The 49397-nt window shown below is 50.5% G+C and carries 40 protein-coding genes and 1 other RNA gene; 28 read left to right on the top strand and 13 right to left on the bottom strand.

Annotation, left to right across the window (positions count from 1 at the left end):
• Positions 1–313 precede the first annotated feature (313 nt).
• The 5 genes from Q7P67_RS11190 to Q7P67_RS11170 are packed head-to-tail and all read left to right on the top strand — an operon-like array spanning position 314 to position 4251.
• Positions 314–1237, top strand: coding sequence for a branched-chain amino acid ABC transporter permease (locus Q7P67_RS11190; RefSeq protein ID WP_303852169.1), 924 nt, complete (start codon positions 314–316; stop codon positions 1235–1237).
• Complete coding sequence (locus tag Q7P67_RS11185; protein ID WP_303852167.1) at positions 1234–2175, top strand: branched-chain amino acid ABC transporter permease; 942 nt, start codon at positions 1234–1236, stop codon at positions 2173–2175. The genes Q7P67_RS11190 and Q7P67_RS11185 overlap by 4 nt, the downstream gene beginning before the upstream one ends.
• On the top strand, positions 2172–2885 hold the full coding sequence (locus Q7P67_RS11180; protein ID WP_303852165.1) for an ABC transporter ATP-binding protein: 714 nt from the start codon (positions 2172–2174) through the stop codon (positions 2883–2885). Before Q7P67_RS11185 ends, Q7P67_RS11180 begins: the two co-directional genes overlap by 4 nt.
• Before the next feature lies 1 nt (position 2886).
• Positions 2887–3591: an ABC transporter ATP-binding protein gene (locus tag Q7P67_RS11175; RefSeq protein ID WP_303852163.1), complete on the top strand. Its 705-nt coding sequence runs from the start codon at positions 2887–2889 to the stop codon at positions 3589–3591.
• Between the two features lie 15 nt (positions 3592–3606).
• Positions 3607–4251, top strand: a complete 645-nt coding sequence (locus tag Q7P67_RS11170) for a CBS and ACT domain-containing protein (RefSeq protein WP_303852161.1) — start codon at positions 3607–3609, stop codon at positions 4249–4251.
• A 192-nt stretch (positions 4252–4443) separates the two neighbouring features.
• Here Q7P67_RS11170 and Q7P67_RS11165 read toward each other — a convergent pair whose 3' ends face one another.
• Together Q7P67_RS11165 and Q7P67_RS11160 are read right to left on the bottom strand one after the other, a co-directional pair.
• The gene (locus Q7P67_RS11165; protein ID WP_303852159.1) at positions 4444–5631 is read right to left on the bottom strand and encodes an MFS transporter; all 1188 of its coding nucleotides are present in this window, start codon (positions 5629–5631) and stop codon (positions 4444–4446) included.
• 16 nt (positions 5632–5647) lie between these two features.
• Complete coding sequence (locus Q7P67_RS11160) at positions 5648–6523, bottom strand: AraC family transcriptional regulator (protein WP_303852157.1); 876 nt, start codon at positions 6521–6523, stop codon at positions 5648–5650.
• A gap of 147 nt (positions 6524–6670) precedes the next feature.
• Here Q7P67_RS11160 and Q7P67_RS11155 point away from each other — a divergent pair, with 147 nt between their 5' ends.
• The 6 genes from Q7P67_RS11155 (at position 6671) to Q7P67_RS11130 (ending at position 12080) form a co-directional block, all read left to right on the top strand.
• Positions 6671–7876, top strand: a complete 1206-nt coding sequence (locus Q7P67_RS11155) for an aldo/keto reductase (protein WP_303852155.1) — start codon at positions 6671–6673, stop codon at positions 7874–7876.
• 111 nt (positions 7877–7987) lie between these two features.
• Positions 7988–8878: a permease gene (locus Q7P67_RS11150; RefSeq protein ID WP_303852153.1), complete on the top strand. Its 891-nt coding sequence runs from the start codon at positions 7988–7990 to the stop codon at positions 8876–8878.
• A 2-nt stretch (positions 8879–8880) separates the two neighbouring features.
• Positions 8881–9162, top strand: a complete 282-nt coding sequence (locus Q7P67_RS11145; protein ID WP_303852151.1) for a hypothetical protein — start codon at positions 8881–8883, stop codon at positions 9160–9162.
• 7 nt (positions 9163–9169) lie between these two features.
• On the top strand, positions 9170–9724 hold the full coding sequence (locus Q7P67_RS11140; RefSeq protein WP_303852149.1) for a hypothetical protein: 555 nt from the start codon (positions 9170–9172) through the stop codon (positions 9722–9724).
• Positions 9725–9769: 45 nt separating this feature from the next.
• Positions 9770–10762, top strand: a complete 993-nt coding sequence (locus tag Q7P67_RS11135; protein ID WP_303852147.1) for a CsgG/HfaB family protein — start codon at positions 9770–9772, stop codon at positions 10760–10762.
• Between the two features lie 61 nt (positions 10763–10823).
• Complete coding sequence (locus Q7P67_RS11130; RefSeq protein ID WP_303852145.1) at positions 10824–12080, top strand: CsgG/HfaB family protein; 1257 nt, start codon at positions 10824–10826, stop codon at positions 12078–12080.
• Between the two features lie 3 nt (positions 12081–12083).
• On the opposite strand, the gene Q7P67_RS11125 is transcribed toward Q7P67_RS11130, so the two are convergent.
• The 6 genes from Q7P67_RS11125 to Q7P67_RS11100 all read right to left on the bottom strand — a co-directional run bounded on the left by Q7P67_RS11125 (position 12084) and on the right by Q7P67_RS11100 (position 21661).
• On the bottom strand, positions 12084–13364 hold the full coding sequence (locus Q7P67_RS11125; RefSeq protein WP_303852134.1) for a 4Fe-4S dicluster domain-containing protein: 1281 nt from the start codon (positions 13362–13364) through the stop codon (positions 12084–12086).
• A 47-nt stretch (positions 13365–13411) separates the two neighbouring features.
• A complete protein-coding gene (locus Q7P67_RS11120) occupies positions 13412–16459 on the bottom strand; it encodes an efflux RND transporter permease subunit (RefSeq protein ID WP_303852132.1) in 3048 nt (1015 codons plus the stop codon).
• The gene (locus tag Q7P67_RS11115) at positions 16456–17565 is read right to left on the bottom strand and encodes an efflux RND transporter periplasmic adaptor subunit (RefSeq protein WP_303852129.1); all 1110 of its coding nucleotides are present in this window, start codon (positions 17563–17565) and stop codon (positions 16456–16458) included. Before Q7P67_RS11115 ends, Q7P67_RS11120 begins: the two co-directional genes overlap by 4 nt.
• Before the next feature lie 135 nt (positions 17566–17700).
• A complete protein-coding gene (locus tag Q7P67_RS11110; protein WP_303852128.1) occupies positions 17701–18762 on the bottom strand; it encodes an iron ABC transporter substrate-binding protein in 1062 nt (353 codons plus the stop codon).
• A 13-nt stretch (positions 18763–18775) separates the two neighbouring features.
• A complete protein-coding gene (locus Q7P67_RS11105; RefSeq protein ID WP_303852126.1) occupies positions 18776–20665 on the bottom strand; it encodes an ATP-binding cassette domain-containing protein in 1890 nt (629 codons plus the stop codon).
• A gap of 3 nt (positions 20666–20668) precedes the next feature.
• Entirely contained in the window at positions 20669–21661 is a 993-nt protein-coding gene (locus tag Q7P67_RS11100) for an iron ABC transporter permease (protein WP_303852125.1), read from the bottom strand.
• A 190-nt stretch (positions 21662–21851) separates the two neighbouring features.
• Between Q7P67_RS11100 and Q7P67_RS11095 the strand changes: the two genes are divergently transcribed.
• Entirely contained in the window at positions 21852–23633 is a 1782-nt protein-coding gene (locus Q7P67_RS11095; RefSeq protein ID WP_303852123.1) for a radical SAM protein, read from the top strand.
• A 9-nt stretch (positions 23634–23642) separates the two neighbouring features.
• Here the strand turns inward: Q7P67_RS11095 and Q7P67_RS11090 are convergent, their stop codons facing one another.
• A complete protein-coding gene (locus Q7P67_RS11090; protein ID WP_303852121.1) occupies positions 23643–25163 on the bottom strand; it encodes a sigma 54-interacting transcriptional regulator in 1521 nt (506 codons plus the stop codon).
• A 174-nt stretch (positions 25164–25337) separates the two neighbouring features.
• Here Q7P67_RS11090 and Q7P67_RS11085 point away from each other — a divergent pair, with 174 nt between their 5' ends.
• The 13 genes from Q7P67_RS11085 to Q7P67_RS11025 all read left to right on the top strand — a co-directional run bounded on the left by Q7P67_RS11085 (position 25338) and on the right by Q7P67_RS11025 (position 41917).
• Complete coding sequence (locus Q7P67_RS11085) at positions 25338–25970, top strand: FMN-dependent NADH-azoreductase (RefSeq protein ID WP_303852120.1); 633 nt, start codon at positions 25338–25340, stop codon at positions 25968–25970.
• Between the two features lie 10 nt (positions 25971–25980).
• Complete coding sequence (locus Q7P67_RS11080; protein WP_303852119.1) at positions 25981–27411, top strand: efflux transporter outer membrane subunit; 1431 nt, start codon at positions 25981–25983, stop codon at positions 27409–27411.
• A complete protein-coding gene (locus Q7P67_RS11075) occupies positions 27404–28543 on the top strand; it encodes an HlyD family efflux transporter periplasmic adaptor subunit (protein WP_303852117.1) in 1140 nt (379 codons plus the stop codon). Before Q7P67_RS11080 ends, Q7P67_RS11075 begins: the two co-directional genes overlap by 8 nt.
• A 17-nt stretch (positions 28544–28560) precedes the next feature.
• A complete protein-coding gene (locus Q7P67_RS11070) occupies positions 28561–30114 on the top strand; it encodes a DHA2 family efflux MFS transporter permease subunit (RefSeq protein ID WP_303852115.1) in 1554 nt (517 codons plus the stop codon).
• An 81-nt stretch (positions 30115–30195) separates the two neighbouring features.
• Positions 30196–32445, top strand: coding sequence for a sensor histidine kinase (locus Q7P67_RS11065; RefSeq protein WP_303852114.1), 2250 nt, complete (start codon positions 30196–30198; stop codon positions 32443–32445).
• 1 nt (position 32446) lies between these two features.
• On the top strand, positions 32447–33856 hold the full coding sequence (locus Q7P67_RS11060) for a sigma-54 dependent transcriptional regulator (RefSeq protein WP_303852113.1): 1410 nt from the start codon (positions 32447–32449) through the stop codon (positions 33854–33856).
• Between the two features lie 178 nt (positions 33857–34034).
• A complete protein-coding gene (locus Q7P67_RS11055) occupies positions 34035–35459 on the top strand; it encodes an aldehyde dehydrogenase family protein (RefSeq protein ID WP_303852112.1) in 1425 nt (474 codons plus the stop codon).
• Between the two features lie 338 nt (positions 35460–35797).
• Complete coding sequence (gabT, locus tag Q7P67_RS11050; RefSeq protein ID WP_303852110.1) at positions 35798–37144, top strand: 4-aminobutyrate--2-oxoglutarate transaminase; 1347 nt, start codon at positions 35798–35800, stop codon at positions 37142–37144.
• A gap of 169 nt (positions 37145–37313) precedes the next feature.
• Positions 37314–38510 (top strand): ABC transporter substrate-binding protein, encoded by a 1197-nt coding sequence (locus tag Q7P67_RS11045; RefSeq protein ID WP_369696026.1) that lies wholly within the window; start codon positions 37314–37316, stop codon positions 38508–38510.
• A 68-nt stretch (positions 38511–38578) separates the two neighbouring features.
• Positions 38579–39463: a branched-chain amino acid ABC transporter permease gene (locus tag Q7P67_RS11040; RefSeq protein WP_303852107.1), complete on the top strand. Its 885-nt coding sequence runs from the start codon at positions 38579–38581 to the stop codon at positions 39461–39463.
• Between the two features lie 12 nt (positions 39464–39475).
• Complete coding sequence (locus tag Q7P67_RS11035) at positions 39476–40489, top strand: branched-chain amino acid ABC transporter permease (RefSeq protein WP_303852105.1); 1014 nt, start codon at positions 39476–39478, stop codon at positions 40487–40489.
• A gap of 2 nt (positions 40490–40491) precedes the next feature.
• A complete protein-coding gene (locus Q7P67_RS11030; RefSeq protein WP_303852103.1) occupies positions 40492–41223 on the top strand; it encodes an ABC transporter ATP-binding protein in 732 nt (243 codons plus the stop codon).
• Positions 41204–41917 (top strand): ABC transporter ATP-binding protein, encoded by a 714-nt coding sequence (locus Q7P67_RS11025; RefSeq protein WP_303852101.1) that lies wholly within the window; start codon positions 41204–41206, stop codon positions 41915–41917. The genes Q7P67_RS11030 and Q7P67_RS11025 overlap by 20 nt, the downstream gene beginning before the upstream one ends.
• Positions 41918–41962: 45 nt before the next feature.
• Here Q7P67_RS11025 and Q7P67_RS11020 read toward each other — a convergent pair whose 3' ends face one another.
• The 3 genes from Q7P67_RS11020 to Q7P67_RS11010 form a co-directional block, all read right to left on the bottom strand.
• Complete coding sequence (locus tag Q7P67_RS11020) at positions 41963–43177, bottom strand: type II toxin-antitoxin system HipA family toxin (protein WP_303852099.1); 1215 nt, start codon at positions 43175–43177, stop codon at positions 41963–41965.
• Positions 43177–43389: a type II toxin-antitoxin system Y4mF family antitoxin gene (locus Q7P67_RS11015; RefSeq protein WP_303852098.1), complete on the bottom strand. Its 213-nt coding sequence runs from the start codon at positions 43387–43389 to the stop codon at positions 43177–43179. Before Q7P67_RS11015 ends, Q7P67_RS11020 begins: the two co-directional genes overlap by 1 nt.
• A gap of 167 nt (positions 43390–43556) precedes the next feature.
• Entirely contained in the window at positions 43557–45371 is a 1815-nt protein-coding gene (locus tag Q7P67_RS11010) for a choice-of-anchor I family protein (RefSeq protein WP_303852096.1), read from the bottom strand.
• Positions 45372–45592: 221 nt separating this feature from the next.
• Here Q7P67_RS11010 and Q7P67_RS11005 point away from each other — a divergent pair, with 221 nt between their 5' ends.
• From Q7P67_RS11005 to Q7P67_RS10995, 3 genes are all read left to right on the top strand, one after another.
• On the top strand, positions 45593–46330 hold the full coding sequence (locus Q7P67_RS11005) for a LytTR family DNA-binding domain-containing protein (protein WP_303852094.1): 738 nt from the start codon (positions 45593–45595) through the stop codon (positions 46328–46330).
• Entirely contained in the window at positions 46327–47613 is a 1287-nt protein-coding gene (locus tag Q7P67_RS11000; RefSeq protein ID WP_303852092.1) for a sensor histidine kinase, read from the top strand. The genes Q7P67_RS11005 and Q7P67_RS11000 overlap by 4 nt, the downstream gene beginning before the upstream one ends.
• A 118-nt stretch (positions 47614–47731) precedes the next feature.
• Complete coding sequence (locus Q7P67_RS10995) at positions 47732–49054, top strand: metallophosphoesterase (RefSeq protein ID WP_303852090.1); 1323 nt, start codon at positions 47732–47734, stop codon at positions 49052–49054.
• 105 nt (positions 49055–49159) lie between these two features.
• On the opposite strand, the gene ssrA is transcribed toward Q7P67_RS10995, so the two are convergent.
• Positions 49160–49397: a transfer-messenger RNA gene (gene ssrA, locus Q7P67_RS10990) on the bottom strand; the annotation flags it as partial.

The following is a 49397-nucleotide window of genomic DNA, read 5'->3' as shown; positions in this document are numbered from 1 at the left end:
GTCATTTTTTTAAAAATATACGAGGACACAGGAAGTGTCCCACGGAGAATGTTTTCAGCCGATTTATGGATGAAAACATGCGTAGTGAGAGCAAAGCGTAGTTTATCTGAGCTTTGCGTTAGTAAAAAAATGACACGAAGTCATTTTTTTAAAAATATACGAGGACACAGGAAGTGTCCCACGGAGAATGTTTTCAGCCGATTTATGGATGAAAACATGCGTAGTGAGAGCAAAGCGTAGTTTATCTGAGCTTTGCGTTAGTAAAAAAATGACACGACGTCATTTTTTTAAAAATATAATTAAGGAGCTTCTGGTGGTTCAACTTGAGGTCTTTCTACAAACGCTGGTTTCGGGGCTTCTCCTTGGCGGACTATATGCTCTTATAGGTCTCGGAATGACTCTTATCATGGGCGTTATGAAGATAATAAACCTTGCCCACGGTGAACTGATGATGGTGGCTATGTACATTGCGTACTGGCTTTTCACCCTTATGGGTGTGGATCCGTATGTTGCGGTGTTTATAGCGTCACCTGCGCTGTTCATTCTGGGCGTGCTGATACAGAAATATCTGATAACCCCCGTAATAAAGGTGGAATCTATTCTGCCTGAAAATCAGGTTATTCTGACAGTGGGCATAGGCATGGTTCTGGCGAGCCTTGCCACGGTGTTTTTCAAGTCCGACTACAGGTCAACCCCTGTTGATTACGCTTCTGTGACATGGTATCTGTCGGATTTCTGGCAGAACAGCCCCATAGAGCTTTCAATATCTCTGCTTTGGGCTGTTTCTTTCGTGTTTTCGGTGCTTATCACCCTTGCACTGTGGTTTTTCCTCAGCCGCACGGATATCGGCAAGCAGATACGCGCCACGTCGCAGGACAGTGATGCCGCTATACTCATGGGCATAAACGTTAACAGGGTGCGGGCGTTCAGCTTCGGGCTTGGTTCCGCCATAGTTGCGGCGGCGGGCTGTCTGTTTATCCCGCTTTACTATCTCTATCCGGCACTGGGCGGTCAGTTTACTCTTATAGCTTTTGTTATAACAATTCTCGGAGGTCTCGGCTCAAACATCGGCGCCATCATCGGCGGTCTGATACTGGGTGTTTTCGAGTCCATGACTTCAACTTACATAGGTATGGGTTGGGCGCCTGTGGGCAGATTTGCCATTTTCATAGCTGCGCTTGTATTCCTGCCGGGCGGTATCGCCTCTCTCCTTAAAAGCCGGAGGTTTGGAAAATGAAAAAATTCTATCCACTCATAACTCTGGCGGTGCTTCTGGTGCTTCCCCTTCTGGGTTTCAGCACCTACGTTATGCACATTTTCATTCTGCTCCTCATGTGGGCGACTATTGGTATGTCGTGGAACCTGCTTTCCGGCTACTGCGGACAGGTTTCTTTCGGTCATGCGGCGTTCTTCGGCATTGGCGCATACACTGCCGGAATACTTTACAGCAAGGCGGGTGCTTCCCCATGGCTGGGGCTGCCTCTCAGCGTGCTTGTGGTCGGTGTCTTTGCCTTCATTATCGGTCTGATAGTCCTCAGGCTCCGCGGTCCTTTCTTCGCACTGGCAACCTTGGCATCCGGCGAAGTTTTCAGGGTAAGTGCTGAGAACATGGAATGGCTCACTAACGGCACTCTGGGTATCATGCTTCAGAAAAGGCTCTGGGTCAGCAAGGAACCGTATTATTACATAATCCTTGTGATAGCCGTTGCGACCTTTCTGCTTATGAAATATCTGATCGGCTCGAAGCTGGGTTATTTCTTCGTGGCGATACGCGAAGATCAGGACGCGGCGGATTCACTCGGAATAAATACGACGCTCTACAAGACCATAGCGCTTGTGGTCAGCGGCATGATAACCGGCGTTGCCGGCGCATTCTATATGAACTATATGGGCTATATCGACCCGCATATAGTGTTTGCGCTTCACGACGTTTCCATTATTACAATCATGATAGTAATGGTGGGCGGCGTTGCGACCCAGTGGGGACCGTTTGTCGGCGCTGTGATCATGGTAATGCTTCAGGAGGCGGTGCGCTCAATAGGCAGTCTCGGCGCGCTCCATCAGGCTATTTTCGGTCTGCTGCTGATATTTATAATCATCTTCCTGCCCAACGGCATTGTCGGCGATTTCGGTAAGATCAAACGATTCTTTGGTCTGGGGAGGGTGAGAGCATGAGTCTTTTACAGGTTAAGGACGTATCAAAATTCTTCGGCGGACTGGCTGCCGTTTCCGGAGTCAGTTTCGACGTGAACGAGAACGAGATACTCGGCATAATAGGACCAAACGGAGCGGGGAAGACCACTCTGTTCAACGTTATCAACGGATTCTATAAGCCTTCCAAAGGCGATATAATCATGAACGGCAAATCCATAGCGGGGAGAAAGCCCCATGAGATATGCAAGGCGGGCATGGCGCGCACCTTCCAGATAGTGCGTCCCCTGCGCAGACTCAGCGTTTTCGACAACGTTCTGGCTTCTGCTTTCCTGCGGGCAAAGAACAAGGCGGACGCGGAGAAGATAGCAACTGAGGTGCTTAAATTCACCGACCTTTACGAAGACAGGGAAACACTGTCAAAAGGGCTGCCGCTGGGCAAACGCAAACGCCTTGAGATAGCGCGCGCGCTTGCCACCAGACCAAAACTTCTGCTGCTGGACGAGTCCTTTGCGGGGCTGAACCCCGCAGAGTTGGATAAGTCCATAGAGATTATCCGCAACATAAAAAAGAGCGGCATCACGGTTATGATAATCGAGCACCATATGAAGGTTATCATGTCCATATCCGACAGAATAGTGGTGCTGACATACGGACAGAAGATAGCCGAGGGAACGCCGGACGAGATACGGCACAACCAGCAGGTTATCGAAGCGTATCTGGGGGAGGCGTAGGATGCTTGAAGTAAAAAATATCGATGTGTTTTACGGCGACCTTCAGGTGATTTTTGACGTGTCTTTCGGTGTTAACAAGGGCGAGGTTGTGGCGCTTATCGGTGCCAACGGCGCCGGAAAGTCCACCATTCTGCGCACCATATCCGGGCTCGTGCATCCCGTGCACGGAGACATCGTATTCGACGGGCAGACAATTAATAAGCTGCACAACTACAGCCTTATCGAGCTTGGACTCGTGCATGTGCCGGAAGCCCGCAGACTGTTTCCGGAAATGACGGTTGAGGAGAACCTTGATATAGGTTCTTTGCGCGGACAGGCAAAAAAGCAGAGAAAAGTTAATAAGGACAAGATATTCGAACTTTTTCCGAGACTGCTGGAGAGGCGCAGGCAGCTTGCAGGAACCCTCTCCGGCGGCGAACAGCAGATGCTTGCCATCGGCAGGGGGCTTATGTCTCTGCCGAAACTGATGATGCTGGACGAACCCTCGCTGGGTCTTGCTCCCATACTGGTTAAAGAGGTTTTCCGCGTCATTGAGCAGGTGCGTTCTGAGGGAATGACGGTGCTCATCGTTGAGCAGAACGTCAAACAGACCCTTGCAATTGCGGACAGGGCTTATGTTCTTGAAAACGGAAAGCTCGTTATGAGCGGAAATGCGGCTGACCTTGCAAACGATGAACACGTCAAGGCAGCATATCTCGGCGTATAAAAGCGGAGGCGTAATATGTACGTTAAAGACTGGATGACCCATACGGTTCACACTGTTGATATAAAGGACGGAGTTGTTGCGGCTGTCAGACTGATGCGCGCAATGAACATAAAACACGTTCCGGTGATGGATCACGGAAAGGTGACAGGGCTGGTTTCCGACAGGATGCTGAAAGAGTATCTACCGTCAAAGGGAACGAGCCTGGACGTTTTTGAGCTGAACTATCTTCTTGAAAACACAAAGATAACCGATGTTTTGAAGCATGAGGTCATCGTATGTGCACCGCAGCTCCCCATCGAAGAGGCGGCTATGCTGATGCTTGAGAAGGGAATCGGCTGTCTGCCTGTTGTTGAGAACGGGGTGCTTGTGGGGATAATCTCCGATAAAGATATCTTTAAAGCGATGATAGACATTACAGGCGGCAACAAAAAGGGTTACAGGATAACCTTTATCCTTGAAGACCGTTCAGGAAGCATAAAAGAGGCGGCGAACATTGTACGCGCCCACGGCTTCGGGATAGAGAGTATCCTCAGCGGACACATAGCGCCGGACGGGATGAGAAAGGTCGTTATACGGTCGCGCGGGAATGGTGACGGCGAGGCAATGTGCGCGGAAGTTATGAAGACTTATCCTGACGCAGAAATTCTTTTCAGAGGGTAATATTGGCGGTCATATACTTCGCATTGCGGCGTCAGATTTTCCTCGGAACTGCTCACATACTTAATCTGTATGCTCGCAGTCCACTTGGCAAATCTTCCTTGCACTGCTAGTATCTTACCACCAAATTGAAGATAGTATAACTGAACAGCCCCGCCGGAGCGGGGCTGTTTTATCTGCAAATTCTTTCAATTGTTATTTATTATACAGTCCCTTGGGTTCTGTCAGCAGATACAGGAAAGCAAGAACCGGCAGTGCGAAACCTGTCCACATGGCGGCATAGAAGCCGTATGATGCGTAGACGTATCCGCCGAGAGCCGAACCTGCCGCGCCGCCTGCGAAGAACGCTGCCATATAAACGCCGTTAACGCGGCTTCTGTACTGTGCCCCCAGAGAAAATATCACCCTCTGCCCCATGACCTGACTGGCTATAGCGCCGAAATCCAGAACAACAGCACACGCCGCCAACAGAAGCGCTTCCGCCGTTCCGCGTCCTCCCGCAAGGTGCGGCAGAAACAGCCCGAATGCCGCCGTGAGTATCGCCATTGCCGATTTAAACTTCGTAACGCCTTTGTCGGCTATCCGACCGCCTATGGGTGCCGCTATCACGCCTGCCGCCCCCACAAGACCGAATATCGCTATATGCCCCTGCGTCATGCCGTATGCGTCGCCCATGAAATACATGGGAACCACAGTCCAGAAAAGGCTGAAAGCGCTGAACAGCGCCGCCTGATATACCGCCCTGCGGCGCAGGACAGGCATAGTCAGAAACATTTTGCCCATGGAGGAAAGCAGTGTCCCATAGCTCATTGTAGCTGTGGGCTTGCGCTCCGGCATCATCTTATAGAGCACCGCCATCAGCAGTGTCAGTATAACGGCGGAAATCACGAAAATATAGTGCCATGAGGTCAGCTCCGTAACGATGCTGGCGAGGGGTCTTGCCAGCATAACACCCAGCAGCAGACCGCTCATGACATATCCGACAACCCGTCCCTGTATCTCCTGCGGGGCTATTCCCGCGGCATAGGGGATAATTATCTGCACAGCCACCGAGCCTATGCCTATCAGAAGGGATGCGGCGATGAACTGCGCGGAGTTCTGTGCGAAGGCCGCGCCCAGAAGGGAGATTATCCCAAGGGAGGTTATGGCTATTATGAGTTTTCTGCTCTCGAACATATCCCCCGTGGGAACGACGAACAGAAGCCCAAGCCCGTAGCCCGCCTGTGACATTGTAACAAGCAGCCCCGCTGCGGCTGGAGCCATGTTCAGGTCTTTTGATATCAGCGCAACCAGCGGCTGCGCATAGTAAAGATTTGCCACGATAAGACCGCATGAAGCGGCAAGAAGCATCACGATTGATGCGGAAAAGGTCTGTTTTTTCACTTTTTTCACCAATAAATCAGTTTAATCCGGTTCTCATCTCTTTCGATTCGCTGGCAGGCGTTCTGCCGAAGAGCTTTTTAAAATCTCTGCTGAACTGTGACGGGCTGGCATATCCCACTCTGCCGGAAGCGTCGCTGGCGTTCATTCCATCCTGAATCATCATCAGCCGCGCCTTGTGCAGCCGTATGCTTTTCAGATATTGCAGGGGCGAGGTGGACGTTACCGCCTTAAAATTGTGATGGAACGCGGAAAGGCTCATATTTGCCTCTCTGGCGAGCACGTCCATACTGAACTCGCTGTCGAACTCCGTCTGCATCCTGCGCAGAACCTTTGCAATCTGGCTGAAGTTGCTGTGGCGCACGGCGAGCGCACGCAGTGCCGCGCCCTGACTTGTGCAGAGGATGCGGTAGATTATCTCCCGCACGATCTGCGGACCTAAGATGCGGCAGTCCCTCTCGGAAGCTATGCACCTGAGAAGACGCACGGCGGCGTCGGTCATCTCGCCTGTCAGAACTCCGGAGAAAGCGCCCGCAAAGCTCTGCTGATAGCCTATTTCCGAATCCATGTCCAGAAGCAGCTCGCCGACTGTCGCAGGGTCAACCTTGATGGATATGCCAAGCAGAGGTTTTTCAGGCGATGCGTCGGTTTCGCATTCCAAAGGCAGCGGAACGGACATCACAAGGTAGTGGTTCGGGTCGTAATGGAGAACTTCCTCGCCCATATACACGCGTTTGCTCCCCTGTGCCAGAATGAAGATGTTCGGCTCATAGACAAGGGGCGTTTTCCGCACGGAATGGTCAGTGCGGATGAAGCGCACCTCCGGCAGCGGCGAATGTGTCACGCCGGGTTTCAGCGTAAACTGTTTCAGAAGCTCCGTCATAGTATTCTGCATTCTCTCCTCCGCTGTTATGAATAATTCAATTCTCTGCAATATTCCAGCCTTTTGCAGAAACAGGCAAGAAAAAGGCAGGAATGAGTATTGTCGATGGTATTATAAAGTATATTCTGACAGCATAGTTTTTATTACGGAGGTTTCGCGATGCTTTACAGGAAAATGCCGAAAACGGGGGACGAACTCTCAATTCTTGGGTTCGGGTGTATGCGTCTTCCCATGAAGGACGGACAGATAGACGAAGAGCGCGCAACGGCGCAGCTTCGCGGTGCGATAGACAGAGGCGTTAACTATGTGGATACGGCATGGCCTTATCACTTCGGTGCAAGCGAACCGTTCGTCGGCAGGGCGCTGAAAGACGGATACCGCGAAAAGGTCTTTCTTGCCACAAAACTTCCCTGCTGGCTGGTGAAGACACCGGATGATATGGAAAAGTATCTTAACACACAGCTTGAGAGGCTGGAAACGGATCATATCGACTATTACCTTATGCACAGTCTCGGCTGGGACACATGGAAAAAAATGCTGGAGATGGGCATAACGGATTTCATGGACAGAATAAAAGCGGACGGACGCGTGCGCAGGGTGGGTTTTTCGTTCCACAGTGCGCCGGACGAGTTCAAGCCCATAGTTGATTCATACAATTTCGATTTCTGCCAGATACAGTTCAACTATCTGGACAGGGATTTTCAGGCGGGGCTTGCGGGTCTCAAATACGCCGCGTCAAAAAATATGGGCATAGTGATAATGGAGCCTCTGCGAGGCGGAAGTCTCGGAAGTGCGCAGCAGCCTGAGGCTGTTCAGGCGGTGTTCGACACTGCCGAAACGAAGCGTACACCCGTTGAATGGGCACTGCGCTGGGTGTGGAACCATCCTGAGGTGGGAGTGATACTCTCCGGCATGAACGAGGAGGCTCACATTGACGAGAATATAAGAATAGCTTCAGAGGCGGAGCCGCTGTCACTGACGAATAAAGAGCTTGAGATAATGGATAGGGCTGAAGGTGAGTTCAAAAAGCTGATAAAGGTGAACTGCACAGCCTGCGAATACTGCCTGCCGTGTCCGGTTGGTGTGAAGATACCGGTATGTTTCGAGCATTACAACAATATGTTCATATTTAACGACCCCAACGCAGCTCTGTTCCGGTATGCGGTGCAGACCGGAGAGGCGTTTGCGGAGCATCCGAACACAGGCTTTGCTTCCCAGTGTGTGCAGTGCGGCGAATGTGTGGAAAAATGCCCGCAGGGTATAGATATTCCTACCGAGCTTGCCGAAGTTGTGAAGGTGATGGAGGCGGGCGATTTTCAGGGCAGAGTGGCAGGCGTGCGCGCCTTCGCCCGACGGGAACTTTAGAAACAGCATATCAGGGCGGAGGGGTGACTCTCCGCTTTTTTTTATCCTTATATTGACATAGAAACAGTGAGGGTGCAGACTGTCTGATATTTTATTTGGAAAGGGTTTGCCGTGTATAATCTGTTACAGGTATTCGTCATAAAATCCTCCGCAATAGTGATGGAGGCTCTGCCGTTTATTCTGCTGGGTTCTCTGGTCTCCTCACTGATACATGTCTACGTCTCTGAGGAAACGGTCGTTAAATCCGTGCCGGACGGCGTTTTCCGCCAGATAGTCTCCGGTATTTTCCTTGCGCTTTTCATACCTTCCTGCGAGTGCGGCATAGTGCCCATCGTCCGCAGGTTGAACGCGAAGGGTGTTCCCGCGCCAATGTCTGCGGCTTATATGATTGCGTCGCCCGTTATCAACCCTGTGGTGATGATAGCCACCTATGCGGGTTTCAAAGGCAGCGCGGAGATGACCCTTATGCGTGTGTTTATAAGTATACTCGCCGCTTTTGCCGTTGGATTTCTGTTTTCGCGGCTGAAAGATCCTTTTTATGCGGTGAAGACAGAAACACATTCCCACGGCTGCTCCTGCGGCTGCCATGGCGGCAGAGGTTTTAAAAACGTGATCAGCCATGCGAAGGACGATTTCGTTCAGACCCTTGCGTATCTTATAACCGGAGCTTTTTTTGCAGGAGCGTTCCACGTTCTGATGCCTGAGAGCGTCATAAATTCCATCGGGGGGCACGGCGCTGCTGCCGTTGCCGTTATGATGGTTTTTGCCGTTCTGCTCTCCGTCTGTTCCGAGGCGGATTCTTTCGTAGCCTCATCATTCGTTCGTTTTTCTCCCGCCTCGATGCTGGCGTTTGTGAACTTCGGACCTATATTTGACCTTAAACTTGTCTTTATGTACAGGGCGGTGATGTCAAACCGCACTATGACAAAAATGGTGCTGACAGCGGCGGCTCTGGTGTATGCCGTGTGCCTGCTGCTGGATTATGCCGGATTCGGGGTGTGAAGATGTTCAGAAGACTTGAAGGGATACTTTTGACGGTTTACGGATGCTTTCTGCTTTTTCTCATGCTGAGCGGCAGATACAGTCTGTATATGAACCCGAAATATATGTGGCTGACGTTCGTCTCCGCGCTGATGCTTCTGGTTTACGGCATACACGGCACGATCTATCCGCCGGAGCACCCTAAACCGTTTTATACTGCGGTGATAGCGCTTCTTATAATCCTGATGCTGGCTGTTCCCGCCCGTGAACTTGGCGCGGGCGATATGCTGTTTTCACCCTTCTGAGGTCGATATGAAATATATTACATCCGTTCTGACCGTTATCATGGTGATAGTTCTGGCATTTTCAATCTTCCATAACCGCAGGGCAAAGGAGGAGGCGAAATTTGAGGATCAGTATGTAAAGCTGAACATAGCCGAGCTGTATCTGGTTCTCAACGATGATAAAATGACTGCGATGCACGATATGCGCTACGTTTTCAGAGGCAGGGTATATCTGGACAGTGCCCTTGAGAAGAGCGGATATTTCGGTGTGCTGCGGGTAGCCATGGTATGCTGTGCGGCGGACACAATAGCGGCGGGGTTCAGGATACCTGTTAAATACCTCCCTGCCGGAACGAAAAACGGCGACTGGGTTAAGGTATACGGCAAGGCGAAGCGCGTCGGACGGGACAAAGAGGGAGAAACCGACCTTACGGACAAATCGTCAAGAACCATGTCCGGTTCGCCTGTCTCAGTCAGCGTGAGAAACGATTTTATCTTTATTCCCGACAGGGTAGAGACTACGGAGCGACCCGACGACGGATATATGTACAAGTGGAATCCGTCGGGACCATATAACTATTAAAAATATTGTTTTTATGCTATATTATAACCTATGAGGTTGTAATATATGAAGAAACTGCTTGCCTGCGCCGCTTTTGCGGCTCTTCTGGGCTGTGCGCCCAAGGTCACAACATCCGTTCTGATGCCTTCAAAAGCGGACGGTATATCCTCTCTGAGAAACATCGCGGTTCTTCCCTTTTCCGGCAGCTACGGAACACAACTGACCCCTTCCGCAGAAAAAGTTCTTGTCACCGCAGAGGTGAACGGAACTCGCTATTTCAGAGTGGCGGACAGACAGAATCTGAACAGGGTGATTTCCGAGCAGAAACTTCAGGTTTCAGGCATAACCGACGAAACCGCAGCCGTTAAACTTGGCAGACTGATCGGCGTTCAGGGCATATTCACAGGAACTGCCGACAGAAGCGTCAGCAGCTCTAACTATACCGAAACGCGCACGAAATGTGCCGGAAGCGACAGCAAGGGCAAATGCACCTCTTTTTATGACTACACCGTCGTCTGCACGAAGAAGAAGGCGGCGATCACATTCATACCCAAACTTATTGACGTTTCCACCGCGCAGGTGGTCTATTCCGAAAAGATAACCGGCGAGGCGGAGGACGACAGATGCCGGGACAGCGGGGTTGCGCTTATATCCGATTACGACCTCCTGAAATCTGCGGAGGATTCCGCAATGAGCGAGTTCCGCACTCAGGTTGCGCCGTATACAGCAAACGTCAGGCTTACATTGCTGACGGATAAACACGGGCTGGACGGCGATGGGAAAGATCTCCTGAAATCAGCACAGAAATTCGCCGAAGCGGAAAGACTCGACAGAGCCTGCGCAATGTGGCAGGAGGGTGCGGCGAAGTATCCGCAGTCCCCTTCGTTTCTGTATAATCTCGGTCTGTGCCGGGAAACCGAAGCAAAATATGAAGAGGCGCTGGAACTTTATATGAAGGCGGACGCGCAGACCGATAAACCGGATAAGGTAATCGGTGCAGCCATCATGAGGGCGAAACAGCGCATCGCTGATACGGATAGGCTGAAAAAACAGCTTTAATAAGATTAAATCGTTTCTTTTTTTAATATCGCCTGATAAAATTTAATATCTGGAGGCGGGTATGAAAAGAATGTCTTTGTTTATGGTATGCGCAGTTATTTTCGGATGTGCCGGAGCGGATATGTCCGCCGGAAAACAGACTTCCGCGGCGGGTTCGCTTTATATGAAAGCGTCAGTTGTAAGGGTTGAGGGAGATACGGCACTGCTGAGGACAGACCCGCTTCCTGAAAACATGAGTAAAGACAACCCCATCGCCTCGCTTACATCGAAAATCCTGAACCTTACATACCTTACCGAAGGAACGAAGACCACCGTTAACGGTAAAAGCGCTGCTGTCACTGAAAAAAGAGGGGATACACTGATGATAATGCCCTCCGCAGGGCTTAAAACCGGAGACACGGCGGAACTTTATATCCCCAGAAAGACACTGATAATATCCGACCTGAAAGTTCTGGACAACTCGAAGAATATGACAGGTAAGCTGGCTTTTGACGAGTTCTCTGAGAAACTTACCAACTCAGGCAGGTTTGCTGTGCTGGAGCGCAGGGAGCTTTCGGCGATAATGCAGGAACATGCCCTTGAGCTGAAAGGTCTCACAGACCCGCAGCAGGCATCACTGCTCGGTCAGCTTCTTAAAGCCGACCTTATGCTTACGGGCGATATGACGAAATCCGGCTTCAACTGTGTTTTCGATATAAGAGTGATAGATACGGCAACCTCAAAAATTCTGGGTGTCGCCAGAGAAAGCACCCTCTGCTCGAAAGTGGCTGACACGAGAGACATTCGCTCAACCTCCTCTGACTATGGCGATTTCGAATCTTCGGAAACAAAGGGCTGGGTTTTGGGCGACGTGCAGAATTTTACAGGCAGAACCGTTCTTGACACTGCCACAGGAGCAAAAGGAACATCTTCAAGCCTGATGGTGGCGGTGAAAGACCGCGACATAACAGACACTTCGGTAATTCTTAACAAGATGAAAAGAGATCTTTCCGGCTTCACTCAGGTGAACTTCTGGGCAAAGGCGGACAGACCTATGACAGGTGTTTTCTTTGTAGATGATGAGGATGAGGACGGTCGTTCCGAATATTTTGACAGATGGTCCGGTACGTTCTGGCTCACTACGGAGTGGCGCGAATATACCCTTAATCTGGACGAACTTACACTGAGCAAGGGTATAAACCCCAACTCGAAAATGAATTTCGGCGATAAAAAGTTTTCGCCGGACATGGTGAAGATGAGCGGTTTCATCTTCCCGAAACATAAAAACAAAGAGATAACCGAAGCTAAAGTCTGGGTGGACGAACTCAGTTTCCGCTGACGGTCACTGTCCTGTTTTCTCTATAAGTTTCAGCAGATATCTGGATTTCACCTGCTCGCTCGCCATATAGCGTTTGACCGGCGGCAGTTTCAGTATGGCGCCTATGACGGCAGCCATCGCCCTGTGGGACAGAAGCGCCCTGTTGTCGAATATCAGATCCTGTAGTTTTCCGCGCTCCACAGCCATCATAACAACCTTATGAACGCCAGTTTCCGGCGTTATCACCCGTTTTTCACGGGATTTCAGCTTCAAAGCGTCGGTCTTGCATCCGCGCAGACATACTCCGCAGCCGAGGCAGGTGTCTTCATTCAGTTTTGCCAGCTTTTTCTTAGGCTTGTGCGGATCGTTTGCGGAGACCATCCCCATCGCCTCAACGGGGCAGAGTTCCGCGCATTTGCCGCATCCGGTGCATTTCTCAGCTTCAATTTCAGGTAGAAAGTTTGACGTGTGTACAGGGTTCATAATGGCGAATTTGCGGGCGGCTATGAGCGCCTCGCAGCAGCATCCGCAGCAGTTGCAGATGAAGCTGACTTCCCGTTTGCTGTTTTCGCCGAACTGCACCAGATTGTTTTCGTATGCCTGTGCCAGCAGATCCGTGCATTCTGAAACATCTATCTGCCGTGCGTATCCGTGGCGGATGAGCGAGCTGCCCACCGTGTTGAACGTCATACAGATATCCATGGGCGCGTCGCAGGCTTTGCCCATGTGCTGCATCTTGTGGCGGCAGTAGCACATGCTGACGCCGATATGGCTTGCGGTCTTTATGACCTCCGTTGCGCGTTCATAGTCCAGAACGTAGAGGTTGTTGTCTTCGGAGAGCACCTGCTCGTTTACAAAGGTTCGCCCAAGCTGGGTTTCACCGCCGACGAAGAGGTTTTTTATGAAGTCCTCCTCAACGTTCATATACTGGTAGTATAACTGTGCAAGGAGTTCCTGATTTATGTCGCCGCGGGTGCGCATCATTGAAAATTCGAAGAAGCCCGCCATTGGGGGCGGCAGAACGTAGGTCATCTGACCGTTTTCAATTATGTCCAGAAGGAGCACCTTGTCGCAGAACGCATCCAGTTGTTTGCGTGCCTCAAGGTCACTCACCTTCCATATCTTCGCCGCGTCCTCCGCCTTAAAGGGCTTGATGGGAAGCTGCGCTATGAGTGCCGCCTCTTTTTCCGTCATGAGTACCGACAGTATCTTAAAAAGGCTTTCCGATGCCGGAGCGCCCAGCGGAAATCTGTTCAGCCTTTCGGCAAGGCTGCTGTAGCCGTGTTTTGCGGTGTGATGTGCCATATCGTTCCCCTGAAAGATTATAGCCGATAATCACAATGATTTAAATACTAAATACTTTCAGCCTCGTCCGGTCTTTTGACAGTGGCGAGTATCTTATATGCCAAAGGAACTATCATAAGCGTCAGAACCGTTCCCAGAAGCAGACCGCCCACGATAACCCAGCCGAGCTGGTGACGGCTTTCCGCTCCCGCACCTGTTGCGAAGGCGAGGGGGATTGAACCCAGAACCATAGCGGATGTGGTCATGAGGATAGGGCGAAGACGCAGTGTCGCCGCCTTTATGACCGCTTCTGTTTTTGTCAGTCCCGTAAGCTGCAGCTGGTTTGCGAACTCAACTATGAGGATACCGTGTTTCGTTATCAGCCCTATGAGGGTTATAAGCCCTATCTGGCTGTAGATGTTCAGTGTGTTGCCCGTCAGTTTCAGCGCCAGCAGAGCACCCGTCATGGAGAGGGGTACCGTGAGCATTATGATGAACGGGTCTATGAAGCTCTCAAACTGTGCGGAGAGCATCAGATATATGAACAGTATGGCGAGTATGAACGTGAAGACCAGACCGCCGCTTGATTCCCTGAACTCTCTGGATTCGCCGTCGTAGTCGATTGTATAGTTTTCGGGAAGCATCTTCTGCGCTGTACTGTTGAGATAGTTCAGGGCTTCGCCCAGAGAATATCCTGAGTTCAGTCCGGCGCTGATTATGGCGGCGCGTGTCCTGTCGAAGTGGTTGAGGGACTGTGCGGTTATGCCCTCTTTAATCTCGACGAGGTTTGAAAGGGGAACCATCTCTCCTGTGGGCGTGCGGACGTATAGTCTGTCCAGATCCTGCGGCACGGTGCGCCTTGAATCCTCGGTTTTAAGGATAACGTCGTACTGCTCGCTGTCCAGCTTGAACTGGGTCACGGTGCTTCCGCTGAACATGGTTTCGATGGCTCTGTTAACGTCCTCAACACTGATTCCCATAGCCGCCGCTTTGTCCCTTGCGACGCTCACTTTCAGCTCCGGCGTGTTCAGTTTAAGATCGCTTCGCACAGAGGACAGCATGGGGCTTTGGCTCACCTCGCGGATGAATTCGTCGGTGATCTTGTTCAGTTCAGGGTAGGATGCCGTTGTCTTTATAACGAACTGCACAGGCTGTTTTGTGGCGGAAAGTCCCAGAGATGGCGGGTTTATGGGAAACGCCCGCACGTCTGGTATCATAGCCATCTTTGGAGCTATCTCCGCCGCTATCTCCTGCTGGCTTCTGGTGCGCTCGTCCCATGTTTTAAGCCTTATGACAGTTCTGCCGTCGGCAACAACGGGGGTGCCCACGCGGGTCTGCACAGCGGTGCGTTCGGGGATAGTGGTATATATCTTTTCAAGTTTTTTTGCTGATTCCATGGAATATTCCGGTGTCGCTCCGTCTGGTCCCGAATATACGCCGAAGATAACGCTTCTGTCTTCAAGTGGTGCAAGCTCCGACGGGAGCGATTTCAGCAGGTAGAAACCGAGTGAAAATACCGCCAGCATGACTGCTATGCCGGGCAGCCACGATTTTATGGAGAGGCGGAGAACGCCTTCGTAAACTGAGTCTATGCGGTCGAAAAACGCGTCTGCCGCGCGGTTTAGACGGTTTTTGTGATGGTTCTCTTTCAGCATCTTCGAGCACATCATGGGGGTCAGTGTCAGCGCGACGAAACCGGACACTATCACCGCACCCGCAAGGGTTATGGCAAACTCCGTAAACAGCTTGCCCGTTCTGCCCTGAGTGAACGCAACCGGAACGTACACCGCGGCAAGGGTCAGCGTCATTGAAATGATGGGCAGCGATATCTCTTTCATACCGTCGATAGCCGCCCTGAAAGGCTTTGCGCCGTTCTCTATGTGTCTGTGTATGTTCTCCAGAACAACTATGGCATCGTCAACAACCAGACCGACTGCAAGAACGAACGCCAGCAGAGTCAGTGTGTTTATGGAGAACCCAAGCCCCCACATGATAGCGAACGCGCCCACAAGGGAGACTGGTATCGTCACCAGGGGTATGATGGTTGAGCGCAGGTTGCGCAGGAAAAGGAATATTATGATTATAACCAGAAGCACGGCTTCGGATATTGCGCTGTAAACGTTTGCGATGGAGTGGTCGATGAACACCGACGAATCGTATGTTATGAGCAGTTTCATGCCGTCGGGCAGAGTTTTGTTTATATCATCAACGACGACTTTGAGGTCTTTGGAGATGTTCAGCGGGTTTGCCGTACTCTGTTTCACAACACCCAGACCGATAGCGTTCTGCCCGTCCAGCCTGTAAAACGAGCGCGAATCTTCAACGCCCATTTCAACGTGTCCTATATCTTTGATACGCAGCAGATATCCGTCCCTGTCCTCTATTACGATGTTTTCGAACTCCTCCGGCTTGTTAAGGCTTGTTTCGGCGAGTACGGAGAACTCCCTCGACCTGCTTTCCACCCGTCCGCCCGGCACCTCAAGGTTCTGTGCGGATACGGCGTTTTTAACGTCGGCGACTGTTACGCCAGCCGCAGCCATTCTGTCCGGATCCAGCCAGACGCGCATGGCATATCTTCTTTCGCCGTAGATGTTTGCCGACGCAACACCGTCGATAAGCTCAATGCGTTTCAGGATGAACCTGCTGATATAATCCGATATCTGCGCCGGAGAGTGTTTCGTGCTGGTGACGGTCATGAAGATAATTGGTGACGCGTCCGCTTCCACCTTTGTAATGACGGGTTCGTCTATGTCGTCGGGCAGTGAGCCGCGCACCCTGCCGACCCTGTCGCGGATGTCAGCCGCAGCGTCACCGGGGTCGACGTTCATGTTGAACACAACGGTGATGTTGCTCTGTTCCTGCCTGCTCTGGGAGGTGATGCTTTTTATGCCGTCGATACCGGATATCCGGTCCTCAATTATCTTTGTGACTCTGCTCTCTATGATGTCGGGGCTTGCGCCTGTATATTTCGTCTGGATGGAGACGGTTGGTTCGTCTATGTTCGGGTATTCCCGCACGGTCAGTTCTTTGTACGCTACAAAACCGATGAGCAGAATAATAAGGCTTAAAACCGTTGCGAGTACGGGCTTGCGGATTGTTATTTCAGACAGTTTCATTTGTTATCGCCTGCGGGGGTTACGGTATCTTTGTCCCTTATCCTGTCCTGACCTTTAGTTATTATTATGTCTGAAGGTTTGATGCCGGATGTGACCTCCACCCAGCCTGTGGTTCTTGCACCTGTTGTGACCTTGGTTTGCAGTGCCGTCCCGTTGTCATACAGAAAAATGAACTTGCCAGACGCGTTCTGCATTACTGCCGATTCGGGGATAAAGAGCGCGTTCTGTTTTGCCCCCGTTTCTATGCTCACCTGTGCGAACATTCCGGGGCGCAGGGTTCTGTCGGTGTTTTTTATGATGCCGCGGACGGTCATGCTGCGGCTCTTTTCGTCTATTTTGGGATCGATAGCGTATATCTTTCCTGTGAAAGTTTTGTCAGGGTATGCGTCCGTTGTGAATGTGAACGTCTGGGATGCTTTAATGCGTGAGACCTCTGTCTGTGGGATGCTGAACTGTATTTTTAGGGTTGCTATGTCCTCAAGGTTTACAATCTGGGTGCCGGGCTGGATATAGTTTCCGGCGCTCACCTGCCGCAGTCCCACCGTGCCTGAGAAGGGAGCCTTTATGACGGTCTTGTCAAGTGCCGCCTTTGCGTGTCTCACGTCGGCTTCACTGCGCTGCCAGTCGGCATATGCAATGTCTCTGTCCTGTTTTGATACTGCGCCGGAAGCAACAAGGTCTTCCGCCCGTCTGTATTTCGCCTCGTTAAGGTCGCGGTCGGTCACGGCGCTGTCAAGCTCGGCTTTCAGGGTGGAATCGTCGATGCGTACAAGTACCTGCCCCGCCTTTACGTCCTGCCCTTCGGAGAAGTTTATTGAGGTTATTCTCCCTGACGTTTCGGAGGTGACGATTACCGATTCGTTGGACAGCAGAGTGCCCACTGATGTTATAGCCTCGGATATATTGCGCATGGTTACCGGTGCAGTCTCAACGTATGATTTTTTATCTTTAGGTTTCTGCGCCTCTTCCTGTTTCCCCTGCGAAAAGCCCTTTCCGCCGGATAAAAAGAAAGCCGCACAGGCAGCCGCCACCGCCGCAGCGGCAATAAAACTTTTCATAAGTGCCGGATTCTTCCAGCCGGAATTTTTTCTGCTATTCACTTCCATAACACCCCTCAGTCAAATCAATAAACAGCTTAATATTAAAGACTGCGGAAGTGAATTAAAATTCATAATCTGATAAAATTTTACATGAAAAAAACAGGGTCGGCAGAGGACTTCTCAACCGACCCGCAGAATGGATTATTTTCTGACGGAGGTGGCGAGTATCTCGTTGACCTGCGCGTCTGTGAGTTTCATGTTGTAGAACAGGCTGTAAAACTCTTTGGTTTTTGCTTTGATATCAACCTTATATTGTCTGGGATAAAGGAGGTTTGTCATCCATATTACGCCCATTATCCTGTTTACAGACGGGGGTCTGTCCATCCAGTTGAACGGTGCGAAAGGAGTTTCGTATACGTTTTTCGCTTTGACTGCTTTAAGCCCTGCCCAGAGCGGGTCGGAGAAAATTGTCGTATAGAATCTGTCGGTTGAGAAACCCTGATCTGAACAGACTATGATAAAGTCGGAGTTCCAGCCCATCACCTGTTCCATGGAGACGGGTGTGCGCCCGAAACCGGGGGTCTCCTGAATGCTGGCAACGTTTTTACCGCCCGCTATGTCTATAACCTCCGCATGGTTTGAGCCGGAGGGGTCTGTCTCAAGCCCTTTTGCGCCCTCGGCATAGTAAACTGTTACCTTTTTGTCGGCGGGAACCTTTGCCAGAGCTGCTTTAACGTCTTTCATGGTTTTGCTGTAATAATCTGCAAGAACTTTCGCTTTCTTTTCGGAACCGGAAACCCTGCCTATCGCAGAGATAACTTCCGCGGTTTTCACTATGTTGCCGTCAAGGACTATGACGGGGATATTGAGCTGTGCCTGAAGTTTGTTTGCGGTGTCGATGTTCATCGGGTTGATGTCGGAGATATGGATTATGAAGTCGGGTTTGACCTTGAGTATCTCCTCATAGTTCATGGTTATCTTTTTACCGCCGAAGTTGCCGCCGAGGTTGGGCAGTTTCTGATATTGTTCGGATGTGTATTTTTTTTCCATGGGGGTTATGGGCCAGTTTATTCCGGCTATCTTTTCCGGTGCTATGGCGTAGAGATAAAGTGTGCCGATGGGGTTTGTCGAGAAAACTTTTGTGACCTGTTTCGGCATGTCCACCGTTCTGCCTGCCATATCGGTGAACTTATAGGTATCCGCCGCGAAAGCGGACACGCAGAATAACATCATCAGAATCGTGAGTCTGAGCGCTTTTAACATTGCGTCCTCCTGTCTATTTTGAGGTGCCGAGCATTGCGGCAGCCTGTTTTTCGTTTATGTTCATCCTGTAGAAGAGACTGTAAAACTCCATAACCTCGTCGGTCATATCCCATTTGAAAACGTCGGGATAAAGTATGTCAGTCAGCCAGACAAGCCCTATGAGCCTGTTCACCGACGGCGGTCTGTCGAACCAGTTGTACATGCCGCCGGGCGGTTCGTATATGTGCCCCTTGCGCACAGCTTTCAGGCAAGACCAGAAGGGGTCGGACGGCATCCGGTTTATGAGCCTGTCCTGCGATTTCATCTCGTCGGACATTATTATTATGACTTCGGGATCCCAGCGGATAATGTCGTCCGCGCTGACCTTTGTCTTGCCGCAGCCCCGCTGTTCAAAGACTTCCGCAACGTTTATGCCGCCCGCAAAATCTATGACCTCGCCGTGGCGCGCGCCTCTCGGTTCTGTCAGAAGTCCCGTCGGTGACTGTGCGTAATAGACCCGTTTGCGGTCTTTCACTGGTATTTTTGCCAGTTTCGATGTGACGCGTTCGTATTTCTTCTCAAAATATGATGCCAGCTCCTCCGCCCGTTCGCTCACGCCCAAAAGGTCACCGATACGGCGCAGAACGTCCGCCGTTCTGTCCAGAGTGCCGTCGTATATCAGAACCGGGATGCCAAGTTCCGCCTGAAGGTTGTCCGCTGTCTGCACCTCGGTTTCGTCTATCTTGTAAAGGGACATGGAGATTATCACGTCCGGCGCAGCTTTTTTAACAGCCTCGGCGTTAAAGGTGTGCACACCGCCGCCGAACAGCTTTCCCATAATGCCGAGCACAGGCAGTGACAGATAGTCCTCCTGAGCCATCATCCGCTCCGGCGGCATGGGGGGCATACACAGCCCCGATATCTTTTCCGGAGCGAGACAATAGGTGATTGCCGTCACCATGGGGTTATAGCCGAAAACGCCCCTTACGTCGGAGTTGACGAGCACCTTTCTGCCCGCCATATCGGTTATGAGGCGGGTGTCGGGCATCTGCGGTTTTTTCATCTGCGCGGGCGGTTCGTCCCTGTGTTTTGAAACGTCTTTAATATTCATGAACGGGAAATTCTTCTTCATCTTCTCCCCTCCGTCTTCAAGAAGCGGCACGCAGGTCTTAACCCTGCCGCCGTCTATATCCATCATCCTTACGTTTATGCCGTATACGTTTTTCATGCTCTGTTCGGTGATCACACTGTCCGGGTCGCCCTCGTCGATGATGCGCCCATGCTTCATCAGCGCAACCCTGTTGCCGGAAAGGAACGCGTGGTTTGGAAAGTGGGTTGTCATGATTATGCCCAGTCCGCTGTCGGCAAGCCTGTTTATGTTGTCCAGCACCTTTATCTGGTTGCCGAAATCCAGATTGGACGTGGGTTCGTCCATAACCAGCATCTCAGGTTCCTGCGCAATGGCGCGGGCTATGAGCACAAGCTGGCGTTCGCCGCCGCTTATCTCCGTGTATATCTTGTCGCGCAGGTGCAGTGCACCAAGAAGCTCAAGTGCGCTCTCCGCGACCTCCCTATCCGCCTTTGAAGGCACCGCAAAGGTACCTATGCGGGAGGTGCGCCCCATTGTCACTACGTCCAGAACCTTAAAAGGAAATGGCGGCGTGTGGTACTGGGGAACGTAGCCTATGGTTCTGGCTATGTCTGTGTAGCTTAAACGGCGTATATCTTTGCCTTTCAGGAGTATTTTGCCGGAATGCACGTTTATGAAGCCCATCATGGCTTTGAAAAAGGTGGTTTTGCCCACGCCGTTTGGACCAAGAATACAGAGTATCTCCCCTCGGCTCACGCTCATGGAGATGCCGTTCACAACGGTTTTTGCTTTATATCCGCAGGTGAGCCTGTCTATTTCAAGTATGGCGTTCATCCGTCAGCTCCAGCTCTTTTTTCCGTACAGCATGAGGTATATGAAGAACGGCGCGCCGATTATGGATGTCAGCACGCCGAGGGGTATTTCCATTGAAAAGGTGTTTCGCGCCACGTTGTCCACGATGAGCAGATAAAGCCCGCCCACTAAAACAGAAACGGGGAGTACAGCCTTATGGTCGGGTCCCGTAATCATCCGCACCAGATGGGGGATAACAAGCCCAACCCAGCCCACCATGCCGCTTATGGAGACGGATGCCGCCGTCATGAGCGTTGCGCAGAAGATGATTATCAGCCGCAGACGGTTGGTATCGATTCCCATTGCCCGCGCCTCCTCGTCGCCGAAAGAGAGCACATTCAGCCGCCACCTGAGCATCAGAAGCGGTATCCCCGCCAGAACCACGGGAACGACGAGAAGCCCAACGTCGGCAAGTGTTACGGACGACAGACCGCCCATCAGCCAGAAGGTGATGGCGGGCAGTTTGCTGTAGGGGTCGGCAACGAACTTCGCCAGCGATATGAAAGACGAGAACAGCGTGCCGACCACAAGCCCCGTAAGCACCAGAACCAGTGTGGGGTTGCTGCTCCGCCCGAAGCGCAGGCTTATGAAATATGTCACGCCCACGGCAATCAGCCCGAAAATGAAAGACATTATCTGTATCCAGAAAAAGTTGAACGAAAGAAGTATCCCCACCGCCGCGCCGAAGCCAGCACCCGCAGCCGCACCAAGTATGTCGGGAGAGACCATTGGGTTGCGGAAGATGCCCTGATATGCCGCGCCGGACATTGAGAGTGCGCCGCCCACTATCACCGCGGCGAGAAGTCTCGGCAGACGGACGTTGAAGACAACCGTATTCAGCATTGCCGCGTCCTGTCCGCCGTTCACCTTTATGAACCACGGAAAGAATGTCGCCAGGAGATTGTGCAGCGATATGTCGTAGCGCCCTATGACGATGGACAGCATCAAACCCGCAACAAGGAGAACCGAAAGGATCAATAATAACGCCCTCAGTGAAAGAGCGTTATTATTATCCTTTTTCCGCAACAGCCTCTTTAGCTTCAATTTAAGCCTCTTTGCGTTATTACAAGCGTAATTAATTGATAGATATTGACTTTTTCGTCATTATGCTTAATTGTATATAACGTAATCGAGGTTTTGTAAATATATAAATATATGGGGGAAGACCGTGAAGTGTAACGTATGCGAGATAGGATGTGCCATAAACGATGGCGCAAAAGGAGCCTGCGGGCGGTATACGGTTGATGGCGGGAAGATTACGGAGCTTTTTCCCCACAGCTATCTTGTGGTGTGCCCCATCTCTGCGGAGACTATGCCGGTTATGAACTTTTACCCCGGCGCAAAATTTTTGCAGATAAGCACCAGCGGGTGCAACTTCGACTGCGGCGGATGTGTCGCCACGGTCTGCGCAAAGGAGATGGATGCCGACAGCACCGCCATGAAAAAACTCACTCCGCAGCAGATTATTGCCAAGGCGTTTGAGCTTGAGTGTGCGGGAATAGCTTTTTTGATGAACGATCCTCTGGCTTCTTTCCACACTTTTCTTGAGGTGGCAAAGCTGGCGAAGGAGAACGGGCTGCTAACCGGATGCTCATCCAACGGATATTTCACGGAATATTCGCTGAATGAGCTTGCGCCTTATCTTGACTTCATAAACATAGGCATAAAGGGGCTTAGTGACGCGGACTATAAAGGCTGCGGCGCGCCTTCATACCTGCCGGTTCTGCGCAATATAAAAGTTTTTTATGAAAAGGGCGTACACGTGGAAACCGCCTGTATGCACAAAAAGGGCGACGAGGAGACCGCATTGCGGATTGCGGAGGCTGTTGCCTCCATATCGAAGGACATCCCCCTTCAGGTGATGCGGTTCATACCGCTGGACGATGCGGACATAGAGGGTGAACCAGCCATCGCGGAATCCGAAAAGCTCATCGGACGGATGAAAAAGATAATCAACTATGTTTATCTGTTCAACTCTCCGGGTACCGACTGCATAAACACCTTTTGTCCCGCCTGCGGTGAGCTTATCTTCGAGCGGGATTTCTACGGTCCCATGGGTTCGAAACTTAGAAAGCTGCATATAGATGGTGACGAAAAGAACTGTCCGAAATGCGGACATGAGCTGAAACTGAAAGGCGCTGTCGCGAAAAGGTCATTTGACGAGAACGACTTCGAAGGCGGATACCCGTTCACGCGCGCCCTTGAGATAATAGAAGGCACCCTCGCCGCCATAGGTGTCCGCGACAGAAAAAAAGTGATCAAATGCTGGGAGGACGTGCTTGTTGACGGTGGTCTGCCCAGATTTCACGGGAATATACAGAGTTTCGACAAGTATGCCGACACCATAAAATATTTCGGGAAGCTCACAGGACACGAAGAGGGTGCGCGGAACCTCACGCAGTATATGCGCTCTAAGATAGATATTATAAGTGAGGGCGTGGGAAAGCTGACAGAGAAACCGCGGGTTCATTATGTCATGAGTTCGCCGCTGTTCGCTCTTGAGCCGGGCAGGCTTGAAAACTGGCTGGCGGAGATGGCTGGCGGTATCAGCGTCAACAACTCCATGAGTTTTTCCGGCAGACCGGGTATGCGAATCACGGCGGAAACTCTGAACGGGTTGAACCCCGACGTTATCTTTATCTCTTCCTTCATGCACACGGAGACGGACGAGTTTTATTCTCTCTGCGAAAAGCACGGTGTGGATGTGAACGCCGTCAGGAACAAGAGGATATACAATCACAAAGCGCCCTGTTTCGATTTCGGCAGCCCCCGCTGGATACTGGGACTGATGCACATAGCAAGCTCTCTGCATCCGGAAATTTTCAGCTTTGACATTGAGGCGGAGGCAAAGGAATTCTACAGCAGGTTCTATGGCATTGAATACGTTGCGCGGGATGTTAACCGCTCTTTCGCAAAACCCAGCAGAAAGTGGGAATATTCTCTGCTCTGACAGGTCGCGTTATCTTCTGATGCCTAGTTTCAGCATTTTGCTTCTGAGTGTGCTGGGTTTCAGCCCCAGAAGCTCCGCCGCGCCGCCTCTGCCGTTAATCTTTCCTCCGGTGTGGCTGAGTACCTGCTCAATGTATTTAGTCATGTGGCTGTCCAACTCTTCCGGTGTGAAATCCGGCTGCTGTGCACGCGATAGCTTTTTGTCCTCAAGCCTGTCCGCCGCGATGGAATCGAACGTCAGCCGCCCGCTTTTATATCGGATGAGTTCCCGCTCTATTACATTTTGAAGCTCGCGGACATTTCCAGGCCACGAGTAGTTTACAAGCCTGTCCAGCGCGCCTATCTCAACAGGCGGAGTCTGGTGGAAGCCTATGTCCCTGCATTTCTGCTCTATGAAATATCGGGCAAGGGCGGGTATGTCCTCTTTCCTCTGCCGCAGGGGCGGGATGTATATGGGGAAGACGTTCAGTCTGAACCACAGATCCTCGCGGAAACTGCCGTCCGCTACCATGTCCTCCAGCTTTCTGTGGGTTGCCGCTATGACTCTGATGTTCAGTGGAATGGGCACTGTTCCGCCTACCCTTTCAAGCTCACGGTTCTGTAATATACGCAGAAGCCGCACCTGTACCTGCATCGGCAGTTCGCCTATCTCGTCCAGAAATATTGTGCCGCCGTCCGCCCGCTCAAATCTGCCCCGTTTCAGAGATGCAGCCCCCGTGAAGGCGCCCTTCTCGTGCCCGAAAAGCTCCGTGTCCATGAGAGATTCCGGTATGGCTCCGCAGTTTACCTTTATGAACGGACCGTTCTTTCGCGGCGAGCCGTAATGTATTGCGTTTGCAATAATTTCCTTGCCCACTCCAGTTTCGCCGAGAAGAAGTACCGTGTTGTTTTTCAGTGATACCTGCGAAACCATCTCCATTACGTTTTTCAGCCCGCTTTTAGACCCGATTATGTCCTCGTGATATTTTGCCGTAAGTTCGTCCTGCAAAAATCTGTTTTCGTCCACAAGTCTGTCTTTGAGGTTCACCAGATCCGTGTGGGCGAGGGTGTTTGAAAGTGCGACGGTGAACGGGTCGATGACACTGCTCATAAGGTCGAGATGTTCCTGAGTATACATTCTGTCTCCTGCAGCACGGATAACGAGTGTTCCCACCTTTGTTCCGTCGATGTGCAGGGGAAGAATGAGCGAAGACGTGCCGAGACCGTTCGTGCGCTCCGCCATTTTCTGAATGAAAGGGTGTTGGTTGTCTATGTCGTTTATGAGCGGTGTCCTCTGCATCTGCGACATCTCCCACAGTTCTCTGTCCAGAGGTATTATGCCTCCTACGGTTCTGCCGCCCGCTCCGTCCGGCACAACGGCAATGAAGCGCAGCGCCCCCAGCTTTTCGTCGTGGATGTTCAGATAGATTGTGTCAACCTTAAACACGCGGTTTATGTATTCGTATGTTTTTTCCACTGCGGTCTGAATGTCCAGACTTCCGCATATCCTGAGAGTGACCTCTCTGAAAAATTCGTTTCTGTCTATGTTCATCTCTTTGTCCTGATAACGATATATCGTTATTTTAACACAGGTAACGATATTTAGATACTTAAATAACGATATTTCGTTGCGATGTGCAGTCTTGAAGGCGAAAGATGCTTATAATACATGATTATATTTCTGGCACACAGTTTGCATTAATCAACTGATGAAACGGAGGCGGAAATGAAGACAGTGCTGTTCATCACCTGTAATCTGAAACCGAAAGAAAAGTCCAGAAGCCTGACGGTTGCGGACGAATTTCTTAAAAAGTATGCGGAGTTTAACCCTGACGACCGCATAGAGTTCATCGATACCTACAGAGACCATATACAGCGGTTCGACGAGGACGTTCTTTCCGGTATGGAAAAGCTGCACGGCGGTATGGCGTTTGCGTCGCTCACGCAGACAGAGCAGATAAAACTCGGAAAGATATGGGCATCCGCAGACAAATTCGCGGCGGCGGACAAATACGTTTTCGTGACGCCCATGTGGAACCTCAGCTTTCCGGCTGAACTTAAAATGTATCTGGATACGATATGCGTCGTCGGCAAGACGTTTATATATACCGAGAAGGGACCTGTTGGGCTTCTCGTAGGCAAGGGTAAAAAATGCCTCAGTATCCATTCAAGCGGCGGTTTTCACTACGGCACACCGTTCGATTTTTCAGTGCCGTATCTGAAAACGCTTATGAAGTTCATGGGTGTCGATAACTTTTCATCGATAGTCATTGAAGGTGTGGACGCTCTGCCCGACAGAGCGGAAGAATTTGTCGCTCATGCTTTTGAACGTGCAAAGGTCGAGGCGGCTGTGTTTTAGGGATGTGAATATGAAAAAATTTAAGTTTTTATCAGTGCTATGGATCTCCCTGCTCCTTTTTACAGGCTGCACCGGATACAGGGGGCTGAACACTGAATCGACAATGAACAAAATTCCCCCTTTGGGTGTGCAGGCAGAAAAGGGCGACTGGGTAGAAGAGAACTGGTGGAAGAAACTGAACGATGCCCAGTTGAACGGTCTTGTGGACGAGGCATTGGCGTCGCACCCGACCCTGAATGAAGCGCAGTCGAGGATACGTCAGGCGCAGGCGGCGGCCGGAATAGCGCAGTCGGCTGATGCAGTGCAGGTGAACGCCGACGCGGCGAGCACCTATCAGCGTTTCCCCAAGCACGAGAGTTATCCACCGCAGTTTGCCGGCAAAAAAGATACGGTTAACCGTGTTCAGGTAACGGCAGCATACGATTTTGACCTCTGGGGAAAGAACAGAGCGGAATATGAAGCCGCACTCGGCGGTGTCAGGGTTGCCGAGATAGAGAAAGAGGCGGCGAAACTGACGCTGGTATCCGCACTGGTTCTGGACTACGTCCGGCTGGACAGCGCTTTCAGAACTGAGGACATAAAACGGGGCATTATCGGCAGATACGGCAGGATACTGGATTTGCAGAAAAAACGCTATGCCGCGGGGCTTGATTCGCAGGAGAACATAAAAAGAACCGAGAGCGCAATGCACTCGGCGGAAGCGGATATAAAACAGCTTCAGGAGGAGCAGAAACTCCTGAAAATCTCCATAGGCACCATGACGGGCAAAGGGGCGGCGCACGGGCTTGAAATAAAGCGTCCGGCAATTACTTCGTATGCCTCTGGTCTGCCTGAGAATCTTCCGGCAGAGCTTATAGGCAGAAGACCGGATATTGCCGCGCAGAAATGGCGCATAGAGTCCATGCAGAAACGCATCGACTCGGCTAAGGCGGATTTCTATCCCAACGTAAACCTGAACGCTTTTGCGGGACTGCGCTCCATAGGACTTAACAACCTGCTGAAATCCGGCAGCGGCGTCTTCGGCGTGGGTCCTGCTGTGACACTGCCAATTTTCAACGGAGGGATGCTGAAAAGCAGCCTCGCCATGAAAAACGCAGAGTACGACGAAGCGGTTGAGAGATATAACGTATTGATACTGAACGCTGTTCAGGAAGTCGCGGACATAGCCGTTTCAGGCGTTGAGAACAGAAAGCAGCTTGATGACAGAAAAGAGGCGGTGGAAAGCCTGAACAACGCTAAAAAACTGGCTGAGCTGAACTACAGAAACGGGCTTGGCAGTGCTCTGCCTGTGCTTGACACGGAGCTTGGCATACTGAACGCGGAAACTGCCATTGTCGCCCTTGAATCCAGACAGACGGAGCTTGCAGTTTCCATGAGCAGGGCGCTGGGCGGCGGAACGGACACAGGGATAAAAGAAAGCAGGGAGAAAGACCATGAGTGATAAAGAGAAGGGCGGTTCACGCGTAAAATATATGATGATGCTCACCGGAATTTTCATTCTGGCGGGTGCGGCTTATGCCGTTCACTGGTTCAGTGCCGGAAGATACAATATAACAACGGACAACGCATACGTTTCGGGAAATATAATACAGGTCACGCCGCTGACATCCGGTTCTGTCACCGAGGTTCTGGTGAACGATACTGATTTTGTCAGGGCGGGTACGGTTCTTGCGCGGCTGGACAGATCGGATGCTGAAACAGCCCTTGAACAGGCGGAGGCAGAGCTTGCCCGCACAGTGCGGCAGGTTAAGACCCTTTACGCCTCCGACAGCAGACTGGAAACCGTCGTGAGACAGCGTGAAACCTCTCTGGCGAAGGCAAAAAGCGATTTTGCGCGCAGAGCTGCCCTCGAAGGCACGGGAGCCATAGCGCAGGAGGAGATAGACCACGCGGCGGAGGCTGTCAGGCTGGCTGAACAGGCGCTGGACGAAGCGAAAGAACAGCTTAAAACCAGCAGAAGCCTCACGGAAAGAACTGTTGCCGAAAGCCACCCCGACGTTGAAAAGGCTGCCGCGCAGGTGCGTGAGAGCTACCTCGCACTGAAAAGGACTGAAATAATCGCACCGGAGGACGGATACATAGCCCGCCGCAGCGTACAGAAAGGGCAGTGGGTGAACACAGGAGCGCCCCTTATGGCGCTGGTTCCTCTCAATCAGATATGGGTTGATGCGAATTTTAAGGAAACCCAGCTCAGAAATATGCGCATAGGGCAGCCAGTGGAACTTTCCAGCGACCTTCTGGGCAGTAAGATAAAATACCACGGAGTGATACAGGGTTTTTCCGCCGGCACAGGTTCCGCATTCTCTCTTTTGCCCGCACAGAACGCCACCGGAAACTGGATTAAAGTGGTTCAGAGACTCGCCGTGCGTGTTGCTCTGGACAAAAAGGAGATAGAGGCGAACCCTCTTCAGATAGGGCTTTCCATGGAGGCGAGGGTCAACGTCAGGGATAACGGCGGCAAAAGGCTTACGGACGGCGTATCGGTTAAGGATGTGTCCGCCGCCTCACCTTATGACACATGGAAAAAAGAGGCGGATGCGCTCGTTTCCGGAATAATCTCAGGCAACCGCTGATATAAAAGGAGAAGCTCATGCAGGAAAACAGACCTGCTCCGCCGGCACCTCTCACGGGGGCGAAACTGTTTTTTGCCACCGTGTCGCTTTCGCTGGCGACGCTTATGATAGTTATAGATACCACCATTGCCAACGTGTCCATCCCAGCCATATCAGGCGATCTTGGTGTGAGCACCAGTCAGGGTACGTGGGTGATAACTTTTTTCGCCGTTGCAAACGCGGTGGCGGTTCCGCTGACAGGCTGGCTGATACAGCGGCTCGGACAGATTAAGCTGTTTGTCTGGTCGGTGGCGCTTTTCATCCTGTCTTCGTTTCTTTGCGGCATGGCATGGAACATTGAATCGCTCATCGGTTTCAGGATTATGCAGGGGTTTGTTGCAGGACCTGTTATCCCGTTGTCAATGTCACTGCTGCTCCAGTGCTACCCCAGAGAGAAAGCGGGAATGGCTATCGCTCTGTGGTCGATGACCGTCACCGTTGCGCCCATAGCAGGACCCATTCTTGGCGGATGGCTTACGGACAACATATCATGGCCATGGATATTCTATGTGAATATCCCCATAGGTATAGTTTCCCTCATCGTTTCTCTGATTGTCATCGGCGACAGGGAATCGGTCACAAGGAAACTGCCTGTGGATAAGATAGGGCTGGCGCTGCTCATAACGTGGGTGGGGTGTTTCCAGATAATGCTGGACAAGGGAAAGGAGCTGGACTGGTTCGGTTCGCCGTTCATCATAGTTCTTGCTGTGGTGTCGGTGGTGGCTTTTGCATATTTTCTCGTGTGGGAACTCACTGAAAAACACCCGATAATTGACCTTTCGCTGTTCAGGATACGGAATTTCACCGTCAGTACCATAACGCTCAGTCTTGGCTACGGCGTATTTTTTATGAACATAGTACTCGTGCCTCTGTGGCTGCAGAAATATATGGGCTACACCGCTACCTGGGCGGGGCTTGTCACAGCGGCGTTCGGTATATTTGCAATTATTCTGTCGCCCTTTGTGGGGAAAGGCATATCTAAATATGATCCAAGACTGTTCGTGACCTTTGCGTTTACCTTTTTTTCCGCGGCGTTCTTCATGCGCAGCGGGTTTTCGCTGGATGTTGATGCAAAGTCCATAGCTCTCAACCACCTGTTTCAGGGCATCGGTATGGCGGCATTCATGACCCCGCTTAACGCCATGGCTGTTGCGGGTCTGGCACACGACAGGATTGGCGCGGCTTCGGGGCTTATAAACTTTGCACGGATTATGATGGGCGCTTTCAGCGCGTCCGTTGGCACGACCATATGGGAGAACAGGGCTGCCATGCACCATGCGCGGCTGACCGAGGAGATAAACTCCTATTCACCAGTATGGCAGCACACTCTGGATGCTCTTTCCGCAGTGCATATCAGGGGAGCCGGAGCTTATGCCATGATTGAGAACGAGATAAACAGGCAGTCATATATGTTTTCCACCGCGGAGATGTTCAAGGTTTCGGGAATACTGATCCTGTGTCTGATATGCGTGGTTTGGCTGGCGAGACCGAAAAAGGTCAAGGCGGGACCGGATTCCGCGGGCGGACATTAAAATTATATGAAGCAGACTGCCGCGTCAGCCGCAGGCTTCCCCTCAGCGACGCGGCGATCTCTTGTCTTTGCATAAAAAAACTTGCCGAAAACCGAAAATGTATGTACGAACACAGAGGATGAAACCAAAGGGAGTTCTCTTCTGTTAAATAAACTGGCACGTCTCTTGCAAAGATATCTCGGTAAAATATATGACCCGAACGGAACCGAGATGACATTCAAAGTTAAAAATTCATTGATAACCATGACGCTGGCGCTTATAGCCATCCTCACTCTTATAGGTGTGACCTACCACAGCACAAGGGTGATAATCGACCGCACCGTCATGAACCACCAGCAGAACATAGCCGCACAGGCTGCCAACACCACGGGTATCTGGGTTCAGCAGCAGATAAAGATACTTACGTCTGCCGCAAACAGCCTTGGAAAAGAGCCTGAAAAGAATATGGAACAGACTATGAAAATCCTGCGTATGGCGATGGATGCAGGTGATTTCAGCGACGTATACATCGGGATGGCGGACGGACAGATGATAGACGGCGCGGAATGGGTGCCTCCGCATGGCTACGACCCGCGTATCCGTCCGTGGTACAGACGCGCGGCATCATCGGATTCCGTCGGGTTCACATACCCTTATGTGGACATGACCACCAGACAGCTTGTCATAGCCCTTTCCATGCCGATAATTTCTGACAGAAGGGTTAAGGGCGTTCTCAGCGCCGACACGAACCTCGACATGCTCATGAAGAACGTTGTCAATGCCAGAGCCGCAAAAGGCGGGTACACTTTCGTTGTCAGTCAGGGCGGAACAATCATAATGCACCCCGACAAGAACCTGCTCATGCGCGAAAAATTACAGGATGCCGACCCCAGTCTTGAAAATATCCTCAACGTTATGAAGGACAGGGACTCAGGTTCCTTCTCATATACCCAGCACGGAAAAGAGTATATACTCGCCTTTCAGAAGATAGAAAACGTGGACTGGTACCTCTGCACAACCATGACCAGAGCCAACGCATACGAGCTTTCCGGCAGGGCTTCCATGCTGCTTGCAACCGAGTCCGTTCTGAAAGTTCTGGGGATACTGGTTGTGATAACCATGCTCGGTATAGGCGGCAGCGCGCTCATTCTTTATCTGTATAACCGAAGGTTTGTCAACGCTATGCAGAAACAGCAGGTGCAGATAACGGGCATGAACGAGGACCTTAAATGGAACATAACCCGCCGCAAGGAGCTTGAAACCCATTACCACACCCTTTTCAACGTTGCGAACGACGCCATTATGGTCTGCAAGGGGATGATATTTGTGGACTGCAACGAGAAGGCAAACGAGATATTCGGGTTAAGTCACTACGGAATATTGGGAAACAATATGCTGGATCTCTCCCCCGCACACCAGCCGGACGGAGTGCGCAGCCACGAGAAAGCTCTGGTGATAATCTCCGAGGCGGAGAAGGGTGAACAGCAGTTCTTTAACTGGAACTTCCTCCGCGGTGACGGAACGGAGTTCCCTGCTGAGGTGAGTCTTAAAAAACTGCGTCTGAACAACGAACAGCTTATTCTTTTAAGCATCAGGGATATATCAAAACGCGTGAACGCTGAACAGCAGCTCAGACAGGCGCAGAAAATGGCGGCAATGGGCGAGATGGTTGGAGCCATTGCCCACCAGTGGCGGCAGCCTCTGAACATCCTTTCAACCTATGTGGCGAGTATCCAGTCGGCGTACTATAACAATATGGTTAACAAGGATTTTGTTGAAAAACTGGTGTCCGGTGCGGACAGTCAGATTCAGTTCATGTCCAAAACCATAGATGATTTCAGACACTTTTTTAAACCTTCAAAGACAAAAGAGCCTTTCGATTCTGTTGACGCCATAGAGAGCGCAGCAAGGCTCATCGCACCAAACTACAAAGACAGCAACATCGATCTGCGGATACTGAAACCCAGAGAAAAATACCCTCTGGTGGTGAACGGATGCCGCAGCGAGTTCGTGCACGTTGTTCTGAACCTGCTGGCAAACGCAAGGGATGCAATTGCCGAAAAACACGGTGACGCGGACGAACCGAGGGACGTTCATATAGAGATTGAACATGACGACAATAATGTTATGATTAAGGTAAAGGATACGGGATGCAAAATAGCGGAGCATATAATGCCAAAGATATTTAACCCGTATTTTTCAACAAAAACGTATGCTTCCGGGACGGGTATAGGGCTTTATATGTCGCGCACCATCATTGAAAGCGAGATGCAGGGTACGCTGACGGCGCAGAACTATGAACACGGAGCGGTTTTCATAATAACCCTGCCCAAGATGCACAAAGAGGAATAATTTGTTTGATCTGACAGGCTTTAATCCCTCAATTCTCATTATAGACGACGAAAAAGAGGAGCTTGCCGCATATAAATTTCTGCTGGAATCCATGGGGCTGAAAGATATCACCACCCTTGACGACAGCAGAAATGTCCTTGATACACTTGAAAAACTTCATTCCCCTGTGGTTTTTCTCGACCTGAACATGCCGAAAAAGAGCGGCAAAGAGGTTCTGAAAGAGATAAAAGCTCAGATGCCTCAGGTGCCTGTGATAATATGTACTGCAAACAGCGACCTTGAGACCGCTGTGGAGTGTCTGAAACTGGGCGCACACGACTATCTTGTGAAGCCCATCAGCGTAAGCACCTTCGGTTCGGCACTCAGAAACGCCAGCGAGATCGGTTCGCTCCGCTCGGAACTCCTTTCGCTGAAACGGATAGGAACCAAGACCGGACTGAAACACCCTGAAAATTTCAGAAGCATCGTCACATGCAACAGCACTATGACAGGCATATTTCAATATATCGAATCCATTGCAAAAAGCGGGCAGCCCGTGCTTGTCCTCGGAGAAACAGGGGCAGGCAAAGAGCTTATAGCAAAAGCTATTCATGATTGCAGCGGACTGAAGGGCGAATTTGTCGCCGTTGACGTTTCCGGTCTGGACGATTCACTTTTCTCCGATACGCTTTTCGGACACCATAAGGGCGCCTATACAGGTGCGGACAGCACCCGTCCGGGGCTTGTTGAGCGTGCTGCCGGCGGAACCATATTTCTGGACGAGATAGGCGACCTGAACGAAAGCTCACAGGTGAAACTGCTCAGACTTATGCAGGAACGGATTTATTATCCACTCGGTTCCGACAAGCCGAAACAGTGTCAGGCACGCATCGTCGCTGCCACAAACAAAGACCTGAACGCCATGACCGTTGCGGGCGGAACATTCCGCCGGGACTTATATTACAGACTCAGTACACATCTCATAAAACTGCCCTCCCTGCGCGAGCGGAAAGAGGATATTCCCCTCCTTACAGAGTATCTTGCGGAAGAAGCGGCAAAAGGTATGTGCAAGCCTACCCCTGTTTTCAGCGTACAGGCTATGCGTATGCTCACGGCGCATGATTTTCCAGGTAACGTTAGGGAGCTTAAAACCTATATCTATGATGCGGTTGCAAGATGCTCCTCGGACATCATGGAGGACAGGTTCATTGCCGAGCGGCTGGGCGAGCTGACCCGCGAGCAGACGGTGCAGATACTCTCCGGCGAGCCTCTGGAACAGATATTCGGGCATTTCCCCACCCTTGAGGAGATAACCCAGTATGCCGTGACCTCCGCAATGAAATCTGCCAACAACAACCAGTCGCAGGCGGCAAAACTTCTCGGCATATCAAAACAGGCGCTGAATAAGCGTATCCAGAAACGCGGACACTAGAGAGTATATCGTTGTCTTTGCGAGCGGAGCGAAGCAATCTCATCGTGTTCTGTCAACTTGCAGGGTCAATAAAAGTTGACCCGCGTCAACCATAACTGCCGCCGATACTGCCTTTTCATCATTATTTCTGGCACTGTTCTTGCGTCCTGACTTTTCATCAGATTTCATGAGGTGAACGATGAAGCATTACAGGACTTTGATCGGAGGGGAGTGGGTCGATTCCGCTAAAAAACTTGAGGTGAAGAACAAGTATAACAACGAAGTCTTCGCCGACGTGCCGGTGGCGGACGAAAAGGAGACTCAGAGAGCCATAGACATTGCGGAAGAGGCTTTCAAAACTTTCAGAAAATGCCCCGCACATAAAAAAGCGGAGATACTTGAAAAGACGTCCGACCTTATCCTCGCAAGAAAAGAGGAGATAGCGGAGATAATATCAAAAGAAGCTGGAAAAGCGTGGAAATTTTCCATGAACGAAGTATACCGCAGTGCGGAAACATTCAAATTCGCAGCCGAAGAGGCAAAAAGGATTCACGGCGAGACCATCCCTGTGGATGCGAGCGCATTCGGAGAAAACCGCGTGGGCTACTTCATCAGAGAACCTCTGGGGGTCATCGGAGCAATCACTCCGTTCAACTTCCCCCTCAACCTCGTTGCGCACAAGGTCGCACCTGCGATCGCGACAGGCAACACAGTTGTCCTGAAACCAGCGTCCAGCACCCCTTTGTCCTCAATCATCCTTGCTGAGATAATGGAGGAGGCGGGACTCCCCGCAGGCGTGCTTAACGTAGTTATAGGTTCCGGCGGCACAGTGGGCGATACCATCGTGGCAAGCCCGAAATGCAAAAAGATTACCTTCACAGGTTCACCCGGTGTAGGCGACCAGATAATCAAAAAAGCGGGTATCAAAAAAGTTACGCTTGAGCTCGGTAACAACTCCGCAACTCTCATAGAAGCAGATGCGGATATAGAAAAAGCCGCCGCAAGATGCGTCGTCAGCGCGTTTTCAAACTCAGGACAGGTGTGCATCTCACTCCAGAGAATATATGTTAACAGAAAAGTTGCAGAAGAGTTCTCAAAAGCGTTTGTTGAGAAAACGAAGGCGCTTGTTGTGGGCGACCCCATGGATACAGCTTGCGATGTTGGACCCATGATAGACGGCAAAGAGCTTAAACGTATCGAGGAATGGGTGAACGAGGCGGTTGCGCAGGGAGCTGTGCTCGCCGCAGGCGGAAAGGTCAACGGCAACATCTTTGAACCGACAGTGCTCACAAACGTGACAGAAGAGATGAAGGTTATGTGTATGGAGACCTTCGCGCCTGTTGTGTCCATAGTTGCATACGACAATTTCAGCGACGCAATCAAACGCGTGAACGATTCCGACTTCGGGCTTCAGGCTGGAGTTTACACCAGAGATATCAACAAGATAATGGAGGCTGTGGAAGACCTTGAGGTTGGCGGGGTTATGATTAACGACACCGCAACGTTCAGAGTTGACCACCTGCCCTATGGCGGAAACAAGCTCTCCGGTCTCGGAAGGGAAGGCGTGCGTTTCGCCATGGAAGATATGACAAGCATCAAAATGGTGATGATAAACAGAAACTGATAAGAGAATGAGATCGCTTCGGGTATACGACCCTCGCGAAGACTGAAAAAGTAAGTCTCTGCGAGCGGCGCGAAGCAGTCTCATCAGGATAAACAGACTTAACTGCACGAAAGTCAACCCGTGCATTTCGCCCCGTTATCGGACTGGTAACGGGGCTTTTTTTACGTCAATTTTCGTTTATCCGTCTCCCTTCGGGTCAATAATTGTTGACGCGGACTTCAATAAAAATTGACATATTGGTGGTGATTTGAATAAAGCACTTTTTTATCAGATGGTTATCTTGTGGCACGGTCGTTGCTTTAATCGATTTAAATAACATCAACTCTTTGGAGGATAAAATGCTGAAAGGCGATGAACTGGCGCAGATATCTGCACCGCAAAGCGAAAAAACGAAAGAACTGCTCCGCAAGAAAGAGGCTTACGTTGCGGCGGGCATAAGCGCATCCGTACCGATTTTCATCAAACAGGCTAAGGGCGCTGTTATCGAGGACATTGACGGCAACCGCTATATAGATTTCTATGCCGGAATAGGCGTAACCACCGCCGGACATTGCCCCGAACCCGTTGTTGCGGCTGTCAGGGAGCAGGCGGAAAACCTCATCCACTCCTGTTTCATGGTCTCCATGTACGATTCCTACGTTGAGCTTTCCAAAAAACTCACAGAGATTGCCCCCGGAACATTCGAAAAGAAGGCGATGCTTGTTAACAGCGGCGCGGAAGCCGTTGAAAACGCAGTTAAGATCGCCAGAGCATACACAGGCAGACAGGGCATAATCTGTTTCGAGTCCGCTTTCCACGGGCGCACACTGCTCACAATGTCTCTCACCAGCAAGGTGAAACCCTATAAACACGGCTTCGGTCCCTATGCGCCGGAAGTTTACAAGGTTCCATTCCCCAACCTCTACAGAGGTCAGCTCCACGTCGGCAAAGAGAATGCGGTGAAAGCATACCTTGACTACTTCGAAAGGTTCTTCGCGGCGGAGGTTGACCCTTCGCACATCGCTGCAATCATCATCGAACCCGTTCAGGGCGAAGGCGGATTTAACGTCACACCCAAAGAATATATGAAAGGGCTTCGCGAAATATGTGACAAACACGGCATCCTGCTTATTGCGGACGAGGTTCAGACGGGCTTCTGCCGCACCGGGAAGATGTTCGCTATGGATCATTATGACGTTTCTCCCGACCTTGTCACCATGGCTAAGTCAATCGCATCCGGTATGCCCCTTTCGGCAGTGGTGGGACGCAGAGACGTTATGGATTCCGTCGGCGCGGGGCGCATCGGCGGCACATACGGCGGCAACCCCGTTGCGTGCAAAGCGGCGCTGGCGACCATCAAGTATATGGAAGATGAAAAACTCGCCGACAAATCCGCAGACCTCGGCGAAAGGATAGTGGAGCGCGTTAAGGCACTTCAGGCTGAGTTCCCCGTGATAGGCGACGTTCGCAACCTCGGCAGCATGATAGGCATTGAGTTCATCAAAGATACAACCACTAAGGAACCTGACAAATACAGTGTTACGTCAATAATAGCGGAGTGCCAGAAAGAGGGGCTTCTGCTTATAGGCGCCGGAATATTCGGCAACGTTATCCGTATGCTTCCCCCTGTGGTGCTGACCGACGCACAGTTTGAGCAGGCTATGAGCATATTCGAAAAAGCAGTGCGCAAGGTACTGAGTAAGTAACAATTTTATGAGATTGTGTCGTCGCTGCGGCTCCTCGCGAAGGCAAATTAACGTCTCTGCGAGGGCTTCAGTCCGAAGCAGTCTCATTACCGCTTTATGGCGGTGAAAATAAAAAGGAGGGTACACTATGAATCTGAAGAAATTCATCGTTCCTGCCATCGTACTGGCAATGGGAACAGCATCTTTTTCTGCTTACGCTGCAGAAAAAGTGGTTAAGATCGGTAACATACTCCCCCTGTCCGGACCTTCGGCATCCGTCGGTATTCAGGGCAAACAGGCGAGAGAAATGGCTGTTGACGAGATCAACAAAGCCGGCGGTATCAAGGCACTCGGCGGTGCTAAACTGAAACTTCTCTTTGCCGACAGCAAAGGCGACCCCACAACAGGCGTTACTGAGACTGAACGCTTCATCAGCACCGAAAAGGTAGCCATGCTTACAGGAGCATGGAACTCATCAGTAACCTACCCTGCGACTCAGGTTGCAGAGCGCTACGGCGTTCCCTTCGTTGTTGAGGTTTCCGTTCGTGACACCATAACAGAAAGGGGCTTCAAAAACGTATTCCGTATCGCCGCAAAAGACTCATGGTGGACACGCGACCAGTTCCGCTTCCTTTCAGATATGCAGAAAGAATTTAAAACCCCCATTAAAAAAGTTGCTTTCGTTTACGAAAACGGCGACTGGGGAACAGGTTTCGCTGAAAAATGGCGTGGGCTGGCGAAAGCCGCAGGATATCAGGTTGTTCTTGACGAACCCTATCCCAGCACAGCAAGCGACCTTACACCAGTTGTTCTGAAACTGAAACGCTCCAACCCCGACGTTGTCTTCATGACTTCAAACGCGGCTGACGCGATTCTCCTTACAAAAACAATGACAGACCTCAAGGTAAACGTTAAAGCCATCGTAACATCCGGCGGCGGACACGCAGACCCTTCATATCTGGCTGCTGTGGGTAAAAGTGCTGAATATCTGTTCGACATAGTCGAGTGGGAGACAGACCTCAACAGACCCGGTCTGAAAGAGACAAACGAGAAGTTCAAAAAACTCTACGGATATAACCTCACAGGTGAAGCTGTTGACGCATACGCTTCCATGTACCTTGTCAAAGATGTTCTGGAAAGAGCAAAATCAACCGACCCCAACGCTCTGCGCAAGGCTCTTGCATCTACGAAACTTTGCGGCGGAAAAACAGGTCTTCTGGCATACAACTGTATCCAGTTTGACCAGACAGGACAGAACAAGAACGCAAGCCTTGTTATAGTTCAGGTTAGAAGCGGCAAAGACGGCAAGATGGAAAGAATCACCGTATGGCCCAAAAACGTAAGAAGGGCAGGATACAAAGTAGTATTCCCCCAACCGAATAAATAAGAACCATTCATAGAACGGGTTGGGGGAGTTTTAACCCCCTGACCCGTGTTTTTACGGGAGTTATTATTATGATCGGCTATATAGAATCCGTCATCAACGGCATACTCATGGGTTCGATTTACGGACTCACTGCGGTGGGGCTTACCCTGATATTCGGGGTGATGAAGGTGGTAAACTTTGCTCACGGCTCAATCCTCATGGTGGGGATGTTCGCTGCATACTGGTTTATTACGCTGACAGGGCTTAACCCCTATCTGGCGCTTGTGGTTGTTGTCCCTCTGCTTTATTTCTTCGGTTATTACATGCAGAAGATCGTCATTAAACCTATTTTTGAGGCTGAAAAGCATGTCAGAGAGCCTATCACTGTCATCATAGTCACAACGGGTATCTGGTATGTTCTGGACAACCTTGCCCTGCTTGTCTTCGGTGCGGAGTTCCGTGTTGCCCAGACATCTGTAACAGGAAAGATGATTGATATCGCGGAGATGTATTTTCCGGTGGCAAAACTGATAGGAGCGGGGATAACTTTTCTGCTCGGTGTATACCTTTACTGGTTCCTTAAACATTCGCGTATGGGAAAGGCTGTCCGCGCGACCAGTCTGGACAGGGAGGCGGCAACCCTTATGGGCATCAAACAGAGCCGCATCTACAACATAGTGTTCGGCATGGGCTGCGCCTGCTGCGGCGTTGCTGCGTGCGTCCTTGTCCCGTTCTATTACGTTTACCCCACGGTGGGCGTTCCTTTCGATATAAAGGCGTTCGTGATAGTTGTTCTCGGCGGTCTGGGGAGTATCCCCGGCGCGATACTGGGCGGTATCATCATCGGCATCATAGAGACGGTGGGCGCACAGTTTATGGCGGCGACATGGACGGAAATGCTTATATATGCGTTCTTCCTTGTGGTTCTGTTTGTTAAACCTTCCGGTCTCTTCGGTTTGAGACAGGATTATTAAGGGGGCGCACGGATGAAATTTTTAAGCAACGTACCTACAACTCACAAAGTGTTCGCAGGGCTTGTGCTGGCTGTGCTGTATGCGCTGCCTCTGTTCATTAAAAGCCCCGTTATGCTGCAGATATTCATACTGATATTCTTCTATGCGTATCTGACCTCTTCATGGAACTTTGTTGGCGGCTTCGCCGGGGTTCTTCCGCTGGGTCATTCCGCATTTGTGGGACTTGGCGCTTATACTTCAACACTCCTTTATCTGACATACAACATAAGCCCCTGGGTAGGCATGATTGCGGGCGGCATAGTTGCCGTTGCGTTCGGTCTGCTGATAGGTATCCCGACGCTGAAACTGCGCGGCGCATATTTTGCACTTGCAACCATTGCGTTTGCGGAGGGTCTTCGTGTGCTTGTGGAGAACATTGAAAAGCTCGGTCCTTTCGAGGTTCGCGGTCCCAAAGGTCTGCTTATCAGTCTTGTGGGCAACTCGTTCAAAGATTTTCAGTTTCTCAGCAAAGTTCCTTATTACTACATCATTCTCACCATGCTTGTACTGGTGCTGATACTGACCTTTTTCATGATGCGCTCAAAAGTGGGCTACTACCTTGCTGCCGGCGGCGAAGAGCCGGAAGCTGCTGAGGCACTTGGTATCAAGGTTTCAAAATATAAGCTCATCGCAATGGCGATAAGCTGCTTTCTCACAGCTCTGGGCGGCACTTTCTATGCCCAGCTCGTTCTGTATTTCTACCCGAAATCCATCATGGGGCTTGATATGTCCTATGAAATCGCTTTCATCGCCCTCATCGGCGGCAGAAGCACAATCTTAGGTCCCGTTCTCGGCGCGTTCCTTCTGCGTCCGGTTGGCGAGCTTACGAGGATATACCTCGGCGATACGCTCCCCGGTCTGCACCTCATCATCTTCGGTCTGGTGCTCATTATCGTTATGCGCTATCAGCCGCGCGGGCTTGTTGAGCCTGTGTCGAAATGGCTTACCGCTATTTTCGACCGCATTGAGAACAGGAGGAGGGCGTAATCATGGCACTTTTGGAAGTTAAAGGCGTAACGAAACAGTTCGGCGGTCTCACGGCTGTCAACAATGTGGATATGGAAGTGCAGGAGGGGCAGATTGTCGGCATCATAGGACCCAACGGTGCAGGCAAAACGACCCTTTTCAGCTGCATAGCCGGTTCACACGTCCCCACCAAAGGGAGCATAAAATTCAACGGAACAGAGATTGCGGGCAAAAGACCCTATGACATATGCAAACTGGGCGTGACCAGAACCTTTCAGGTGGTCAAGCCCTTCGCAAACAAAACCGTGCTCTATAACACAACCGTCGGCGCTTTCGCAAAGACCAACAGACTGGACGTAGCGGAAGAGAAGGCGATGGAGGTTCTTAAACTCATCGACCTTTACGACAAAAAGGACGTTCCCGCAAAGAACCTCACTCTGCCGGAACGCAAAAGGCTGGAGCTTGCCAGAGCGCTGGCAACAGAGCCTAAGCTGCTGCTGCTGGATGAGGTTATGGCGGGTCTTCGTCCCTCCGAAGTGGCGGAGATGCTGCCTGTTATCCGCAAGATAAACTCCGTAGGGGTCTCAATTGTAATCGTCGAGCACATTATGCAGGCGATAATGAACCTGTCGGAGAAAGTGTACGTTATCAATTTCGGTAAGAAGATAGCCGAAGGAGACCCCCATAAGGTGGTCGCCGAGGAAGAGGTTATCAAAGCCTATCTGGGGGATGAATATGTCGCTAATAGCCATTGAAAATCTTTGCGCCGGATACGGTGAGATAGGCGTTCTGTTCGACGTCTCCATGCGTGTGGAGGCGGGCGAGGTTGTGAGCATCATCGGTGCGAACGGTGCGGGCAAATCCAGCCTGCTCAAAGCGCTTTCCGGTCTCATAAGCCCGTCGTCCGGCAAAATAACCTTTAACGGCGAGGATATTACAAAACTTCCCGCCGACGAGATAGTTGGAAAGGGGCTTGTCCATGTGCCGGAAGGAAGGAGGCTGTTCAGTCTTATGACCGTTTTCGAGAACCTTGAGATGGGAGCTTTCAGCAAGCGCGCACAGAAGGATTTCAAAAAGAATCTGGAGGATGTGCATAACCTGTTTCCAAGACTGAAAGAACGCGAAAAACAGCTCGCCGGAACGCTTTCCGGCGGCGAGCAGCAGATGGTCGCCATCGGAAGGGGCATAATGTCCAGCCCTAAGGTGATGATGTTCGACGAACCTTCGCTGGGACTTGCTCCGGTGCTTAAAAAAGATATCTTCGCGGCGGTGAAGCGTATCGCAGTGGAATACGGAACTACAATTGTCCTTGTGGAACAGGATGTTATGAACTCTCTTGCCATAAGCGACAGAGCATATGTTATGGAGCAGGGACAGATAGTTATCGAAGGAACAGCACAGGATCTTCTGAAAGATCCTCATATAAAAGAAGCCTACCTGGGAATGTAACGCTTCAGAATAGCGGGGGACTTCCGTATCCCCCGCTCTTATTTATTAAAGAATTGTCGTAAGCCATTTTTTACGACTGTCATATATCTTCCGGATACGGTTTTTAATGTCGCTGTCCGCTATTTTGCCAAAGTCTGTCTTTTCGGTTATATCTCTGAACGTTGTCTGTATCAGTCTGAAGTTAACGCCTAAATCTTTTGCAAACTTTCTCCAATGCTCCTTTGTGACCTTTTCAGGAACGAATTCTCCGCCGACGGACATTGCCTGTTCCTTTGACAGGTTTTCATATATGCCTGTGCAGACAAGATCATAAAACGGCGCAAGGTGCGGCCTTCCGTTCATGCCCTGCGGATATATCAGAGAAATATTTTTTGCGTGTGCGTCTGCGTTGCCTGTCAGGAAATTGAAAATGAACCATCTGATTAGCAGCAGCTTATCCTCTGCCGGGCGGGACGAAACTGCTGTTACCAGTTCAACACAGCGGGCAAAATCCGGTCCGCCCTCTGATTCATATTTCAGCGCGTATGAATAACCCAGTGCCTGACAAAAATCTTCCTGATGCAGCCGGAATATCCTGTCGTCATTTTCATAGCGGTCATACCTCTCAATGAAAAGTGCGGACGTTTTACCTATCTTGCGCACCTCCGTTTTGCATACGGGCAGTCCGCAAGCCTTTGCAAGCTGCGCGCACAAAGCCTCGTTAACGGGCAGCCCTTCGAAATCCGGCGAAAATGCTTTGACTATGTGGGTACCTGGAGAGGTTCCCAGAGGAAGAAACACTCTGTTCCCGTCCATCTTCACGGACGTTTTTGCCTGCGCGCCCGCCAGTGACAGCCTGTAACCTTTATGTTTGACTGCCGGGGACGAATGATACAGATTTTCAACAAGCTCTTCAAACTCCATTTCATCAAGCTGTTCATAAGATGAGCCTATTTCAGAAAGGTTATCGTCTTCCGTGATTACAATTGCCCCTGCACACTCGCCTCCGTATTTTTTCAGAAGTCCGTAAACGTTTGCGGAGGACAGTCTGCCTGCTCTGGCGATTATCTCCCTTTGACGGGCTTCGGGGAGCAGGTTTTCAAAAAAAACGTGAGCCTCGCTGTATTCATAGAGTTTTTTACCGGACGGCATGGACAGAGAAATGCCTTTGAATGAATACTCATCGTCATATTCGAAGATGATTTCATGCCCCGTGGAGGCAAGATTTCCGGCTTTCACATATCTGCCTTCTATTTCGATGAAAACATTAAGCGATTCCATTATTCATCACCGATATAAACGTTTAAGCCGGCGTATTTCAGAAGAATGAGGACTTTTCCTATTTCTGCGGTCTCTTTGCCCCGCTCAATTTCAGAAACTATCCTGTTGCCGACCCCTGCGGCATCGGCAAAATCTTTCTGGTTAAGCCCCTGCTCTTTGCGTTTTTGTTTTATCAGTTGTCCAAGTTGTACTGTGTCCGTAATTTTTATCATATTGGTTACCTTACAGTAACTATATCTCATGGAAATGAATATGCAAGATAAATAGTTACCGTAAGGTAATTAAAATGAGATATTTGGTTGATTTAGGGCATTATATTACCGTACGGGAAAATAATATAAGGGGGGCAGGGGCTGAAAGCCCCTGCCGGAATGAACGTTTATTGTGAAAGAGCTGTTGAGAGTATCGAATAAAATGTGGTGGTTCCGCTTATCTCGTTGCCGACGATGAGCATGGGAGTTCCCGTGGCGCTGTTTGCCGCTGAAACGAATGCGAAACCTTCGGGACCCAGATCCCCCGCCTCTTCAAAGTTGCTCGCATCGAAGTTTACTGATACGTTGCGGTTGTTTATATACTGAACGTATTTGGGAGCATAGGGGTTGGAAACGTCATATACCATGATGCCGCCCATGCGTTCAAGACCTATGAAAGCATAGGTGTGACCGTTTATAACGCCTATGGCAAGAGCCTCTGGCTCAGGTCCTTTGTTGTCGCTGCGGTCGTCGCCTGCGTTTGCGGCGTTGTCGTTGTTAAAGTCAGCACCGTAAATATTGGCGGTAATACGCTCAAAATCGCTGCCGGAATCGTACACCAGCATACCTGTTTCTGCATCCCAGATAGAGAACGAGCGCCCGCCGTATACATAGAGTTTTTCAAAATTTGTGCCGCCGTTCATCTTTTGTGTGGTGAAGTAGGAGAATTTCAGGCGATACAGTCCGCTATCGCTGCCGAAGCCGCCGTGAACAGCTGTGCCTGTGCTATCTGTTATAAACGGATCCCCGTCGGCATTGACAAGGGTCACGTTGTCGCTGTCATAGTAGTCTTTTGCAGAAAACTCATCGATACATTCTGTATCGTCTGTGGAGAAGAAGTATCCAGCCGCTTCACACGTCGCCTGATCTGTGATGCCCGCAAGCCAGTCCGCGCGTGAGTCCCCTTCGTTTGCTGTCACCAGATATGTTTTACCGTTAAAAGTATAGATGCTTATTGTGTCAGGCATATAAATTCCCATTACCGGCCAGTTCTTAATGTTCACGCCATCCTTCTGGCTGGCATCAAGCTCATTGCCGGGAATTGAGTGATCTTTAAATCCGAGACCGAATATTTTGTCAACCGTGTTGGTGCTCAGGTTTATCACCGCTATCGCGTTGTTTTCCTGAAGAGTGACATACGCTTTGGTACTGTCCGAACTCACGGCAATGTATTCAGGCTCAAGGCTTTCTGCAACTGTGGCGTTGAAACCGTCGATTACCATTTTATCGACAGGCAGTTCGGAGTTGCGCGTGCCGCCTGTGTTAAAGTCTGTAAAGCCGACGTTTATAACACTGTAATCGGATACTTTTATCACGCTGACGCTGCCTTCGGGATCGTTCACATACCCCTCGTCAGGTTCGCCTTCGTTGGCGACGACAACCTTGCTGCCGTCAGGTGTGAATGTGAGCATGTCGGGGAGCGCGCCTACCTGAACAGCTCTCAGCAGGGTATTGTTCACCGTGTTGTAAAACATCACCCAGCCGTTGTTGGTTTTCGGTTCGGCTTCCACAGCCACAGCCATGATATTTCCGTTGACAGCCACACTGTTTGCCGCGCCGACAACGGAGGTGCTTGCAGCAGCTCCGGCGGTCACTAAGTCGTTGGCAACAGAAATACTTGTGATTAAAGTAACATTCGAAAGAGTGGCGCTGTTCAGAACATCCACGCGTCCTGAATTTGCATTTACGACGTATGTCCTGTTGTTCAATTTGTCATATGCCACAATTTCAGCGGCGCTTGCATCAAATACGCCGGATGAATAGCGCCCTGTCTGGCTCAGACCGATAACCTGACCCGCTCCGTTTGTGCCATCTGTTCCGTTTGTACCGTCCGTTCCGTTGCTGCCGTCCGTTCCGTTTAAACCGTCGGAACCGTCGCTTCCACATGCTACTATGCCGGAAGCTATCAATAACACTGCCAATACTCTGATTAAGTATTTCATTCTGAACCCTCCGTATTTTCTTATTAAGTAGTTGCATACTGATTTAAAGTTTTGGTGTGGTTTATATTGAATTTTTATAAATGAATGTTATTGATTTAAACTAATTAAGATAATTATCTTAACCATTTTGACAGAGAGTTTAATTATTGCTATTCTAAATCATGTATTGCAATGTTATAAATGCGATAGCTTGATTCAGGTTTTAAAGACGGAGTGAGCTGATGATTCGTATTGCAATCTGCGATGATATGCCGGACGATTTGCGAGGACTTGTCAGTATGACGGAACAATACCTGTCTATGAACGGGATTGACGCGGAAGTGGCTGGATTTTCACATCCTGATGAGTTGCTGACGGCAATTGAGGCGGAGAGCTTTCATCTTTACATTCTGGACATCGTAATGCCGATGGTCAGCGGTCTGGAAATAGGAAAAGATATCCGCCGGCTCGACCGCGAGGCGCAGATAATATATGCCACTACCGAACCTCAGTTCGCGTTGCAGGCTTATGCGGCAAATCCGGTGAACTATCTCATTAAACCTGTAGTCAGACAACAGCTTTTCGATACGCTTACCCTTGCCGTTTCCAAAGCGGATATTGCCGATGAACAGACTATCTCTGTCAAGACCGCCGACAGCCTGCGGGTCATCAAACTTTCTAATATAGCCTGCTGCGAATACCGCAGTCACTCTGTGATATTCAGTCTCATAGACGGCGAAGAGGTTCTCAGCCGTACTTTCAGAGAAAATTTTTCGGAATACTGCGCACTTATCCTGCAAAACAGACACTTTTTGCAGTGTCATAACTCATTCATAGTAAACATGCGCAGGGTGGAGCGTTTCAACAGGGACAGCTTCACACTTTGCGGAGGTAAATTTGTCTCCATTGCGGCAAAACGATACCCCGCAGTGAGGGATACATACATGGATTACCTTATGGCAAAAGGGAAAAACGTATGATAAAGCACTTTCCGGATCTGCTGAGGGCGGTTGTCACCGATGTTATGCTCATTTTACTGCTTTCCACCATGGCTATGCCGAAATATAAGAGCAGAGCTATATATATCATTGTAACGGCTGCTGTTCTTATCGGCAACGTCAGTATGAACTATTACTTTTACCGTTCAGAGGATTACACCGGAGTATTTTATGTTGATCTCACGATGCTGCTGGTTATCGGGATTGTCATGAAGCCTCTTTTCACCGATAAGATCATGCAGTGGTGTTTCAGCTATATCACGATGCTTAATCTGCACGCCTCAATCGTGTTCCTGAGCTATACGTTAAGCCGGTTTTTGCCTTATCCAAAATACGGACACACATTTTTGCGGCTGGTGATGTTTTCGATTGTTATTTTTGTGTTCCGTAAATGGGTTTCTGAACTTTACCGGAAAGTGCTGGATTACTGGCACATCTACATTTTACCTATCGTTTTGCTTTTTGCGTGTTTTATCGGATATTTTTTCGGCGGCGATATCAGAGAAACGCTTATTAACAATTACATTCAGTTGTTTCTGCTCATCCTCCTCGGTTTATCGGTGTACGTCACTATTATACACTCGCTAAAAACGATTACGAAGCAGTATGAAATGCGCGAGGAGAATCAGTCCATACAGGCGGAGCGTGAATTTCTCCAGCTTGCTGCGGACGGTATGTCTGAAAGGCTTAAACTGATGGAAGAGGTGTCGGCTCAGAACATCCGCACGGCACACGACCGCCGCCATTTCAACAACGTGCTTCTGGGACTTCTGGGACAGGGGCAGACGGAAGAGGCATCCGCTCTTTTGCAGAATCAGAATCAGGCTGCGCCGAAAACCAGCAGGGTATATTGCGAGAACCCCGCTGTGAACGCTGCCGTCAGCCACTATGCAGGAATTGCGGAGCAGGCGGGCATAAGAGTTGAAATTACGCTGGAAATCTCTGCTGGTCTGACCGTGGATTCTCTTGAGCTTTCCATGGTGGTTTCAAACCTGATGGAGAACGCCATCCATTCCTGTGAAAAACTGCCGTACAATATTCCCCAGTATATCCGTTTCACCTGTATGAGCGCCGGACGGCTGCTGCTTGAGATGGAAAACCCGTGTCCTGCCGACACCGCACTGGACGAGAACGGGCATCCTGTCGCCAGCGGCGAAGGGCACGGAATCGGCAGCAAGGGCGTGATAGCCTTCGCGAAGAAATACGACGGGGAACTGCTGTATAAAGTAGAAAACGGTGTTTTCCGTGTGCGCCTTCTGGTCTGAAAAAGCCGCACTGATTTTTTGAGTGTAAAAACGGGTCTTTTAAGTGCAAATGCACATTTTCTCCTCTTTTCGGGATATTCTCAGAACCAATGTTAATGCTTGGTTTTGGAGGTCCTATATGAAATTTTCCAGAAGACGTTTTATTAAAACACTCGGCGCGGGCGCAGGAATGTGCTTTGTTGCGATGAATACTTCCGGTTGCTCTTCCGATCTGTTCGATTCCGGTTCCGGCGAGGAACCTTTGTGGGAAGCAGGAGAAACAAGAAACAAGATCGTCGTTATAAGCGATACCCACCTCGGTATCGACGACAGATATACTGAAACCTTTGAAAACCGTCCCTATCTTATCAAGTTTCTGCAGCGACTGCAAATCACTTCGGACGTGCGCGAACTGGTGATTGCGGGGGACTTTCTGGATGAATGGTTTCTGCCCGTTTACTACCCTTCATATACGGATCAGGTTCAGTTCTATAAAGATGTGATAGCAAATAATAAGGGTGTGTTCAGAGAGTTGAACAACGTTATAGACAGCGGTATAAAGCTGGTCTATGTACCGGGCAACCACGACCTTACCCTTGAGGCTGAAACTCTGCAGAAAGCAATCCCCAAGCTCGTTCAGGCAAGGGATGTCAGAGGACTCGGCGCTTACTATACAGGCGACAGAAACGAGATAGTGATTGAGCACGGACACCGCTACGATGTGTTCTCCGCACCGGATACCATTACCAACGCGGAACTCTGCGGCAACGATGACACAATCCTGCCTGCGGGATATTTTTACGCCCGTTACGCGGCAACATGGGTTCTTGAAGGAAAACCCACCGTGGCAAAAGATCTTCCCGAAGTATCAGTGGTTCCCGACCAGTCCGACACAGATCAGTACGGCGCTTATCTGTATTATAGGGTACTCAGCAGTGTATCCGCAAAGATGACGCCTTATGAAAGCCTTGACCAGAAGATATTCGATATGCGTATTAACGGCTTTAACGATGTTTACACATATCTGGACTTCTACCCGGCACAGGAGGGCGATGGCACCATTACGGCGCCCGTTCTGTACAAACACATTCAGCGTTCATGGGCACAGCGCCAGACTTTGAATAAGGTAAAAGTTCCCATCGATTTCATAGAGGCGGTTCCGGGTGCCGTTAACTATGAGGCGTATTATACGCGCGCTAAGGCGAATTATCTTGAAAATCCGGATGAGAACGTTGACGTAGTAGTTTTCGGGCATACACACGTTCCTGCACACAGAGATACCGCAGGCGGTAAGTGCTATGTGAACTCAGGAACATGGATAGACGAAAACAATGAATACGATGAAGCAGAGCGCACCTTTGCCGTTATAACCACCGGCGATGAGAATACAGCAGCAGTCTACAGCTATACCGATGACGGTACTGTTGTTGATATAACTGCCAAAGTCGGCATTGACGAGTGATGATGCCTGCGGCTGAACAGCCGCGGTACTGAATAATTTGTGATTTCGTTCTATCCCACCTGATAGAATTGATATAAAAAATGCACCCGAAAGGGTGCGTTTTTTATATGGAGGCGGTGGGAATCGAACCCACGTCCGAAGAACTTTCAACCAAAGGCGCTACATGCTTGTCGTGCTGGGGCAAGCCAATTCGCCTAAACACCAATAGTTTGCAGGTGTCTGGCGACACCCGCATTCCCAGATGAAAATTGGGCTTTTAGGGCTAATTTGAGCAGTATTGCGACAATTTTGCGACAATAATTCGGGGTGGATTATGGTGCGCAAAAAGCCTGTAGGATTAAGG

The organism is Seleniivibrio woodruffii (assembly GCF_029267515.1).
Classification (GTDB): domain Bacteria; phylum Chrysiogenota; class Deferribacteres; order Deferribacterales; family Geovibrionaceae; genus Seleniivibrio; species Seleniivibrio woodruffii_A.
This window is presented reverse-complemented; position numbering and strand designations above follow the sequence as displayed.

Bases quoted from the DNA above. Each gene is read 5' to 3' on its own strand.
- Q7P67_RS11010 (WP_303852096.1), bottom strand. From the start codon at position 45,371: ATGAAATACTTAATCAGAGTATTGGCAGTGTTATTGATAGCTTCCGGC.
- Q7P67_RS11085 (WP_303852120.1), top strand. From the start codon at position 25,338: ATGAAGACAGTGCTGTTCATCACCTGTAATCTGAAACCGAAAGAAAAG.
- Q7P67_RS11005 (WP_303852094.1), top strand. From the start codon at position 45,593: ATGATTCGTATTGCAATCTGCGATGATATGCCGGACGATTTGCGAGGA.
- Q7P67_RS11055 (WP_303852112.1), top strand. From the start codon at position 34,035: ATGAAGCATTACAGGACTTTGATCGGAGGGGAGTGGGTCGATTCCGCT.
- Q7P67_RS11120 (WP_303852132.1), bottom strand. From the start codon at position 16,459: ATGAAACTGTCTGAAATAACAATCCGCAAGCCCGTACTCGCAACGGTT.
- Q7P67_RS11145 (WP_303852151.1), top strand. From the start codon at position 8,881: ATGTTCAGAAGACTTGAAGGGATACTTTTGACGGTTTACGGATGCTTT.
- Q7P67_RS10995 (WP_303852090.1), top strand. From the start codon at position 47,732: ATGAAATTTTCCAGAAGACGTTTTATTAAAACACTCGGCGCGGGCGCA.
- Q7P67_RS11175 (WP_303852163.1), top strand. From the start codon at position 2,887: ATGCTTGAAGTAAAAAATATCGATGTGTTTTACGGCGACCTTCAGGTG.
- Q7P67_RS11115 (WP_303852129.1), bottom strand. From the start codon at position 17,565: ATGGAAGTGAATAGCAGAAAAAATTCCGGCTGGAAGAATCCGGCACTT.
- Q7P67_RS11130 (WP_303852145.1), top strand. From the start codon at position 10,824: ATGAAAAGAATGTCTTTGTTTATGGTATGCGCAGTTATTTTCGGATGT.
- Q7P67_RS11155 (WP_303852155.1), top strand. From the start codon at position 6,671: ATGCTTTACAGGAAAATGCCGAAAACGGGGGACGAACTCTCAATTCTT.
- Q7P67_RS11180 (WP_303852165.1), top strand. From the start codon at position 2,172: ATGAGTCTTTTACAGGTTAAGGACGTATCAAAATTCTTCGGCGGACTG.
- Q7P67_RS11015 (WP_303852098.1), bottom strand. From the start codon at position 43,389: ATGATAAAAATTACGGACACAGTACAACTTGGACAACTGATAAAACAA.
- Q7P67_RS11105 (WP_303852126.1), bottom strand. From the start codon at position 20,665: ATGAACGCCATACTTGAAATAGACAGGCTCACCTGCGGATATAAAGCA.
- Q7P67_RS11020 (WP_303852099.1), bottom strand. From the start codon at position 43,177: ATGGAATCGCTTAATGTTTTCATCGAAATAGAAGGCAGATATGTGAAA.
- gabT (WP_303852110.1), top strand. From the start codon at position 35,798: ATGCTGAAAGGCGATGAACTGGCGCAGATATCTGCACCGCAAAGCGAA.
- Q7P67_RS11070 (WP_303852115.1), top strand. From the start codon at position 28,561: ATGCAGGAAAACAGACCTGCTCCGCCGGCACCTCTCACGGGGGCGAAA.
- Q7P67_RS11090 (WP_303852121.1), bottom strand. From the start codon at position 25,163: ATGAACATAGACAGAAACGAATTTTTCAGAGAGGTCACTCTCAGGATA.
- Q7P67_RS11030 (WP_303852103.1), top strand. From the start codon at position 40,492: ATGGCACTTTTGGAAGTTAAAGGCGTAACGAAACAGTTCGGCGGTCTC.
- Q7P67_RS11185 (WP_303852167.1), top strand. From the start codon at position 1,234: ATGAAAAAATTCTATCCACTCATAACTCTGGCGGTGCTTCTGGTGCTT.
- Q7P67_RS11170 (WP_303852161.1), top strand. From the start codon at position 3,607: ATGTACGTTAAAGACTGGATGACCCATACGGTTCACACTGTTGATATA.
- Q7P67_RS11135 (WP_303852147.1), top strand. From the start codon at position 9,770: ATGAAGAAACTGCTTGCCTGCGCCGCTTTTGCGGCTCTTCTGGGCTGT.
- Q7P67_RS11140 (WP_303852149.1), top strand. From the start codon at position 9,170: ATGAAATATATTACATCCGTTCTGACCGTTATCATGGTGATAGTTCTG.
- Q7P67_RS11125 (WP_303852134.1), bottom strand. From the start codon at position 13,364: ATGGCACATCACACCGCAAAACACGGCTACAGCAGCCTTGCCGAAAGG.
- Q7P67_RS11000 (WP_303852092.1), top strand. From the start codon at position 46,327: ATGATAAAGCACTTTCCGGATCTGCTGAGGGCGGTTGTCACCGATGTT.
- Q7P67_RS11160 (WP_303852157.1), bottom strand. From the start codon at position 6,523: ATGCAGAATACTATGACGGAGCTTCTGAAACAGTTTACGCTGAAACCC.
- Q7P67_RS11035 (WP_303852105.1), top strand. From the start codon at position 39,476: ATGAAATTTTTAAGCAACGTACCTACAACTCACAAAGTGTTCGCAGGG.
- Q7P67_RS11110 (WP_303852128.1), bottom strand. From the start codon at position 18,762: ATGTTAAAAGCGCTCAGACTCACGATTCTGATGATGTTATTCTGCGTG.
- Q7P67_RS11075 (WP_303852117.1), top strand. From the start codon at position 27,404: ATGAGTGATAAAGAGAAGGGCGGTTCACGCGTAAAATATATGATGATG.
- Q7P67_RS11080 (WP_303852119.1), top strand. From the start codon at position 25,981: ATGAAAAAATTTAAGTTTTTATCAGTGCTATGGATCTCCCTGCTCCTT.
- Q7P67_RS11040 (WP_303852107.1), top strand. From the start codon at position 38,579: ATGATCGGCTATATAGAATCCGTCATCAACGGCATACTCATGGGTTCG.
- Q7P67_RS11045 (WP_369696026.1), top strand. From the start codon at position 37,314: ATGGGAACAGCATCTTTTTCTGCTTACGCTGCAGAAAAAGTGGTTAAG.
- Q7P67_RS11025 (WP_303852101.1), top strand. From the start codon at position 41,204: ATGTCGCTAATAGCCATTGAAAATCTTTGCGCCGGATACGGTGAGATA.